The following is a 57,671-nucleotide window of genomic DNA, read 5'->3' as shown; positions in this document are numbered from 1 at the left end:
CGGGAGCCGAAGCGTTGATGAGGGTGCGATCGGCCCAACCGGATTTGATTTTGCTGGATTTGATGATGCCGGGAATGAGCGGTTTGCAACTGTGCGATCGCCTGAAAGAAGATCCGATTCTGCGGGATATTCCCGTGTTGTTTGTCACGGCCAGCAACGAAGAAACCCACATGCTCGAAGCCTTTCAGCTTGGCGCTGTGGACTACATCACCAAGCCCTTTCGATCGGCGGAACTCCTGGCCCGGGTGCGGGTGCATTTGGAACTCAAGCAAGCACGAGATCGCCTTAGTCAGGCCCTGAATGCCCTGCAACGAACCCACGCCCAACTGCAAAGCGCCTACACCGAATTGGGCCGCTTGGCCACCACCGACCCCCTGACCGGTTTGGCCAATCGTCGGCATTGGATGACCCTGGCCAAAAAGGAATTCCAGCGCAGTTGTCGCTATCAACATCCCCTTTCGGTGTTGATGTTGGATTTGGATCACTTCAAGGCCGTGAACGATACCTATGGCCATGCCGTGGGCGATTTGGCCTTGGCCACGGCCACCCAAGCCGCCAGCAGCATTCTGCGAACTCAGGATTGTCTGGGGCGCTATGGGGGTGAGGAATTTGTAATGTTGTTGCCGGAGACCGATGCGGCGGCCGCGGCGATCGTGGCGGAACGGATTCGCAAGGCGATCGCCGATCCGACTATCACCAGTTTGCCCAGCGCCCCGGGCTTAACCCTAACGGTCAGCATTGGCGGCACAAGTTGCCAGTCCACTGACACCTCGATCGAGGCGGCCTTGAACCGGGCCGATCGGGCCCTCTACCAAGCCAAAAACCGGGGCCGCAATCGAGTGATGATGGTGTTGTAGCGGCCCGATTGTTTACGGTTGATTAACCTTCGGCAAGGGCCCACTGCTGGCCGAGGTGCGATAAACTGTTACGAAATGTAAAACTCAAAACGTAACAATTCAGGAACAAACCATGACTCAACCACAACCGACCACCACCCCCAACCTCGAAGAACCCAAATTTGGCTTCAATGACTATGCCGAGCGCCTAAATGGCCGCGCCGCCATGGTGGGTTTCCTGCTGGCTTTGGCGATCGAGGCGGTGACGGGTCAAGGGCTGTTGGCTTGGTTGGGCCTGCTGTAGGGGCCTGCTGTTGTCCGTTGCTTGGCAACCTGCTGCAACTGGTTGAGCTTGTTGAGCGGGATTTGCCAAGCCTCATCCTTTGCGAAATGCTTTGTGAAATTAAGGGCGCAGCCCCTGCCCGATCGCTTGGCCCAAGAGGCGGGTGGGTGTGGCTGCGTCCCTTCCGTGGGCTGCGCATGAGTTGATTCCACAACCGTAGACTCCACAGCCGCAAATGTGGAAGGTTGTTGAAGGTCTTTTTTGAAGGTCTATTGATAGCAGCAGAAAAAATTTCTAGCAGCAGAAAGGTTTATACAATCAGAATTAGGGGCGACATGGCTAGGGATTGGCCATCGTTTGGGGATCACCCTTGGGATCAAAACCGCTGAGGACTAAACCGATGGGTAAGCGTTGGCCGCGGCTGTTGCAGCAACGATATCGACGAGAGCCGATCGCCGCCTTCGTGCTAACCATGGGCCTGGTGCAGGTGACGATCGGGGGAGCGGATAGTGATGCGGGTTTGGCCGCTTTGGGGCTAATCTTTTTGGGCACGGCCGCCGCTCTCTATTGGCTGAAATATTCCGCGCGCGTGATTGACGCGGCCCGATCGCCCCGCATGGCCTACCGCAGTTCCTCCGCCAGTCGCTTGCCCGTTTTGCCCGCCGCCCCCCGGCTAACCTCGGTTTACGGAGACCCGGTTTACACAGATCGATCGCGATCGCCCCTGCCGCCCTTGCGCCTCCGCGATCGCCCCCATTCCGCCGACTAGCCCTTGTCGCCAGCCTCCGCGATCCCCCAGCCCCCTTGCAAGGGCGAATCCAGAACTCTGAGCGAATCATCGTCCCGATCGAGCCGCATTGCATGAGCGATCTTTGCACCATCAGCCGTCGTGTCCAGTTTTCCGCAAGCTACCGTTATTGGTTGCCGGAACTGACGGAGGCGGAAAATCATCGGCGGTTCGGGATCGCCGCTCGATCGCCCGGCAGCACCTTCACGCTTTGGGTGCAAGTCCAAGGGCCGATCGATCCCTTTGGCATGGTGGCCAACCTATCCACCACCATCAAACGCGCCCTGCAACGGGAAGTGCTGGAACCCTTGCACGGAGCCAACCTCAACCAAATTTGGCCAGAATTTGCCAACACCCTGCCCACCAGCGAGTGGCTGGCCCAGGTGCTGTGGCAGCGTTTGGGCCAATGTTGGCAGCGGCAGGGCTTGCAACTGCGGCAAGTGCAACTGTCGCCCGATCCCGGTTTAGTTGTGGAATATCGAGGGCAAGCTATGGAAGCTCATCTAACGGTTCATACCCACTTCAGCGCCGCCCATCGTTTGGCTTTGCCAACCCTAACTTTGGCTCAAAATAGCGAAATTTATGGCAAATGTTCCCGCCCCAGTGGCCATGGCCACAACTACCAATTGTGGGTGACGGTGCGCGGTCAAATTGACCCCAGAACAGGGATGGTTGTTGAACTGAACCGGCTCCACGATCTCATTGAAATGCAAGTGGTGGAGCAGCTTGATCACACCTTTTTGAATCAGGATATTGCCTATTTTCAAGACATTGTGCCCACGGCGGAAAATATTGCCGTTTATATTCGCGATCAACTGCTGGAGCCATTGCGGGAATTGGGAGTGCAGTTGGTCAAAATTCGGTTGGATGAAACCGAAAATAATTCCTGTGAAGTGTATGTGCAAACGGAGGCTCCGTGGGTCGATCGCCCCGTGACCAGCGCGATCGACCAAGGAAAACCGGCGGGCGTGGGTGCAAACTAGCCAGCTATTCAAACCGCATTATTCAAACCGCACCGCCGTGCCACTGACCGCCACCATCAACATGCCACCGCCGTTGGACAGGCTAATGGTTTCATAATCAATATCAATGCCAATGATGCCGTTCGCTCCCAATTCCGTAGCGGCGGCTTTCATTTCATTCATCGCGATGTCTTTGGCCTTGCGCAGTTCTTTTTCGTAGGAACCCGATCGCCCGCCAATCACGTCTCGGATGCCAGCGAAAAAGTCCTTGAAAATGTTCGCCCCCAAGATCGCTTCTCCACTGACCACGCCGTAATAGGAGATGATGCGCTTGCCTTCGAGGCTGGAGGTTGTGGTTAGCAACATAGTGTGATTAGGAATTCCGGTGATCGGTTCTTTTGTTGGGTTTTGCTTGATCTCATCCCTGTTGTAGCAAGATTGGTGGGCGATCGACCGAGGGGTTGTGGGGGACTGTTCACAGGTTTTGGTGACTTTCACAGAAAAGACCAAGCCGCTCGATCGGGTCAATGGCCACTCAATCGCCACGGATGGCGGCAAATTTTGCTTGAATGGCCCGCAGATGTTGCACGGGGTCTCAACCATGCTGGTACGAAAGTTGGGCGATTGCGAAGAATTTGTGGCCGGCGATAATTCGATTTTGCGAGAGCTGCTGCATCCCGACAAACAGCCGATCGACCTGCGCTATAGCTTGGCCCATGCGATTTTGCCCGTGGGCGAAACCTCGCTGCCCCATTCCCTGACCACCTCAGAGGTCTACTACATCATGGCGGGGCGGGGAGAAATGCACATCGATGGCGAGGTGCAAATCATTGAGCCAGGGGATGCGGTTTATATGCCGCCCAACGCTAAACAATTCGTGCGCAGCTTGGGCCCGAGCCGTTGACCTTCATCTTGGGGCATGGAAAATCAACTGTTTTCGTTGAATCCCAGGAAATGAAGACAGACCCTGACGACCTGTGCCAGTTGCAGGGGCGATCAGGAACAGGCGGGTTGCTATTTTTGGTAAAAATTACTATAAATAAATTGACCGGCCACCCGTCAACGGCCAGAGCGGTGTGACTGCCTCAAGATCCCTCCTGGCGATCGCCCGATCGATCGCTTCCCCAGTTATGTTGACCCTCACCACGCCCGACTTGGGGCCCGCAACCCTGGACGCTCAAGTGGGCAACAGCGCCCTGCTGACGGATCTGTATCAGTTGACGATGATCGCTTGCTATTGCGATCGGGCGGTGGAGCAACAAACCGCCAGTTTTGAGCTGTTTACGCGCCGGTTGCCCGATGGGTTTGGCTACTTGGTGGCCATGGGACTGGAACAGGCCCTGCAATACCTGGAGCAGTTTCAGGTCAGCGCGTCCCAACAGGCCCAACTGCGGGCCACGGGGCTGTTTGACCATGCGCCCGATCGGTTTTGGGACTTGCTGGCGACGGCTCGGTTTACGGGAGACTTGTGGGCCGTGCCCGAAGGAACCGTGGTGTTTGCCCATGAACCGCTGCTGCGAATTGAGGCTCCCCTCTGGCAAGCCCAGTGGGTGGAAACCTATTTGCTGAATGTGCTGAACTATCAAACCCTGGTGGCCACGCGATCAGCTCGGTTGCGGGATGTGGCGGGCGATCGGGCGCAAATTTTGGAATTTGGCACAAGGCGGGCCTTCAGTCCCCAGGCGGCCCTGTGGGCGGCGCGGGCGGCCTTGGCGGCCGGCTTGGATGCCACTTCCAATGTGGAGGCGGCGTTGCAATTGGGGCGACAGCCGGCGGGCACGATGGCCCATGCCCTGGTGATGGCCCTGGGTGCTTCCATGGGGTCGGAGCTGGCGGCGTTTGAGGCTTTTCAGGGACTGTTCCCCCGTGGGGCGCTGCTGGTGGATACCTTTGACCCGGTGCGGGCGATCGAACAGTTGGCGGAGCGGGTGCGGGCCGGTGGGGCCCCCGTGCCGGCTATCCGGTTGGATTCGGGAGACTTGGTGAGCCTGTCACAGCTAGCGCGCGATCAATTGCCGGGAACGCAAATTTTGGTCAGCGGTGATCTGGATGAGGCGGAAATCGATCACCTACGGGCGGCCGGTGCTGAGATTGATGGCTATGGCGTGGGCACAAAGTTGGTGACGGGCCAGCCGGTGAATGGGGTTTATAAATTAGTGGAGTTGGCGGGGCAACCGGTGGCCAAAGGCTCCAGTGGCAAGGCCACCTATCCGGGCCGAAAACAGGTGCTGCGCGATCGGGACGAGGCGGGCCGTTGGTTGGGCGATCGGCTGGTGTTGGCCGATGAAGTGCCCCGATCAGAGTTGGGATTGTTGCGGCCCGTGATGCGTGCGGGACAACGGCTGACGGATTCAGAATCCCTGCTGACCATTGCCCAACGCACCCGATCGCAGGTTCAAAGCCTCCCGGAGGCGGTGCGATCGATCCATGACCCAACCCCAGTGCGGCCGGAACTGTCGCCTGCGCTACAATCGCTCACGACTCGGGTGCATCAGTCGATTCAAGCTGCTTCCTAAGCTGCTTTCCACGCTCCTTCCCAAACTGTCCCAAGGCCAGCACCCCAGTGGTTGCCAATTCCGCTCCATCAACCCGTCATTTTCCACAAACCTGTATTCCTGCCGTTGTTTTGGCGGCCAGAATCCCATGATGTCGATCGCGTTGTTTGGAACCAGTGCAGATCCCCCAACCTATGGCCATCAGGCGATTGTTGCTTGGTTGGCCCAACGGTTCGATCGGGTTGCGGTTTGGGCTGCGGACAATCCCTTCAAAAGTCATCGCGCTCCCCTCGACTGTCGCACGGCCATGTTGCGGGTGCTGATTGAGTCGATCGAACCACGGCCCACCCATGTGCAGGTTTGTCCAGACCTGAGCCACCCGCGCACGGTGGTGGTGTTGGAACGGGCCCGGGAACGCTGGCCCCACACCCAGTTCAGCCTAGTCATTGGGTCAGATTTGGTGGCCCAACTGCCCCGGTGGTATCGCTCGGCAGACATTCTACAATTTGCCCAATTGCTGGTGATTCCTCGGCCGGGCTATCCCTTGGAAACGGCCGCGATCGAACATTTAGCCGACCTGGGAGCCAGGGTGCAGGTGGCTGACCTCAGCAGCCCCGCCAGTTCTTCCACCGCCTATCGGGAAGCGGGCGATCGCAACAGTATCCCCCCCGAAATTGAAGCCTATATTCGGGGTGAGCAGCTTTACCTATGGCAGAACGTCGGCTAGGTTCCCATCGCCTCAATGCAAAACTCAGTGCCAAGCTTAGTGCCCAACAGAGCACCAAACAGAGCGCCAAACAGAGCGCCAAACAGAGTGCCAAACAATCGCCTGCTCCCCTGGAGGGCGATTCCCTGGCCGATTTCAAAGTAGGAGTTGATAACGTCATTTTTTCCGTGGACAGCGACAAGCGCCGACTGTTGGTGTTGCTGGTGATGCGGCAACACGAACCCTTTGCCGGTTGTTGGAGCTTGCCCGGAACCTTGGTGCGCCAAGGCGAGGCCCTGGAAGCGGCGGCCTATCGCGTCTTGGCGGAAAAAATTCGCGTCCGGCATCTGTACCTAGAGCAGCTTTATACCTTCGGTGGGCCCGGCCGCGATCCCCGGGAAGCCGCCGACAGTTTCGGAGTGCGGTACTTGTCCGTCAGCTACTTTGCCCTGGTGCGCTATGCGGAGGTGGAGGCAATCGCGGATTTTGCCACCGATGGGGCGATCGGGATTGCTTGGTATCCGTTTGATCGCCTGCCGGAACTGGCTTTTGATCACGATCGAATTGTGCAATACGGCTATCAACGCTTGCGCAACAAATTGGAATACAGCCCGATCGCCTTTGATGTGTTGCCGGAATCCTTCACCCTCAGCGATCTTTATCAGCTTTACACCATTGTTTTAGGCGAAAACTTTTCAGACTATTCCAACTTCCGCAGCCGCTTGCTGAAGCTGGGAATTTTGTTGGACACGGGCGTGAAGGTGTCGCGTGGTGCTGGTCGCCCGGCTAGTCTTTATCAATTTGATGCGATCGCCTTTCAACAATTGGAAAATAAGCCCCTCGTTTTTGTCTAAATCTTGGGCGAAATCCTGGTCTAATAGTCAAAATCGCCTGCAAAGACTCTGCCCAAAACGCCAATGACTGCGCCCAGTAACTCCCCCGATCTTGACCAGTTGCCGGCCGATCAAGCCAGGCAACCGGCCCAGCCTTGGTTTTGGCTCCTGTGGGCCGGCTTCACGCTCTATGCTTTCCTGCTGGCTCCGCCCGATCGCCCGGACACCTTGGATTTGATCATTCGCCTTTCGACGGGGCAAGTATCCGGCGAAAATCCGCTCATCGTGGCTCTTTTTAACCTGATGGGTATTTGGCCGCTGGTTTACTGCTGCTTGCTGTTTGCCGATGGGCGGGGGCAACCGGTGCGTGCTTGGCCCTTTGCGATCGGGTCAATGGCATTGGGGGCCTTTGCCCTGTTGCCTTACCTGGCCCTGCGGCGATCGAACCCACAGTTCACGGGCGAGCGATCGGGTCTGATTCGAGTCTGGGATTCCCGTTGGCTGGCTTTGGGTCTCGCGGTTGGGGCGATCGGGCTGCTGGGTTGGGGTCTGTCCCAAGGCAACTGGTCAGATTTTGGGCAACAGTGGCAAACCAGCCGATTTATCCATGTGATGAGCCTCGATTTTCTGATGCTTTCCCTGCTGTTTCCTGCCCTGGTGGGCGATGATTTAGCCCGGAGAGGTTGGCATCAGCAAACCATTTGGCAATGGCTAACGTTTTTGCCTTTAGTGGGGCCTTTGGCTTACCTTTGCCTTCGCCCACCGATTCAGGTGACGAATGAGTAACTAGCAATTATTGGGGGAGTGAACCTGGTTGGCTTTTAGCAAACTTCTAAAGTCTCTTCAGGGCTTTTTCAGAATTTTTTGAATTTTTTTGAATTTTATAAACTTTGCAAACTTTGCAAATTCCGTTGAAAGCTTCAATCCCTTTCGGGCTGTTCCAGCGTCTTTTGGAAGAGTGTTTTAACCCATGAAACGTCGCCATTTAATGCAGTCGATCGGGCTGGGTTCCGTGACGGCCGCTGCTGCCGCTTGTGCTCCCAAACCCAGTGGTGGCCCGCCCGTTGCCGCCGACTTACCTAGAATTCAGTGGCGGGCGATCGCCAGTTGGCCCAAAGCCCTCGACACCATTTTTGGTGGCTTAGTCAGCATCTGCGATCGGGTCAAAGAACTCAGCGACGGCCGATTCATCATCACGCCCCACACCGCCGGAGAAATTGTGGGCGCACTGGAAGTGATGGACGCAGTACAGCTCGGAGCGGCTGAATGCGGCCACAGTTCCAGCTATTACTATTTGGGCAAGCATCGAGGACTCGCGTTTGGCACTTCAGTGCCCTTTGGCCTCACGGCTCAACAACAAAATGCTTGGCTCTATGCTGGCGGCGGCTTAACAGCTTTGCAAGCCATTTATCGCAGCTTCAATATTATTAATTTTCCCGCTGGCAACACGGGAACCCAAATGGGGGGCTGGTTTAAACGCGAAATTCAAACCCTCAGTGATTTGCAGGGTTTGAAAATGCGAATTCCTGGTCTTGGTGGCGAGGTGATGTCGCGATTGGGGGTGAATGTGCAGGTGTTGCCCGGTAGCGAAGTGTTCTTGGCACTCGATCGGGGAACCATTGATGCGGCCGAGTGGGTTGGCCCCTATGACGATGCAAAATTGGGACTGAACCGCGCCGCCCGTTTCTATTACTATCCCGGTTGGTGGGAACCCGGCAGCACACTCGATTTCTTTGTCAACTTAGAAGCCTGGAACCGATTGCCAAAAGCCTATCAACAGATGATTCAACTGGCAGCCCAAGAAGCCAACTATGCCATGTTGTCAAACTATGAAGCCCTCAACGCGGCAGGCCTCAAAACCCTCATTGCCAGTGGCACACAACTACGGCCCTATTCCCCCGAAATTTTAAAACAAGCCAAAACGGAAACAGAAGCACTGTTTGCAGACTTAGCCCAGCGAGATGCAAACTTCAAGGCCATTTATGAACCTTGGAAAACCTTTCAACAATCGGTGATTGCTTGGAACAACACCAATGAATGGGTTTTTGCGGAAGCGGTTAAACCTTAAACCATCCAATCTTGCCTTTGAATCTTTCAAATCCTTTAAATTTTTCCCGTTTAAACCTATGCAAACTATGCAGAATTGGCAACGGTGGCTTCAACGGCAACTCCCTCCCTGGTTGCGGCTGGCTCGACAAATCGATCGCTGGAATTTTCGCTTGGGCCAAGCCATGGGCTGGTTGGTGGTGGCCATGCTGGCGATCGGGTCTTGGAATGTGATTGGTCGCTATTTGGGCCGGGCGATCGGGCAAAATCTCACCTCCAACACCAGCATTGAGTTGCAGTGGTATCTCTTTAGCGGTGTGTTCTTGCTCGGTGCTGCCTACACAATGCAGCGGAATGGCCATGTGCGGGTAGATGTGTTCTATAAAAATTGGTCGCCCCGCACCCAGGCGATCGCCAATTTAGTTGGAACCGTTCTGTTTTTAATGCCCTTTTCGGCTTTGGTTTTGATGGCTTCTTGGCAATGGACAGCCAATGCTTGGATGGTTCAGGAACTCTCGCCCGATCCCGGTGGTTTGCCGCGCTATCCCATCAAAGGATTGATTTTAATTAGTTTTGTGGTTTTGATGATTCAGGGTGTTTCAGAAATCATTAAAAACTTGGCAATCATTGCCGGTTTAGGCACAGATCCCTCGTCGCAGTCGATCGCCCACTCGATCGCCCCCCATCAACCCAGCCAACTATCGGCCAGCCAACCATCGGAGAACCCCTCGGAAAACTCATCGGAGGGCGATCGCTAATGGAAACCCTTGGATTTGACTGGCTGGGGCCCCTCATGTTTTTGGGGGCGCTGCTCTTTTTGTCCCTCGGCTATCCCGTCGCCTTTTCCTTGGGTGGGGTTGCCATCGTTTTCGCCCTGATTGGAATCAATGTCGATGCGTTTGAGCCAAGCTTTTTAGCTGCCTTGCCCAGCCGCATTTTTGACATTATGAAAAACTACACGTTGCTGGCCATTCCTTATTTTATTTTCCTAGGATCCGTTCTGGAAAAGTCAGGAATTGCCGAGCAACTTTTAGAAACCGTCGGTATTTTGTTCGGCCGCTTGCGGGGTGGCTTGGCCCTGGCGGTGGTGGTGGTGGGGGCGATGCTGGCGGCCACAACGGGAGTCGTGGCGGCAACGGTCGTGGCCATGGGTCTCATTTCCCTGCCCATCATGCTGCGCTATGGCTACAATCGCGAGCTGGCCACGGGGGTGATTGCCGCTTCTGGAACCTTGGGGCAAATCATTCCGCCCAGTGTGGTGCTGGTGGTGCTGGGCGACCAATTGGGTGTTTCGGTTGGCAATCTGTTCCTGGGGGCAGTGATTCCCGGCTTGATGATGGCGGGGGCCTTTGCCTTGCATGTGTTGCTGGTGGCCTTTTTGAAGCCGGAAGCCGCGCCAGCCCTGCCGCCGGAGGTTTGCCAAATGCCGCGCCGAGAATTGCGGCAACGGGTGGTGCAGTCCATGTTGCCCCCATTGGTGCTGATTTTGTTGGTGTTGGGGAGCATTTTCTTTGGCATTGCCACCCCCACGGAGGCGGGCGCGGTGGGTTCCTTGGGGGCGATCGCCCTGGCTCTGTTGAATCGCCAATTCAGTTGGGTTGCCCTGCGGGACTCCTGCGAAGCCACCCTGCGCATTTCCAGCATGGCCCTATTTATTTTGATTGGTTCAACGGCTTTCAGTTTGGTTTTTCGGGGTCTCCATGGCGATCGGTTCATGTTCGAAATTCTGTCGAACCTGCCGGGCGAGGGAGTGGGTTTCTTAGCCCTCAATATGTTGGTGGTTTTCCTGTTGGGGTTCTTTATTGACTTCTTTGAAATCGCCTTTATTGTGGTTCCGATTTTTGCCCCCGTTGCCAAAGCCCTTGGGTTTAATATGATTTGGTATGGGGTGATTTTAGGGGCGAACTTGCAAACTTCTTTCCTCACGCCACCCTTTGGATTTGCCCTGTTTTATCTACGGGGCGTTGCGCCTGCCATTGTCAAAACGGAGGAGCTATATCGGGGGGTAATTCCTTTTATTTGTCTGCAACTGCTGGTGTTGCTGATTATTATTCTGTTCCCGGATTTGGTCATGTGGTTACCGTCTCTCAGCTTCGACTGATTAGACAGTAGGCCTCTTTCACAAATCAGTAAAAAGCTTTCATTCTCTTCTCAAAATGGGCCGATCAACGCTCATTTTTTAGTATCGCGACTGCCTTAATTCTCTGGGTCAAAACCGCAGAGTCAGTCGTTATAACAAGGGGCTTAAGCCCCTTGCTGCCTAACGAGCTGGTAACCTTGCTGCCTAACGAGCTGGTAACGTTAATAGTCATTCGACGAGAAAACCAGGCAAAGAAATTTAGGAATTCAGGGCCGGGCGATCGCGCTGTTGATCCTGCCGGGAATACACTTGACCATCATCCCAAAGGCCCACCAACGCCGTGATTAAAGCTTTAGCAAAACCCATGCAGTAGCAGCCAAAACGTACCAACACTTTTAGGGGTGAACCGCTCTTGTAGCAGGGGGGATGACCCAAAACATGGCAGTCAAACAGTTTGGCAAAAAAGCGAATCTGTTGCCCAAGGCTGAGGTGTTTAAACCCGAGCCAAAAATGGTTGTGATAGAAGGTGGTTTGATAGCCGATCGAACGGGTGCTGATGTCATGGCAACCGCCGGTTTCTTCGCCTAAATGCACCAAATGGGCGGCGGGGTCATACCAAATTTTGAAGCCAGTTTTGCGCAAGCTTAAGCAAAAGTCGGACTCTTCGCGAACAGCGCTGCCCCGATAGCGTTCATCAAACCGCAGGCCATGCTGCACAAACAGGTTGCGCCGAAAGGACATGTTACAACCTCGGGCAGTGATCACCGGTTGGGGCTGGGTGGCCCGCACGAGGTCAATGTGATACCAGGCGATCGCAGGGTCAGAGGCTTCCGGCACTTGGTAATCAAATTCGCCCACATGTTTGGTGCATTCTTGCTCCAATTTCATGCGATCGAACACGCGCCCGGCCACCGCTCCAATCTGGGGATCACCATAGTTCGCCACATGAGCCGCAATGAAACCTGGCTCCAGGCGCACATCATCATCAATAAAAATCAGAATTTCACCACTCGATCGCCGGGCCGCAAAGTTTCGGGCCCCTGGCAAGCTCGCCCACCGCAGGCGATGCCATTGGATTTTGCCCCCATCGGCCCATTGGGCCAGTTTCGCTTCGGTTTCGGGCAGGTGCTGCGGGGTTTGGTCAACGACGATCACTTCAAAATCAGGATAGTCCTGGGCTAGTACATCCTCGATCGAGGTGCAAAGCACTTGTTCGCGCCCGTAGGTGGGCACAATGACTGAAACCTTTGGCAACTGGGAAACCTGACTCATATCCGCAACCGTGGGGGGATGGCTAGGATGGCTGGAGCGATTCGATCGAACCGTAAATCTTAATCCAAGAGCATCCGAGTGTTGTCCGGTGAAGGGCCGCTAGGGGCGGGGGCGGTCAACATACCGCGCCGCGATCGCCCCGCCGATGAACCCAAAAAGATGCATTTGCCAGGACACGCCCGAGCGCAACGGTAGCACCCCAAAGATCAAACTGCCATAGAGGCTGAAGATAAAAATCGAAAGCAAAATGCCGCTGGCGCTGCGTTCAAACCAACCCCGAAACAGCACATAGCTGAGATAGCCAAACACCAAACCACTTGCGCCGATGTGGATGGAGTTGCTGGGGCCAATCAGCCAGGTTCCCAGACCGCTAATGAGGGCGATCGCGCCGGTCACTTTCCAAAAGGTTTCGCGCCCACGCACCAACACCAACCAACCCAGCACCCCCAGGGGCACGGTGTTGGCCATCAAATGGGCCAGGTCACCATGGAGCAAGGGGGCAAAGACAATCCCCCGCAGGCCGATGACATTGCGGGGAACAATGCCCAACACATCGAGATAGCCCCGAAAAACGAACTGATCAACAATTTCCAGCAGCCACAGGAGGCCAATCAGCGATGCCAAAAATCGCCCTTGGGATTTGAGTTCTTCGGTCACATGCTCAAGGAGTGATTACTGAAATTGACAACTGGAAAAGATTCCCAGGGGAACGCCATTGGAAAGGAGCACGGGGCGCGTTTTCCACTATAGCCAGGATAGCGAACGGCACCGTCGGTGGGGGGCGCGATCGGGCGATTGTTGCGGTGTGCTGAATTCGAGGTGTGGCGATCGGGCGATCGACCGTTTTGGAAATCTGTCCCGCACAATCGCTAGTGAGATGGAAATGTTGGCTAGGCTGAAGACAGCCAGGCTTTTGATTCTCTGCATTCCAACGCCTTGGCCGTCCACTGCTGCTTTTCAACGACCGATCGCCCATGGGTCCCTGGCCTGAGTTCAGACTTTCAGAACCTGGGTTCAGTGCTTGAGTCGGGTCTGCCAGTTTGGGCATGTTTCCCTTGCGGCTCCGCCAAGCCAGCCGGACTCAGTGACCAGTGAGAATGGCAAGCGATCGCTGAAGACTTATTCGGGCCCCGTCGCCATGTTTCCTAATCGTTCTCCTCGTTTGGCTGCCCAGTTGCCCCCTGCCGTGCGATCGGGCCCTGCTGCTGCGCGTCGGTGGCGGGGACTTTGGGGCGGGGCGATCGCCCTGTGGTTGGGTTGGCCCGGCGTTGCGTTGGCTTATCTCCAGTCGATCGACCCGGTTCCCAGCCCCAGCCCCAGCCGCCCTGTGACACCCACGCCCACGCCCACGCGCCCGCCGACTCCGACTCCCACCCTGACTCCGACCCCAACACGCCCGCCGACTCCGACTCCCACCCCAACACGCCCGCCCGATCGCGCTGCTCCCTGCTTGAACGAGGGCGATCGTTACCGAGCCCGCATGTGTGAGTTGCGAGCTTCAGACGAGCGCTGGATTGAAATTCACCTCAGCAATCAGCGGTTGATCGCCTGGGAAGGAAATAAGCCCGTTTATGCGGTGATTGTGTCCACGGGCAAACCGGGTACGCCGACTTGGCCAGGAATTTTCCGAATTCAGCGCAAGCTCCCGATCGATCGAATGCGCGGGGCCGATTACGACGTGCCCAACGTACCCCATGTGATGTATTACCACCGGGGATATGCGATTCACGGGGCTTACTGGCATCAGCGCTTTGGCACGCCGGTTAGCCATGGTTGCACCAACGTGGCCCCGGATCATGCTCGCTGGCTTTTTAACTGGGCCGATGTGGGTACCCCGATCGTGATTCGCCCCTAGGGATTGTCATCAAATTCCCTGAAACCCCTACTCCACTTTGAATTGATCGCGAGGGACAAGGGGCTTCAGCCCCTTGTTGCGATGATTGGGGTATGGCAGATCAACTACCTTCACTGGATGCCAGGAAATCGCGACAGGCCCTAATTCTCCCGATCGGGATTGGCTAATCAGCCTACGGACGAGAATCCTTGGTTAAATGGTCTCGAACTGTTTGGCAGCGAGAACCAAGTCATGATCTTTGTCGGGTTGATTTTGGGTGTCGTGATCGGCGGTGCGATCGCCTGGTATTTGATGCAACAGCGGGTGGCCGACCTGGAGCGCCAGCAAAAGCAATATCTCGATCGGCAACGGCAAACCCTGGAGCAAGATTTTGAGGTACAAAAGCAGACGGCTCGCAAAAACTTCGATCGGGAATTGCAAGCCCTGCAAACGGAAATTGCCCAACTGAAAGCACAAACCGCCCCCACCGCCGCACCGCCCACTCCCGATCCTGCACGCTCTGCTCCGCGCCCGGCGGCAACCGGTCAACCGGCGGCCCAGCTCCCGGATCCTTGGGGTGGAGCCGGTGCGCCCGCGCCAACGCCTGCCCCGGAACCCGCACCAGAGCCTGTTGCAGAACCCACGCCGGAACCTACGCCGGAACCCGCACCAGAGCCGATCGCCGCACCGGAGCCAACGGCGGCCTCAGGGGAACCCGTTGCAGAACCCACACCGGAACCCGTGGCCGAGCCGATCGCCGAGCCAGAACCCACACCGGAACCCGCGGCCGAACCGATCGCGGAGCAAGCTGCGGAACCAGTCACTGAACCGGTCACTGAACCGGTCACGACTCCTGAGCCGATCGCCCCAATCGCGCCCAGCAATCAACCCAGCCCGATCGAGCAAGTGACCCAACTCGCCACCAAGGTTCGGGCGATCGGCCAGCGAGCCGAGGGCCAAAAACTGATCAACGAGCTGTTGACCTTCACCAGCAGCCCCGATGCCACCGTACGCGCCGCCGCGATCGAGGCCCTCAGCGCCGTCCACAGCCCTGAAGTGGTGAGCTGCCTCGAAAAAGCCCTCCATGATGCGGCCCCGATCGTGGTGCGAGCGGCTGCCAAAGGGTTGGAGCGCTTCAAAAGCCAAGCCCCGATCGCCCAACCGGTTGAAGAATCACCGCTGCCTCCCAACGGCGGCCCCAAACAGCCCTAGGTCTGGCGATCCGGAAGCCAGCGCATGATTTCCCTTCAGTGCGATCACTCCTTGTGGGTCAACCCCCTCAATAACTGAGGACTGAAAATAGGGCAATCAATTGTAAAGAATTTCTCGAAAATCCGGATTCATTCCAGAACTAACTGAACTCACAGGGCGGAAAGTTTTTCCTTCTGCCCTGTGTTTTATTTCATACATCGTTTTGAAATGAATGTTTGATTTCGCACAGCATTGCCTGAAAGCCTTAAAATTGCGTTCATTCATGTCGCATTTTGCACATCTTTATCCATTGCTTCGCCCATTATTAAAAAAGTTGTTGTAACTTAAATTCAAGCTTGTCAATTTTATGCAGAATCCTTTAAACTAATTGTAAGGATTTTAAAAAGTCCTCTACAAAAAGTCTTAACGTCTTTTGGGGCTGCTCTAGTTAGACTGCTTCCATTGGCTCATTCAAACAATTTGATTAGCCTTAATTGAGCGCATAAGTTTCTTCACAGCACTGAAGAACAGCCCACAACGATCAACCCAAATTCAAAATTCATCAGATTCGTCAGAGCTAACTCGTCACAACCAAGGCAGATTTACAAGATCTGCATGATCCAATCGCTCGGATCTATCGATTCAGGTCTATTGATTCGGGTCTATCAATCTAGATCTATCCATCCAGATCCATCGATCCAAATCTATCCATTTAACCGACTCAACAGGATCAACCCTGTCCTCCGCTGCACAGCGTTGCAGGACAATGCACTGAGGGAATGCTAAGGGAAGAACCACCACAGGCGTGACTCCTTTCAACGCCCCAACCAGTTTTACGTCTGCCGGGATCGCTCCAATCAATTGAGACTTGATTGCCACTCATCATTGAGCCTCCATTGATCGCCAGGTTGTCTTCGCTGGGAACGAAGAATAGCCTTCGCATCACTTTGCATTTTGTGCCCGATCGCGCGGTTAAGTCTTGCGTGCTCATGGTGCATTCAAATTCTTGAATTCCAGTTGCATTTCGCAACGACGATTAAGGTCATTCACAAATCGTTGACCTCTCAAGTCTGGTGCTGAAAACCGTCGTAGCCGTCATGCAGGGTGGCTGCCTTTCTTTGACCTATCAGCGTTGGACAGAACTCCTATGGCTCTTCAGATGTCCCCGGCCGGGATCGACCAAAACAGCGCGATCGCTCCGGAAGTTTCCACCCTCCGTTGGCGCTCTGCTGCCAGCACCAAAGCCATTCCCCTCAGCGGCAACAACAACATTGATGCTTTGCTGACGGTGCGTATTAATAATCCGACAATCACCCAATCGTGGAATGTGCCCCCTGGCGGGGTGATTACCTACAGTTTTCCCAATGCCAACACAGTCAATAATTTGACATCGGTTGCCCAGGGAGCCATCACCAACCCGGCAGAAATTCCCGAACCGGTGAAACAGGCCGTGCGGCAAGTGTTGCAAAACTATTCCCAAGTGATTCCGGTTCAGTTTCAAGAAGTGCCGGACGAAGTGGGCGGAACACTGCGCGTTACCCTGGGTAAGAGTCCGCAATTGCCCGATGCCTTGGCCTGTGCCTATGTCCCAGGAAGCGCCTATGGGGGACAGGTGTTTCTGTCGGCCAATGGAATGTTCGACCCCAACTTTTTTACGAAGGGGCCCGGCAGCGCTGGCTATGGCACTTTAATTCATGAATTGGGCCATGCCATGGGGCTGAAACATCCTCGAGAATATGGCAGCGAAGCGGGAGATGTGCCCGGTAAAGCACCTTCCAATGTGGCGGTTTTGGCTCCAGAATTGGATCATCGCCACAACACGGTGATGTCCTACAACGGGCGGGATTTTAGCAGTTTCCAGAATTCCCGCACCCTGATGAACTACGACATTCAGTCCCTGCAATATCTCTACGGGGCTAATACCAGTTGGCGATCGGGTAATGATTTGTACACCTGGAATGCCACTTCGTTTTTAGGGGTGGAAGCCATTTGGGATGGGGGCGGAACTGACACCTTGGAAATGGGATCGTTGCCAGCCTCTGATCGCTACTATTTCGATCTGAAACCCGGCGGTTTGTTAACCACCCAAACGGGGCGCAAGGGTCGCTTTTTTGATATCTATCCCAGCTACCAACCCCTCTATCCCATGTTCGATCGGGGCAAGTCGATCGCCTTTGGGGTCACCCTGGAAAATCTCAATGGCACTGATGGAGCCGACGAGGTACTTGGCAACGATGCCGACAACGTGATTTTGGGGCGCGGGGGCAACGACAGCCTCAGCGGCGGCCTCGGTCAAGACACCCTCTGGGGCGGGTTGGACGATGATTGGCTGAGCGGCGAGGCGGGCAATGACCAACTCCAAGGCAACGCGGGCCTCGATACCCTCATTGGCGGTTTGGGCAACGACCAGCTCAACGGCGGCCGCGATGCCGACTGGCTCCAAGGGGACGCGGGCGATGATGTGCTGTTTGGTGAATTTGGGGATGACCTGTTGTTGGGGGGCGACGGAGCCGATCGATTCGTGTTGGGCACGGGCATGGGCCAAGACACGATTCAGGACTTTCAGTCGGGCATTGATGGCATTTATCTGGTCAATGGGTTGACCCCCAGCGCGATCGCCCTGCGACCCCAGGGAACGAACACGTTGGTGCAAGTGGCCAACAGCAATGAGACTTTGGCGATCGTGGCCGGCGCACTCTCGATCGCTGACATTCACCTAGCCTGAGCGCTCTAGGGGAATGTCTGAGCAGTCGCTTGCGGCACTGGCCAAGCACCATCCGATCCCGACCCGGGGCCCATGCCACAGTTCCTCTGGCTGCCCGTGGTAAAATGGGAGGCTGAAATCTCGATTTCACGGCAATTTCGCCCAACCGAGGCCGTTCTAAATGAGGCTTGCCGTCGGTCTGTCCTTTGGGGCTTTTGCGCCACCACGATGCGAACGATTTGCTAGCCCTTGATGTGTACTAGCCCTTGATGTGTATCTGATCCCGAATGAAAGCCGGGTCATTGGCCCCCTTAGGTCTTTCGTTTGGGGTCGTGCCGTTTTTAGGCACTTGTTTTTAGGCCATAAATTTTCAGGCACTTTCTGCACCAGAGACCTATGAGTACTGCCGAAGACCGGATTGTCGCGACCGACCTACGCCAGGAAATGTCGCGATCGTACCTGGAATACGCCATGAGCGTGATCGTGGGGCGGGCGCTGCCGGATGCCCGCGACGGTCTGAAGCCGGTACACCGCCGGATTCTGTATGCCATGCATGAGTTGGGTTTGGCGGCCGATCGCCCCTTCCGGAAATGCGCCCGGGTGGTGGGGGAAGTGCTGGGGAAATATCACCCCCACGGCGACACGGCGGTCTATGACGCGCTGGTGCGGATGGCCCAAGATTTTTCGATGCGCCACCCGTTGATTAACGGTCACGGCAACTTCGGTTCGATCGACAACGACCCGCCCGCCGCCATGCGGTACACGGAATGTCGGCTGCAAGCCCTGACCAGTGAATCGCTGCTGCAAGACATTGAAGCGGAAACCGTTGATTTCATCGACAACTTCGATGGTTCCCAGCAAGAACCGACGGTGATGCCCGCGCGGCTGCCACAACTGTTGCTGAATGGTTCTTCCGGGATCGCGGTCGGTATGGCCACCAACATTCCGCCCCACAACTTGGGTGAGCTAGTCGATGGTCTTTGTGCCCTGATCCAGAATCCCGAAATTACCAATCAGGAACTGATCCGTTGGATTCCGGGGCCGGACTTCCCCACGGGGGCACAGATTTTTGGTACGTCGGGGATTCGGGAAGCCTACCTCACCGGGCGTGGCTCGATCACCATGCGCGGTGTGGCCAGTGTGGAGACGATCGAACGGCGCGGCGCACCCGATCGCGAGGCGATCATCATCACGGAGCTGCCCTACCAAACCAACAAGGCAGCGCTGATTGAGCGGATTGCTGAGTTGGTAAACGACAAGAAATTAGAAGGCATTTCCGACATTCGCGACGAGAGCGACCGCGACGGGATGCGGATCGTGATTGAGCTGAAGCGCGATGCCCGGGCCCAGGTGGTGCTGAACAACCTCTACAAGCACACGCCGATTCAAGCGAACTTTGGCGCAAATATGTTGGCGCTGGTGAACGGCGAGCCGCGCACCCTGACCCTGAAGGACTTTTTGCAGGTCTTTTTGGACTTCCGGGTGGAGGCGATCGAACGGCGCACCCGCTACGAACTGCGGAAAGCCGAAGAGCGCGATCACATCCTGCAAGGCTACCTGATCGCCCTCAGCAACATGGACACGATCATCGCCCTGATTCGCCACGCGGCGGACACCCCCACCGCCAAGCAGGGGCTAATGAGCGATTACAGCCTTTCGGAAGCCCAAGCGGACGCGATTTTGCAGATGCAACTGCGCCGTCTGACGGCCTTGGAAGCGGACAAGATCGAGCAAGAACACCAGGAATTGCAAGCCAAAATCACGGATTTGCAAGACATCCTGGCCCGGCGCGATCGGGTGCTGACGATCATTGAAGAGGAAGTGAGCCACCTGAAGGCTCGGTTTGCCACGCCGCGCCGCACCACCATTTCCCGCGACAGCGCCCAACTGGAAGAAATTGACCTGATCGCTAACGATCGCGCCACGATCGTGATTACGGAGCAGGGCTATATCAAACGGATGCCCGTCAGCACCTTCGAGACCCAAAACCGCGCCACCCGGGGCAAAACCGGCGCGAAGATGAAAGACGACGACGAGGTGCAGCATTTCCTCACCTGCTGCGATCGCGATCGAGTCCTGTTCTTCAGCGATCGGGGCGTGGTCTATGCCCTCAGCGCCTACCAAATTCCCGCCAGCTCCCGGGCCGCCCGAGGCACGGCGATCGTTCAACTGCTGCCGATTCCCCACGACGAGAAAATCACCTCGGTGATCGCCGTTTCGGAATTCTCGGAAGATCTTTATCTGGTGATGTTGACCCAACAGGGCTACATCAAAAAAACCGTGCTCTCGGCCTTTGGCAACATCCGCGCCAACGGTCTGATCGCCATTTCCCTGGAAGAGGGCGACCAACTGCGCTGGGTACGCCTGACCCGCGAGGAAGACAGTATTTTGATCGGCTCCCGATCGGGTATGGCGATTCACTTCCGAGCCGATCGCGATCAACTGCGGCCCCTGGGGCGGACAGCACGCGGCGTGCGAGCCATGAGCCTTCGCAGTGGTGATGAGCTGGTGGCGCTTGATATTTTGCCCGCAGCGATCGCCTCGCGGGTCGGTCAGGCTGGCGATGATGCGGCCGACGACAACGAACCGATCGAGGAAACCAGCGACGACAGCACCGAAACCAGCAGCCCCGGCCCCTGGGTGTTGGTGATCACCGCTCGGGGTTACGGCAAGCGCGTCCCCGTGGAGCAGTTCAAGCTCTATAACCGTGCTACCAAGGGCAAAATTGCCACCAAGTTCAAATCCGCCAAGGGCATTGACGATTCTTTGGCGGGGCTGTTGGTGGTGAATGACTCCGACGAAATCACGATCGCCACGAAACGTGCCACGATCGTTCGGCAGTCGGTGAACGCGATCCCGATTCAATCGCGGGGCGCAACGGGTGTGATGGTGCAGCGAATTGTGGATGACTCGATCGCCGCCGTGGCCCTCGTGCCGCCGGAAGACACCAGCGGCGACAGCCTCGATAGCAACACCGACTCTGAGGATCAAGTTGCTCAACCGGACGAAAATTCCTAGGCAATTGCTGCTGGGCAAATGCGCCTAGGGCAACCTAGGCCAAAATTGATCCCCAATCGATCCCATAAATCCCATCAACCAATCCCATCAACAAATTCCATCAACAAAATGGGGGTATGGCCAAAAACCACACCCCCATTTCGCTTTGCCAAACCTTGGCTTAACGGCTAAACGCTGACCGTACAAGTTTGAACCGGCGCTCCGGTTGACCAAATTGATTAATTTGATTCAACTTGATCAGAGCCAACATCAACCGGCGCATCAGGCTGGGCGATCGCCCGGAACCAAACCTAGTCGAGATAGCCCATCAGATTGGAATCTTCGCCCAAATCATTGGAAGCCATTGGCCGGTTGCTGGGCAGCCAATCACTGGTCGTAATGTCCAGCGTGTTAGCCGTCACCGGGCGATGGCCCGACAGAGTGATGGTTTCCACCACTTCCAAGTTGCTGGCCGACACTGGGCGCGCACCGTAGGCGGCCACCGTGCCCACCACCTTCAGCTCGCTCGTTTCCACGGGGCGATGCTTCGGTAGATTGCTTTGAACCAAGGACAGGTGGCTGACTTCAACGGGGCGATTGTTGGGCAGGTCGCTTTCGATGAACTTAACAGTATCTTCGCCGACGGGACGGTGGCCATAGGTGGGGGCGAGGGGGCGCTTGCGGACAACCGCAGGCAGGGCCCGTTGCTCGCGATCATCGCGATCATCGAGGCGCACTTCATCGCGATCGTCGCGGGCGCGGTTGTTGGTGTCGGTGACGTTGCGGTTGCTCATGAAAACGTACCTCAGATGCCGATACTAGTGCCGTTGGAAGGGGCTGATAGGAGCCGAAGCCCAGTTTGATAACCAGTTTTATAAATTGAACTGTCAAACCCAGGTCATCCTATCAAATGCGCGTGGATCGCGGTGGCTTCGATCGACAAGGGCGATCGAGCAAGGGAGACAGGGCTGGCGAACGGACGGCGCGAACTGGCCCAATGCGGAAATGCCGCGCTGCCAATTCGAGCGCGTTCGGGCGGGTAGATTGCGTTGTCTCTACAGTTATATTTTAGCGGAGCTATAAAAAGATTATTAAAAAAATCATTGCTCTTATAAGCAGCTTTAAAGCAAAGCACCGCCCTTTCCCTGCAAAACCATGGCCATTCATGGAATCCAGGAGCCGCTGTGCGATTCAGCATTCTCTCAAATCTCCCCACCGACTCCAGAAACTAGCGCCAGATCCCCTGTTGGCGAAGGACAACCCATGACCACCTTTGAACTGCAAGCACCATTTGAGCCCACGGGTGACCAACCGAAGGCGATCGCCCGTTTGGTGGAAGCCGCGCGATCGGGTCAGCGATACCAAACCCTGTTGGGAGCCACCGGCACCGGCAAAACCTTCACCATCGCCAGCACCATTGCCCAGCTCGATCGCCCGGCCCTGGTTTTGGCCCACAACAAAACCCTCGCGGCCCAGTTGTGCAACGAATTGCGAGAATTTTTCCCAAATAATGCCGTTGAATATTTCATTTCCTACTACGACTATTACCAACCGGAAGCCTATATTCCCGTCACCGATACTTACATTCAAAAAACGGCTTCCATTAACGAAGAAATTGATATGTTGCGGCACTCAGCCACTCGATCGCTCTTTGAACGACGGGACGTGATTGTGGTTGCTTCCATTAGCTGCATTTACGGGTTGGGAATTCCCACGGAATATTTAAATGCGGCGATTCCCTTTCGGGTGGGTCATGAATTAAATTTGCGGCAAACCTTGCGAGATCTGGCCTCTGTGCAGTACGAGCGCAATGATGTGGAAATTGGCCGAGGAAAATTCCGCGTCAAGGGCGATGTGTTGGAAATTGGCCCCGCCTATGAAGATCGAATTATTCGGATTGAGTTCTTTGGCGATGAAGTGGAAGCGATTCGCTATGTGGATCCCTTAACTGGGGAAATTTTGCAGAGCCTAGAGGCGGTGAATCTTTACCCCGCTCGCCACTTTGTGACCCCAGAAGATCGCCTGGAGGAGGCAATTCAAGCCATCGCGCGGGAATTGGCTGCACAGAAAATCGCCTTAGAAGCGGAAGGAAAACTCCTAGAAGCCCAACGCATTGACCAACGCACTCGATACGATTTGGAAATGCTGGCGCAGGTGGGCTACTGCAACGGCGTAGAAAACTACTCACGTCATTTGGCCGGACGACAAGCGGGCGAACCTCCGGAATGTTTAATTGATTATTTTCCGGAAGATTGGTTGCTGATTGTTGATGAGTCCCATGTGACCGTTCCCCAATTAAGGGGGATGTATAACGGTGACCAGGCTCGCAAAAAGGTGCTGATTGATCATGGATTTCGCTTGCCCAGTGCGGCCGACAATCGCCCCCTCAAGGCCGAAGAATTTTGGAACAAGGTGAATCAATGCATCTTTGTTTCTGCCACGCCGGGAGATTGGGAGTTGGAAATTTCCCAAGGGCAAATTGTGGAGCAAGTCATTCGGCCCACGGGCGTGATTGATCCGGAAATTTTTGTGCGTCCCACGGAAGGACAGGTGGATGATTTGTTGGCGGAAATTGTCCAGCGAGTCGATCGCCAAGAACGCACCCTGATCACCACCTTAACCAAGCGAATGGCGGAGGATTTGGCGGATTATTTCCAAGAGCGCGGGGTGCGGGTGCAATATCTCCATTCGGAAATTCAGTCGATCGAACGCATTGAAATTTTGCAAGCTTTGCGAGCGGGCAAGTTTGATGTGTTGATCGGGGTGAATTTGTTGCGAGAAGGATTGGACTTGCCGGAAGTTTCCCTAGTCGCCATTTTGGATGCGGACAAGGAAGGGTTTTTGCGGGCAGAGCGATCGCTGATTCAAACCATTGGCCGGGCGGCGCGTCATGTGCGAGGTCAAGCGATTCTTTATGCCGATCGGCTGACCGACAGTATGGACAAGGCGATTTCCGAAACGGAGCGGCGACGCAAAATCCAAATCGACTACAACCAAAAACACGGCATTACGCCCCAACCGATCATCAAGAAATCCGGTAATTCAATTCTGGAATTCTTGGATTTGTCCCGGCGGCTCAGTGCCAAAGATTTGGAGCAAGCCTACGAACATGCGGCGGATTTGTCCTTGGATGATGTGCCGATGTTGATTGAGAAGCTGGAGGCCCAAATGAAGGAGGCGGCCAAAAATTTGGAGTTTGAAGAGGCCGCCAAATATCGCGATCGAATCAAGCATTTGCGCGATCGACTGCTGGGACAACGGCATTAAGCGGGCGGCTTAATGGTCGGATCCATACCAAATCGATTCCAGGCGATCGATCGCCCGTTGCAATTCCGCCAAGCTATCCGCCAACACGGTCACATGGCCGAGCTTGCGGCCCGGGGTGGCGCTGGTTTTGCCATACCAATGCACTCGGCTGTGGGGAACCGCGGCCAAGCGATCGCGCTGCTCCTGATAGTCACTGGTGGCCACCTCAAAGCCCAACAAATTCACCATCGCCGCACAGGCACAGTGCAAATCCACCGGCCCAAGGGGCAACCCCGCCACGGCCCGCAAATGCTGCTCGAATTGGGAGGTGTGGCAGGCATCGATCGAGAAGTGGCCGGAATTGTGCGTGCGGGGAGCCACTTCATTCACCGACACCTGACCCTCGGCGGTCACAAACAGCTCAATCCCAAAAATCCCGATCGCCCCAATTTGCGACAACAGGCGATGGGCGATTTCTTGGCAGTGGGTGGCCACGGTTGGCGGAATGGGGGCCGGCGCAATCACCCGCCGACAAACCTGGTTCACCTGCTGGGTTTCCACAATCGGGTAAATGGCCACCTCGCCCGTCGCCGATCGGGCCGCCACCGCCGCCAATTCTCGCTCGAAGGGCACAAAGGCTTCCAAAATCAGCGGCTGCCATTGCCACTGATCCCCAACCGCCAGCAATGCCGCCCGATCGGCCACCACCCTTGTACCTTGGCCGTCATAGCCATGGCGACGGGTTTTCAGCACGGCCGGAAAGGTTAAGGGCTGACCGTTTTCCCACCGATCGATCTGCATCGCCTGCGCCCGATCGGCAATGGCCGCAAAGGCCGGAACCGGCAAGCCAATTTGCTGCAAAAAACAGCGCTGATCATACTTATCCAGCAAGGGTTCCAAGCTCTTGAGGCTGGGGCGAAAACAGGCTCCTGATCGGGCTAATTCCCCCAACGCCGCCAAATCCACAAACTCATTTTCAAAGGTGACCAAATCCACCCGATCGAGCAATTGGCGCGTCACGGCAGCATCCCCAACTGCCCCTTGCACCACCGCCGCCGATCCCACCCGCGCCACCGCCGGGTCATCCAATTTCGGAGTTTGCACCACCAACGACAAGCCCAATTTCGGGGCCGCTTCCGCCATCATCCAAGCCAATTGGCCACCGCCAATCACACCAATTGTCCGCAGCGGCCGCTGGATGGGTTCCGCCGCCGCTGCAACCTCTACGAGGGTCATTTTTCTTACTCCCAAAGGAACATCTCTCGATCAGCGCTTCAGCAATCCATTGATTAACCTTCAAGGACAGCCGAGCGATTCTTTGGTGTCGATGCCCGTGCGAGGATTCGTCCCCCGGGCGATCGCGCAGAGCTGTTTGACCTGTGCCCCATCCAGAATGGCCAGCTCAAAATCAGCCCCCTGAATGTTCACATCCTGAAAACTGGATCCCAACAAAATGGCCTCAACCAAAATGGCATCGCTCAGATCGGTGCCAATGAACTTCACGGAATCCATGAATGCATTGGTTAAATCGGCTCCATGCAAATTCGTGTCTTTGAGGAAGGATCCACTAAAGGATGCACCGGGCATTTCCGTATTTTCAAAGGTCACATCCGTTAGGTTGGCGTTGGAAAATTCCGCCGATTGCAACCGTTGATTGGAAAAATCTTGCCCAGACAATTCCGCATTGCTGTAGGAAACTGGCGGCGCATATTCCTTGAATTGGGCCCAGGCCGCTGACGGGGCGATCGCTAAACCTATCACCCACGTTCCAATCAACAACAACACCGCCCACAGGCCCAGACCCTGCCCGCCCAATTGCCTCCGACCGTCCGGTTGAATCGCCGCTGGGGAACCGGAGGCAGTGCCGACTTTGGCGCGCAGCCCAACGGGAACCAACCGGGCGATCGACTGGCCGATCAAAAATTTCTTCTGAACAATCATGGCTTCCAGGCCCTGCCTATGGCGGGATTCTCCCTATCAGATTAGCGGTCTTTGCGACCAATCCCAACGCTCGCCAACCCCAACCAAGCCACTAGGATGGAAGCACAAACGGCCGGCCCCGATCGCCCCGCCAGTGCTGCCATGGCCTCGCTCAGGGTCGCCCCGGAGACCGCAGAGGAGTTAGAACTCACATCATGCAACGCTTCATCATCACTTGGATCATTTCGGCCCTGGCCCTGGCCCTGACGGCGCAACTCGTCCCCGGCATTCATTTGGCAGGCTGGACCACCGCCGCGATCGCCGCTCTGATTTTTGGGCTAATTAACGCCACCGTGCGCCCCATTCTGTTCTTGTTCACCTTGCCGCTGAACATTCTGTCCTTGGGCCTCTTTTCCTTGGTGATTAATGCCTTTTGCCTGATGCTGGTGGCCTATTTCAGCCCCACTGGTTTTGCGATCGAGGGCTTCATTCCCGCCCTGATTGGTTCGATCGTCCTCGCGATCGCCTCTAGCGGCCTGCACAGCCTCTTTGGCATCTTGGGTCTGGAACCTGAATCTTAAGAGGATGTCTGAAAAGCCAAAATTGCTATTCTGTACGCCCCAGTGATCGACTTAGACAAGGGGCTTAAGCCCCTTGTCCCCACGACTATTGGTGCTTGCCCGTGTCAAAGAATACTTTTTAAGCATCCTCTAAAGCGGGCCTCAATTAGGTTGGGTTTTTCAGATTGCGCTTTCCAGACATGCCCTGAAGGCCCAACAGCCAAAGAGCCGGTTATCTTAGAACTTCAGTGGATCGATTTTCGTCGATTCCTGAGCAATCCCAACATTAATCCCGATGGATCAAGCCCTTGGGTGACTCATCGGGATTAATTGCTATTTTGAAGATCCGCCGCGCGATCGTCCTTTTTCGGTCAGCAGGCGAATGGCGCTAGTTTGATATTTTAGGCATTTTTAGAGTCTTTCTGGCGTTTTTTTGACATTTTCTCGGAATTTTCCTAGGGCTGACTAAGAGTTTTCTGGGGACTTTTTCGGGGTTTCATTCGGTTTTTCAGACTGTGTTTGAACTTAGGAAGCTGCTTGGCCCTGCCGAGTGATCCCCATCTCTCACTGCGATTTCCCAATCCTGCCTTCCTCAACCCACCGTTGTAATGAGCCAATGTCGTTTTGTTCTGGGCTATCGGCGGCAATTTGGATTGTTGATGAACATCCGGAGCCACTCCGGGAACTGTGCCAAACCCTGACCCACCGGGGCTATCAGGTGCGGTTTCAGACTGGACACTCGGCATTGTCCAGCGTCTTACACAACGGTTCGTACCATCCCCAGTTCCAACCATTGGATCTGTTGGTGATTGGGCCCGGCCTTTGGCCCAACCTGACCACGGGAGTTTGGGGCCCCTCGCTCCAACGATTGGGAAATCTGGGCTGTCCTTGGGTAGCGATCGGGCAAGTCAGCCAACCAGAGCAGCGAATTGCGTTCTTTCGGCTGGGTGGTGCGGACTATTTGGAATGTCCTCTCCACTTGCATGAGGCGATCGTTCGGCTAGAGCGGCAATTAATCCTTCAGCGGCAACGAGCAGAACTGAAAACGCAAATCCAACAGCTTCAGCGGGATATGCGGGACTACCATCGCGTTGAGATGGAGATGCAGCTTTTGCTGGCCCTGACCCAGGCCATTACGGAAGCCACGGAGATTGAAGGGGCGTTTCATGCGGTTTTGGACTGTGTTTATCACACGATCGGGTGGGACTATGGCGAAATTTGGATGCCCGACCCCAACCGCAACCACCTGGTGATGACGCGATCGCACTACGCCATCTCAGACCTGGCCCTCAGTGAATTTGATGACGCGAGCCAATCCTTCGTCTTTGAGCGCGATCGCGGCGTGGTGGGTCGTGTGTGGCAAACGGGCCGCCCCCTCTGGATTGAGGATGCCACCAAAATTCAAGATGCCTTTTTTGTGCGACAAGAACTCGTGCTGCGGGCGGGGCTGCGCACCAACTTGAGCGTGCCGATCATTGCCAATGGGCAAATTTTGGCGGTGCTCTGTTTGTTTCACCGCGTAGCCATGCCCTGCGATGGTCGCCTAATTAAGCTCATGGGAGCCGTGGCGGCCCAAATGGGGGTTTTGCTTCAGCGCAAAAAAGCAGAATTGGAATTACGACGGGCTAACCTGCAACTGGAAGTGTTGGCCAAACTGGATGGGCTGACGCAAATCCCCAACCGCCGCTGCTTTGATCACTACCTGTTACGCGAGTGGCAACGCCTAGCCCAAAATCGCTGCCTGATTGGCGTAGGGCTGTGCGACGTGGATCACTTCAAGCAATATAACGATGCCTATGGCCACCAAGCAGGGGATGAATGTTTGGTGCAGGTGGCCCGAGCCTTGAGCCACGCGGTCTCCGAATCAGCCAACCTGGTGGCCCGCTATGGGGGCGAGGAGTTCGCGATCGTTTTTTCGGACACCAACTTGGAGCAGGTCAAGGCGATCGCCCACACAATCCAGCAGGCGATCGCCCAGTTAGCGCTGGCCCATGCCCAATCCTCCGTCAGCGAGCACATCACCCTGAGCATGGGTTTCGCGATCGCCTCGCCCCATTTGCCCGACAGTTCCCCAGATGAGCTATTGCGCTGGGCTGATCAAGCTCTCTATCAAGCAAAATATGCCGGTCGCAATCAGTTTCGGGTTGCAGCCCTGTCCCGGGCCGTCTGCGAAGGTTGCGAGGAAGTAGGCAACGAAATCGATCCAGGCATCGGCCAAGCGATCGATCCAGACAGATACAAGGAAGTTTGTCCAGGCGTTTGCGAACTCGAAATCAGCGCCAGTTAATGGCCAATCCCTGGCGAGTTTCTTGCCAACCAACAACCCAGCAAAAACTTGCAAAGAAACTTGCAAAAAAACTATTCAGACATTAACTAATCACGCAGCACACGGGCCAACATTAGCCCGTGCAGTTGGGCCCGATCGCACAATTGCGCCACCTGGGCCGGGGCGATCGGGTTGGGTTGTTCATAGGCCGTTAGCCAAGCAGCGGCGATCGCTTCGGGATTCGTCGGCAAGGATGCAAGGGGCGCTGGCGGTGTTGCGCCAACTTGCTTGTTCCCTTCAACGCCATCGATCGACTCGTCGCAGAGAGTCCACCCCGGCGCACCCACCGACTGCAGCAACACCCGCACCTTGGGGTCATAGCTGAGACCCCAACAGCGCGACCCCTCCGCCGCCGCCATGATCAGGGCATGGAGCCGCATCCCGATCGTCAGGTTCATTTGCTGAAATAGGCCCTTCAGTTGTCGGGGATCGCTGTAGCTAACAATGCGCGATCGATCGGGCCCGAGATGTTGGGCCAGGCGCTGGGCAATTGCGCCATCGGCGATCGGCTGGAAGGGCACAAACACAATCAGAGCACCGGTTTGGCTTTGGAAGCGATCGAGCGCCACGGCTAATTTTTCCAGGCGATCGGGCGTGAGGCTGGGGTGCGATCGCAAGGCCACCGCCACCTTGGGGCCCGGCGCAACCTCCGGAACCGGCACGCTGGCCAAGGCCCAAACCGGATCCGGGGCCAACTCAAACCCCTTGACTTGCCAGGTTTTGAGCAACTGGGCCGACTCCCGATCGCGCACCGTCACCCCATCGCAAGCCCGAAAGGTCGATCGCGCAATGCCCTTCACCCACCCGCGCCGCAACGGGCCAATTCCCTGGGCCCAAGCCACCCGCCGCAGTCCCCACTGACGCGCCGCCCCCATCAACCCTGCGTAATAGAGCGGACTAGCCCAACTGGTGGCATCTTGCATCAGACTGCCACCACCCCAAACCAAGGCCTGACTCGATCGCAACGCACCCCACAGGGCCGATCGATCCATCCGATCCACCGCCATCACCCCATAGCGATCATGGGTTTCCACCGGGTTCCCCGACAGCACCAGCGGCTCCACCCCGATCGGCAGCAATTGCAACAGCGTCGCCAACAAGGCCTCATCGCCCCCATTCCCTTGACCGTAATAGCCACACAACACAACTCGCTGCACAGACCCCATCCCTTCGATCGCATCGAGCTTAAAATACCGAGATTTCAGTCCCCAGCGTCAAGACAAAACCACAGTTTTTCTATCTCCAGTCTCCACATCCGGCAAAAGCTATTTAAATTTAATGAAATCTAGTCGATTTTCCCTCTCGTCAACTTGCAAGAATAATGCAATAAAAATTCCGAGTCATTTCAAGAATAATTTCCCTTAAAAGCTTAAAATTACTCTAGGAAGATCTTTGCAATTTAGAGCAGTGATCTTAGCCAGAGCAATGATTTGAGTTCATGATTTGAGTTATTGATTGATTTTCATAATTCATCCCAATAGTTTCATCCACTCCACATCAGCAATTTATTTCAATAAGCTTTCTTAAAGTCTATCCATCATCATTAAGCGAATTGTTTTGGGATTATCCCAACCCTCGCTTCTTCAGAAGAGGTTACATTTTTTACACCGCTTCTTCAAATCTTTAACTATTGAGCGTAACATTGCCAAATTCCTTATTTCTCAAGGGTTTATAGGTTTTTACCTCAGCTTCATTAAGGACAGCCACAATTCATTTAATCTTCAACGTCAAACCAAGAAATTACCTCTTTAATGAAGTTAAGTTGATGCAAAGGTTACCCAGCCAGTAACCAGGGTGCAACCCCAATAAATCGATACCGTTTCATCAACTGCTTCTTAGGAGTGAGACCCCATGAAACCCCAACAACTTTTAGCCAGCATCGCAACCGCCACCCTTTGCACCCTGGGCGTTGGTTTGCAAGCAGCCAACGCAGGCACAGTTTACAACGGCTGGAATTACGGCATTGATTCCTTCAAAGACGGCGTGAGCGGCTCTTTGGGTGGAATGTTTGAAATGTATGGCTTCGGGATTAAGCAAGACGGCGAAACCATCTACGTTGGTATCGATGCCCGATTGCCCATTACCGGCCAGCTTGATAACGGCGCGCTCAACAAGTCCATCACCTGGGGCGACATGTTCTTTAACTTCAGTGGCAACCCGCTGCTGAATGCCCAAGGAAATCTGTTCGGCGTTCGCTTTGCCAGCACCAATGATTCAACCGTGAAGCCCTTGGGCCTCTACAGCCAAGTCAGCGGCAAGAACGTTGCCAGCCAAAACCGTGGGTTTGCATCCTATGCGGATCAGTCGAAATACGTGACCGGTGCCAAGGGCATTGCTGGCATGGGCGAACTGACCGACGCAGAAGCCAAGGTTTATTTCAAAGATGCATCGCTGAACGTGATCAGCAAAGGACAACAGGTAGTGGAATCGGTGTTTGAATCCCTCGACAGCACCACCCTGTCGGCCTTGGGCTTCAACCTGAATGGCGCGTTGAACGGTGCCAAGCCTCCGGAAAGCAATGCCAACGGTGCAAAACGGCAAACCTTTGGCTTTAAGTTCACCCGGGGCGAAGGGATGGTGGGTGACTTTGTGGCCCACGTCTTCGCAGAATGTTTGAACGATGGGATGGCTGTGCGGGGCAACTTGGCTCCGAAGCCGGAACCCACGCCGGAACCCGTTTCCCTGTTGGGTCTGGCGGCTGTGGGCGCTGCGGTGGCCACTCGTCGCTACCGTGCGGCCAAGGTTGGTTAATTTAACTGACTGGTCGAAAGGGCCAATCTAATGGGCTGATATTGGCAACCTTGGCTTAGTTTGAGCCTGAGCCACACCCGACAGAATCCAGCAATTCATCAACTCGGGGCGATCGAGCGGCAGTTTCCCAAGAGCCAGCTCATCGCCCCAGTTGCTTTGAGCTAAGGACTTTGCATTCTTGAAAAATCATTAAAATTCCGATCCCATGGGAGATTGGAAAAATATCAGATAACTAAATTAATTTTTCATCGAAGCTTCATTAAGTAAAAGTCGAATTCACAGAATCTTTAAAATTCTTTCCGGAAGTTATGACTTTAATAAGCTTAGCGAACACATCCGACGTTAAACATCCGGCAAGCGAAAAGCGGCCTCAGCATTCAGTTGAGCAGGATGATTAGCCGTACTTCATTCCACTACAACGTCTTTTGGGAGCGTTAGAGACCATGAAAATTCAGCAGATTTTTGCCGGTGTTGCCACTGCCACCCTCTGCACCTTCGGAATGGGATTGCAGGCAGCCCATGCCGGCACGGTCTACAACGGCTGGAATTATGGGATTGACTCCTTCAAAGATGGCGTGAGCAACGGCAACGTCGGCGGCCTGTTTGAGATGTATGGTCTGGGGATCAAGCAAGATGGCGAGACCATCTATGTGGGAATTGATGCCCGCCTGCCGCTGACGGGTATGGCAACCGGGGGAGTCACCAACGGTTCGATCGCCTGGGGAGACCTGTTCTTTAACTTCACCGGCAGCCCGCTGCTGAACGCTCAGGGCAGCCTGTTCGGTGTGCGCTTTGCCAGCAACAATGATGCATCGGTGAAGCCCTTGGGTCTGTACAGTGGCGTTTCGGGCAAAAACGTTGGTACGAGCAACCAAGGGTTTGGCTCCTATGCCGAGCAGTCGAAGCATGTGAGCGATCGCGGTGGTTTGCCCGGTGCAGGTGAGCTGACCGATGCGGAAGCCAAGACCTACTTCAAAGATGCTTCTTTGGGTGTGATTACCCAAGGGCAACAGGTGGTGGGGTCAGTATTTGAGGCTCTTGATGGCGCGGCTTTGTCGGCTTTGGGCTTCAACCTGAATGGTGCGCTGGGTGGTGCAACGCCGCCCCAAAGCGATGCGGGTGGCGCAACTCGCCAGACATTCGGCTTTAAGTTCACCCGGGGCGAAGGGATGGTGGGTGACTTTGTGGCCCACGTTTTCGCAGAATGCCTGAATGACGGGATGGCTGTGCGCGGCAACTTGGCTCCGAAGAAGGAAGCATCCACGCCGGAACCGATTTCCCTGTTGGGCTTGGCGGCTGTGGGCGCTGCGGTGGCCAGCCGTCGGCAACGGGCTACGGTGAAAGTCGGCTAAAGGTTGTCTGTTGACTAAAGAACGGTTCATCGGTTTGTTAATGGCGAATCCATAGCCAATCCATCACTAAATCTTGCCTGCTGATTTGCCTGCTGACGGGGCTGAGTCGCGCGTTGGAGCTTTAGATTCAGGAGCTTTGGATTAGTTGATTCGGTTAGCTTAACCAACTCAGAACGGAGGGTTTCCCTGGAGGAATCCTCCGTTTTTGATTGGGCCAAGAGGGTTCGATCGGGGCGGATTCTGGGGTGATCGGGGCAGAGAGTCGCAGAAACTGGGGAATGGCGAACCAAAAAATTGCCGAAAAGTATCGGTAAAGTCTTTCAAAATAGAGCGATTCCACAAAAATCGACAGGTATCAACTGGATGAATTCGGCGGCTTCAGTGATCGCAACGGTGAATTCTGGCTTGGCGAAATTAACGGCCCGGCCGTTGGCTCCCTGGCACTGGCGATCGCTCCCGCTGGCCGATCGCTCGGGGGCGGCGGTGTTTGCGGCCCTGTTTGCGGAAGAGCTGGCTCAGGGGGAAATTGCCGTTTTGTTGGAAAGTCCCCCTGCGCCGGAGCAGTGGTGTGCGGCGGCCCAGGAGTTGGCTCGCTATTCGATTTGTGCGGGTCGTCCCCGATCGGGACGGGTTTGGACTCCGGCAGTGGGGGACATTTTGCCCATGTTGGGCGATCGACTGGCGGAAGGTGGGGCGGCGGAGCGGCTGAATGCTGCTCAGAATGAACCGGGGCCCGCGTTGCCATTTCGGGGAGGTTGGCTGGGGTGGCTGGGCTACGACCTGGCTTGGGAGGTGGAACAGTTACCCCAATTGCGATCAGATGAGTTGCCGTTTCCCGTGGCCTTTTGGTATGAGCCAGATTGCTTTGCGGTGTTGGATCACGGGGGCGATCGGCTTTGGCTGGCGGCAACGGTGGCGGCGGATCTCGATCGGCTCGTGGCCCAGCTAGACAAAGCTGCCACAGCGCTCCCACTGGCGGAATCGTCGGGGGTGATCGAACCAACCAGCACCCTCATTCCTCAATTCACCAGCGACCAAGCCGCCTATACCGCCGCCGTTCGCCAAGCCCAAGAGCACATCCGCGCGGGGGATATTTTCCAGGCTAATTTGTCCCTGCGGTTTTCGGTTCCTTGCCCCGCCAGCGGTTGGACGCTTTATCAGGCCCTGCGCCAAATTAATCCCTCTCCCTTCGCCAGCTATTGGCAAACCCCTTGGGGCGAGGTGGTGAGCTGTTCGCCGGAACGGTTGGTGCAATTGCGCGATCGCCAGGCCAGCACTCGCCCGATCGCAGGAACCCGCCCCCGAGGGATTGATCGCCCCGCCGATTTGGCCAACGAGGTGGAATTGCTGAATCACCCCAAGGAGCGGGCTGAACATGCCATGTTGGTAGACTTGGAGCGCAATGATCTGGGGCGGGTTTGCGATTGGGGCAGTGTGCAGGTGGATGAGTTCTTGACCGTGGAGCGCTACAGCCACGTGATGCACTTGGTGAGCAACGTGGTGGGACAACTTGCGCCCGATCGCACGGCGATCGACCTGATTCGGGCCACCTTCCCCGGCGGCACGATCACCGGTTGTCCGAAGGTGCGCTGCATGGAGATCATTGAAGCCCTGGAGCCGGTGCGCCGCAGTTTGTTCTATGGCTCCTGTGGTTACCTGGATGCGGGCGGTAATTTGGATCTGAATATTCTGATTCGGACGCTGTTGATTCCCCGCACGGCGCGATCGGGGGATTCGCAATTGGGCGATCGACTGGTTTGGGGCCAGGTGGGCGCGGGGATTGTGGCTGACTCCGACCCCGATCGGGAGTGGTGGGAATCGCTCTCGAAGGCCCATGCCCAATTGGCAGCGCTGCGACGGGTGTTGGGGTTGGATGGGGCTGGCCGGGCCGAGCCATTGCCGTTCCCTGATCCCAATCAGCCCAATTACTCAAATTAATGCAGGCTCAATCATGCAGGCTCACTGGGTTTAGTTCCAAATCCCGTTCAGCCAATCCCGTTCAGCCAATCCCGTTGGGCGAATTTAGCAGGCCCCAACAGGGCGGAGTTTTAGACCCAAATTCTTCCGTGATAGACTGAGGCAAGCGCTGCCTAGCTATTCCCCAAGTCCCCGGCTTTGAGCCTTGGCTTTCCGCTTCGGGCTTTGGGCAACAGTGCGGCAACCGCAAACGCTTGGGCCCCAGGCCCCACCACAGCAGCATTTCAACCTCCATTGCGTTCGGTTGCGGCTGCTGTGCGGGTGTCTAGACCCATCGCCTCCAGCCTTTGCCCACCAGCCTTTCCCGGCCAGCGGCAAGGAAAGGTCAATTGGCGCGTTGCAAGTCGGTACAGTGAACCGGCTTTTTTTATGGCCCAATGGGGATCAGCTCCCTCCGTGGGTCGTGATCAGCACTGCTTTGCACTTTGATTGCTTTGCGCTCTGTCTGACCACGCCCCATGCCCTCACTCAAGGGCAATTTCTCCAACGGTGATCTTGCCGGATTCATCTCAGAGCGTCGTTACTTAGGCACGATTCTGGGGACAGATCCGCAAGCGCGATCGGCCCTGTTTCCCTTCGGGCCGGATCACTGATCACGCGGTTGGGGGCCATTGCCCGCTCTATCGTTTGGTTTCATGGCTCATCCCGCAATTCCCCGCATTTTGGAACTTGCCACCCCGATCGCCACCGATTTGGGACTGGAGATCGTGGGGGCAACCTTCCACACCAATGAAAGCCCCCCTGTTTTGCGCCTCGAACTCCGCAACCCGATCGCCGATACCAGTCTGGATGACTGCGAACGGCTGAGCCGGGCCTTGGAGCCGGTGCTCGATGAGGCGGATGCCATCCCCGGAGCCTACGTGCTGGAAGTGTCTAGCCCTGGCCTGTCGGAGTTTTTGGAGACCGATCGGGAGTTCACCTCCTTTAAGGGGTTTGAAGTCACCGTCACCACCCGCGAGCCACACAAGGGCAAATCCCTTTGGCAGGGCAGCTTGCTCGATCGCGATGCAGAAACCCTGCGCATCAACCAAAAAGGCCGAGTGATCAGCATTCCGCGCGATTTGGTGGAACGGGTGCGCCTGGCCGACGGAGCCGAGTAGCTCAGCGGCCGGCCATCCTGCGCGATCGCCCCATTGCCCATCCCCACACCCGCGATCGCGCCGAATGCTTCACCACTCCCCATTCACCTTTACGAATCTTTAGGAACCCCACACCCATGTCCATGGTTCGCCTAACCGGCCTGCAAGAAATGATCGACGGCATCAGCCGCGAACGCAACTTGCCGAAAACCGCCGTTGAAGCCGCCCTGCGTGAGGCCCTGCTCAAGGGCTATGAGCGTTATCGCCGCACCCAAAGCTTGGATGTGCGCAATATCTTTGACGAAACCTACTTCGACAACTTCGACGTGGAATTGGACACGGAAGAAGAAGGCTTCCGGGTTTTGGCCACCAAGAGCATTGTGGAAGAAGTGGCCGACCCAGACCACGAAATTGCCCTTAGCGATGTGCAAGAAGTGGCCGCCGAAGCCCAACTGGGCGACACGGTGATTTTGGATGTCACCCCCGATCGGGATGACTTTGGGCGCATGGCCGCCATCCAAACCAAGCAAGTGCTGGCCCAAAAGCTGCGCGACCAGCAGCGCAAGCTGATCCAAGAGGAATTCCAAGAGCTAGAAAGCACGGTGCTCCAAGGGCGCATCCTGCGGTTCGAGCGCCAATCGGTCATTGTGGCCGTCACCAGCGGCTACAGCCAACCGGAAGTGGAAGCGGAACTGCCCAAACGGGAACAGTTACCCAACGACACTTACCGCGCCAACGGAACCATCAAGGTCTACCTCAAGAAAGTTTGCGAAGGATCCCAGCGGGGGCCGCAACTCTTGGTTTCCCGGGCCGATGCGGGGTTGGTGGTTTACCTGTTCGCCAACGAAGTGCCGGAAATTGAAGATGACATTGTGCGAATTGTGGCCGTGGCCCGGGAAGCCAACCCGCCCTCGCGCCATGTGGGCCCGCGCACCAAGATTGCCGTTGACACGGTGGAGCGCGATGTGGATCCTGTGGGGGCTTGCATCGGGGCCCGGGGGTCGCGAATTCAGGTGGTTGTGAACGAACTGCGGGGCGAAAAAATCGATGTGATTCGCTGGTCTCCGGATCCGGCTACCTACATTGCCAACGCCCTCAGCCCAGCCCGGGTGGTGGAAGTGCGTCTGATGAATCCCGAGGAGCGCCAAGCCCATGTGCTGGTGGGTGATGATCAGCTCAGTTTGGCGATCGGGAAAGAGGGGCAAAATGTGCGCCTGGCCGCTCGACTCACGGGCTGGAAAATCGATATTCGCGATGTGGCTAAGTACGATCGCGACGAAGAAGATGCCAAGATGGCCAGCTATCTCGCGGAACGGGAGGCAGCCCTCGCCCTGGCAGCGGCCGAAGCGGCTGACGACTTTGCAGAGGAGGAACCGGAAACCGACGACTTTGCAGACGAGGACGCTGAGTTCAGCCCTGGGGAGATTGACCCATCGGCAGCCGCAGACGATGAAACAGATGATGAGTTTGATGGCGATGATCTTGAGGACGATCAAGAGCAGGCTCCCCTGGACTCAGCGGCGGATGCTGACGACGGTGACCAAGAGGAAGATGATCAAGACAGCGATGATTCAGACCCTGATGATCTAGCCGAGAACGACTCCGCAGACGAGGACTTCGACGGCGACGATCCGGATAGCGAGGCGCTGGATCAGGAGGCCAATTGATCTCTTGCCGCCCAACTATCGCCGTTGTTTGATTTGTCGTCGGGTGGCCCATCGATCGGAGTTTTGGCGCATCGTGCGGGTGGCCCACTCCGGTTCGGTGCAACTCGACCAAGGCATGGGGCGATCGGCCTATCTTTGCCCCTGTGCAGACTGCCTACGAGCAGCCCAGCGCAAGGATCGAATCGGGCGATCGCTCAAGTCCCCTGTCCCCGCCCCCCTCTATGACCTGCTTTGGCAACGGCTGACCGCCCGGGTTCCCAACCCGGACTCTCTGGGAAATCCAACCCCACCAGAGTGAACCGCCCCCATCGCACGTCATAATAGGAAGGGACTAGACGGCTCGATCGAAATGTTTCAAATGACGGTGGGCTATGATGTCGTGACGCAATAGGATTCGAGGAAACTGGATGAGCACAGGCCGCGTGAGAATTTACGATTTAGCGAGAGAACTACATCTGGAAAATCGCGAGATCTTGGTGATCTGCGAGCAACTAAACATTCCCTTCAAAAGCCACAGCAGCACCATCACCGAATCTGAAGCCGCTCAAATCCGCGCAGCCGCTCGTCAACAGTTTGCGAATCGTCCTGCGCCCTCCAGTCCTGGCCAATCCTCTGCACCCTCGGTGAATCCAGCCTCCTCCAACCCTCCTGATTTGTCCCCCTCCGATACGCCCACAGAAGGGCGCGATTCAGCACCGGCTATGCAAAAAAAGCAGCAAATTCTCGAGATTCGCAAACCAAAGCTACGCCCCAACACCGAAGGAGCAGCCCCCGAAGCCACGCCCCCCGTCAGCCGTCCTGCACCCCCGAAACTCGTTTCGCCCAAGCGGGCCGAACCCGCTCGCCCCGAAGCGGCTAAGTCTGAGGCAGCTAAGTCTGAGGCGGCCAAGCCCGAAATCGTTGCTCCTGTGAATGTCCCCGCCCAGCCGTCCGATTCGCCCGCAGTGCCCCCCGCGGCCTCGGTTGACCTGGCCCCGGCTGAACCCAGCGCCCCCCGCCGCCCCGCCGCCTCAGGCGATCGCCCCGCCGCTTCGGCAACACCGGAACCCATTGCCGAAAAGAAAGCCGAACTGAAAACCCCGCCCCGTCCCGGCACAGCGCCGCGCCCGGTCAAGAAGCCCGAGCTGGTGGGGCCGCCATCGCGGCCAGCCAAGCCCGCCGAAAGCAAGCCTGCTGAACCCCGCGCGGGTGCGCCCAGTCGCCCATCCCGTCCCACCCGGCCCGGCGAGGCCAAAGGCCCCGCAGCCGGTGGCCCTGGAAAAGGGGCCCCGCCAACCATCGTGGAGTTGCGCCGGCCGAAACCCGTGCGCCCCACCGAAGCCACAGCCGACGGTAGCGCTGACGGCACAGCCGCAGCCCCCGCGGCCAAACTGCTGGAAAAACCCACACGTCCGGCCAGCAGCGGCGAAGATTATGAAAACAAGCTGAATCGACCGACCCTGAATCGCCCCACCAAGAAGGGCAAAGATTGGGAAGCGGAAGAGGAAGAGCGGGCCAGAATTGCCAAGGACAAGGCTGGCAAGAACAAGCGCCGTAACCAGGTGGAATTCGAAGACGAAGACGACTTCGAAGAAGATGATGAACTGATGATGGAAGGGGTGGACGGTCAGCCGGCTCCCTTCCAGGTCAGCCTATCGATCGCCCGGCCGCCGAAGCCCAAGGGTGTTACCCCGCCGAAGCCCGCTCCGCAGCCCAAACCGGTTACCAAGAAGGGGGCCTCGCGCCCGCCTCAACGGGAACGTCGGGAACAACAGGTCAAGAAGGAACGACCGGAGCTGATTACCCTCACGGAGGGTCTGACGGTGGCCGAGTTGGCCGAAAAGCTGGCCGTTCCAGAAACGGAAGTGGTGAAGCGCCTGTTCTTGAAAGGGATGGCCGTCAGCATTACCCAAACCCTCGATGTTCCGACAGCCACCATGGTGGCCGAGGAGTTGGGGGTGATGGTGGAAACCGCCGAGAAGGAATCGGAAGCCCGCAAGGTGACCGAAATGCTCGATGTGGCCGACCTGGAAAGCCTCCAGCGCCGCCCGCCGGTTGTCACAATCATGGGTCACGTAGACCACGGGAAAACCACCCTGCTCGACTCGATCCGCAAAACCAAGGTGGCCCAAGGGGAAGCCGGTGGCATTACCCAGCACATTGGGGCTTACCACGTGCAGGTGGATCAAGAGGGCGGCAGCAAGAAGGTGGTCTTCTTGGATACGCCGGGTCACGAAGCCTTCACGGCCATGCGTGCTCGGGGGGCACGGGTCACGGACATTGCCATTTTGGTGGTGGCGGCCGATGACGGAGTGCAACCCCAAACGATCGAGGCTCTCAGCCATGCCCGCGCGGCGGAAGTGCCGATCGTGGTGGCCATTAACAAGATTGACAAGGAAGGCGCAAATCCCGATCGGGTGAAGCAGGAACTGGCCGAGCGCGGCCTTGTGCCGGAAGAGTGGGGCGGGGACACGATTATGGTTCCCGTGAGCGCCCTCAAGGGTCTCTACTTGGATGACCTGCTGGAGAACCTGCTGTTGGTGGCAGAAGTGGAAGACTTGATGGCTAATCCCGATCGCCTGGCGCGCGGGACGGTCATTGAAGCCCACCTCGATCGGGCCCGTGGTCCGGTGGCCACCCTGCTGGTGCAAAACGGAACCCTGCGAGTTGGCGACATCCTCCTCGCCGGCCCGGCTCTGGGCAAGGTGCGGGCGATGATTGACGATCGTGGTCATCGCGTTGATGCCGCCACTCCTTCCTTCGCCGTTGAGGTGTTGGGTCTGAGCGAAGTTCCGGCCGCTGGGGAAGAATTTGAAGTCTTCGCCAACGAAAAAGATGCCCGGGCGATCGCCTCTCAGCGCAGCGACCAACAGCGCCAAAGCCGTCTGCAACAGGCCATGGCTTCCCGTCGCGTCAGCCTCACCAGCATTTCTGGCCAGGCACAAGAGGGCGAGCTGAAGGAACTGAACCTCGTGCTCAAGGCCGATGTGCAAGGCTCCCTGGAAGCCATTCTGGGATCTTTGCAACAACTGCCCCAAAACGAAGTGCAAGTGCGCGTGTTGTTGGCGGCACCGGGCGAAATCTCCGAAACGGATATTGACTTGGCTGCCGCCAGTAGCGCCGTGGTTGTGGGCTTCAACACCACCCTCGCGCCTGGTGCTCGTCGCTCCGCCGATGAAGCGGGCATTGATGTCCGCGAATACAGCGTGATCTACAAACTGCTGGACGACATCCAAGCCGCCATGGAAGGGATGCTCGATCCGGAAGAGGTGGAAGAACCGCTGGGTCAAGCGGAAGTTCGGGGTGTGTTCCCGGTGGGTCGCGGCACGGTGGCCGGTTGCTATGTGCAGTCGGGCAAGCTGATTCGCGATTGTCTGCTGCGGGTGCGCCGAGGCAAGGAACTGGTGTTCCAAGGCCGCATGGATTCGCTGAAGCGTTTCAAGGAAGACACCAAGGAAGTGAACAGCGGCTACGAGTGCGGTGTGAACTCCTCGGGCTTCAACGACTGGCAAATGGGCGACATCATCGAGGCTTACCGCCTGGTGGCCAAGCGTCGCACCCTGTCCCTCTAGGACATTTGCGGAAGGTTAATCAGCGAATCAGCCCACTGCTTCGCTGAGGGCGATCGAGTCCACAGCCCGATCGATTCCGGTTCGATCGCCCCATCACCCTTGATCTGGGTTTTCATCAGCCCCGACTAGTCACTAACCACGTGCTAATCGGGGCTGATTCTTTTGTCTGGCATCACAACCCGATCGCATCGGGTCTGTTAAAACTGACGGAATAGTCCAGCGGGGAAACCGAAACCCAAGGTGGCTCTGGATCGTCATTGAGCCATTCTGAGCCTGCTGATTATTTTTGCTGTTTTTGATTGCTTTGAATGATTACGCTCTACACTGCTCCGTCCCGTTGGGGGCTGGCTAGCGTCAGTCCGGCTTGCATGGAATTGGAAACTTGGTTACGAATTGCCGAGTTACCCTACCAAACAGCCTTAGCCACCGCTCAGGATCTGGCTCAGGCCCCCTATGGCAAAATTCCTTTTATTGAAGAAGCAGGGCAAAAATGGGGCGACACCGCGTTAATTATTGAGCGCTTTCGCCAAACCCAAGATGTTGATTTGGAAGCCGGTTTGAGCCAGGCTGATCGCGCGATCGCCCTGGCTTTCCGTCGCCTGATTAAGGAACATCTCTACTGGGGTGGAATTGCGATTCGCTACCGCGATGAAGAAAACTGGCAAGACTATCAAAACTTAGTCTTGACTCTGGTTCCCAGTCACTGGAGCAAGGCCCAGAGCGTGGCCTTTGCGGAGAAATTTCGCCAAAGCATTCTGCAACAGATGACGCAACAGGGACTGGGCCGACTGAGTGACGCTGATTTATATCAACTCATTGCGGCGGATTTGCAGGCCCTTTCAGATTTTCTGGCCGATAAGCCCTTTTTTATGGGCGATCGCCCAACCACGCTGGATGCCACAGCCTACGGTCACATCGGGAATTTCATTGAGCCACCCTATTCCAGCCCGATCGTGGACTTTGCCCGCCAAAAAACCAACCTCTGCGACCACTACCAGCGCATGTCAGCACGCTTTTTTGCCGACAGGGAGACCGAGCAGAAAGCGTCTATGCTGGTTACAAAGCTTGCCCAGCCGTTGGATAGCGCCTTCGCTGAAGAAGCAGGGCCGATCGGGTTGTCCATGAATGAACTTTGATGAATGAATTTTGATCAAACCAGCCGTCATTCAACTGGCCGTAGTCCAATCAGTTTGGTCTGGACTAGCCTTGATGAAACCGGTCTTGATTAAAACAGCCTTGATTCAACCGGCTTTTATTCAACCGGCTGAGCAACTAACACACAGAACGAATCAAACAGAGAGGGAAGGAGGTCGATCGTGCAGGGGCCAAAACGCGATCCGTATCTTTGGGTGCATTTGGCGGGGTTGGCAGCGCTGCCCCTCTGTGCGGAGTTGTGTTTACTGGGGCTGGCGGCGGGGGATCCTCTGCTGCCGGGTGGCTGGGACTGGCTGTTGGTGGGGCTGTTGGGAACTGCTCCGATTGTGGCCATGCAGTGGTTGCGCCCGTTTTATCCCTTTTCGGTTTTGCTGGTGAGCCTGCGGGCCGATCGCCTCAACGAAACGCAGCAACGAATTTTGCAACGCTGGGCCGGCTGGGAAACCAAGGCGATCGCGCTGATTGCGTCCCTTTTGGTGCTTTGGGCTTTGCAACGGCTGGATCAACTCTCCCCCTTGGCGGCGGAAATTGCCCCCCTGGATCAACGGGCGATCGGGCTGTTGGTGGTGTGGTTGGGAGCGCTTTTGGGCAGCCTGCTGCTCACCGTTGCCCTCGTGTCTTTGTGGGTGTTGCTCACTCCGCAGACCGCCTTCAGCGCGATCGAGCCTTTTCCCGTTGGCAACGTTCCCAGCAGCTTCCTGCGCCTCAGTATCCGGCTCACCAAAGTCTTACCAGATTTGGAAAATGCCCCAGTGGCCGCGCCCGCCAAGGTTCCTGAACCAGAGTCAGCAACGCCCCCAGAAACCACCAATGCGCCCCAGGAAGAGGCCGCCGCGATCGCACCGGAGAATCTGCCGAGTCCTGGTGATCCCGAGCCACTGGATGCCACTGAGCCAGCGAGCACGGTTGAGCTATTGGCTACTTCTGAATTAGTGACGGATTCGGCGGCCGTTGAGGAGAGCGAGTCTCCTGAGGCGATCGAGTCTACGGAATCTGAGTTGATCAAGTCTACGGAGCCTGAGCCGATCGAGTCTACGGAACCTGAGCCGATCGAGTCTACGGAACCAGACTCCACCGAACCAGAACCCACCGAAGCGACCAGCAATCCCGAAACAGCAAACCAAACCGCCGATAATGATGATTGGGGCGATATGGTCAGCGATAGTGACAGCCACAGCGATGGCGGTAATGATGGCGACGGCTACTAGGTTCAGGGCATCGGTTTAAACAGTTTGGTTGAACAAAAAGTTGAACAAAAGCAAAACCCGACCTAGCGCAATGCCAAGTCGGGTTTTGAGTGAGTTAATGCGTTGGCTTGTTAACCAGATAACCGGCTTTTAGGTAACCAGTTTCTGATTAGCAATCAGTGACTAACCGTAACGGAGTGGAGCTGGAGGGAGTCGAACCCATCGTCCGCACCAAGTAGTTATACCTTGTTCATTCACAGGCTTAGTCTCGTTGACCCTTGAGACAGGGACCGCTACTTAATCCCTAGCGGTAGGATGCCTCGATTAAAGTCTTTGCTAGCAGGCCAACCGAAGAAGACCGGACAGCGCATCCGTTGGGGTTAAACTCGGTGACCTTAACGGAGTCGGACAGCGAGTGCTCAACCGTCTAGTTAGAGGTGTTACAAAACTTAGGCAACAGCCACAGTCTTGCGAGCGAAAGGAACGATGTTGTTCGCATCTACTTTTTTGAGCCATTGATTTACGAGAGTTAGCCCGCTCTCGGCCTGCATCACTCAGTACCTGTTCCCAGCACGTCGAAACCGTGACAGCCCCGTGGTGTTAGCAGTGTTTTCCAGCGTTTTTAGGGTTGCGATCGCCCCAAGCTAGGTTTGGCAACGGCCATTCCAGGAGGGCAACAGCAAACTAAGTTGAGCTTTCAGGAATCAAGGCATTAATTAGTGCATTCCCAATTAATTTGTTCCTAGGTGCTCTTGAGCTGGCTGCTATGGGAGTAGATAACCATCGTTGAATGCTCCTGTATTCTATCGCGATTGGCGGGCGATCGGGCAAGGGAGATCGGGCGATCGGGGCGAAATTTCCCTACTGGTGGCTACGGTTTTGCCCCCTGGAAAGCTGCCAGCCCAAACGCGAGCCAACTGACAATGAGACCCACACCCCCGATCGGGGTAATGACACCCAAAATTTTGGGCGCACCGAAACTGAGGGCATAAAGGCTGCCACTGAACAGCACCATCCCCAGCAGGGCAGACACCCCGGCGATCGGGAGGCTCGGGGCCACGGGTTTGGGCATCGCGCCCATCGCCACCGCAACCAGCCCCAACAGCAGCGCATGGATGAGTTGATAGCGGGCAGCCGTTTCAAAAATCGCCAAGGCGCGATCGCTCAGTTTTTCCGCTAATACATGGCTGCCGAAGGCCCCAGCCGCCACCGCCATTGCTCCTAAAAATCCAGCCCCACCTAAAAACCAGCGTTCCATTTGATTCACACCGAATTTTCTTGACACCGAATTTTAATGAATTCGGCCTTCCCTTAATTCCGAAAGCCATACTCAAGCACAAAGCAATCGGGATGAAAGCCAGCCAAAGGCTCTCGCAATTTAACCAATTCAGATTCAGGGCCGTGAATTGCTAGGCAGAACCTAGGCAGAAGCGTGATGAATTGCCATGATCTGATCCGCAGCCCGTTGACCCGATCGATAGGCTCCGTGAACCGTGGCCGCGTGATTGCGAGAGGTGGCTTCCCCGGCAAAAAACAGGCGATCGGCCACGGGTTTGGTCAGTTGACCGCGATCGCGCAAGGTCGCCCCCACTCGCAGGAAGGAATAGGAGCCGCCCGCAAAGGGATCACGCCCCCAACGAGTCACCCAAACCGCCGTTGGGTCAGGAATTTTGGGGCCAAACATCCGTCGCAGAGCCTTGAGGGCACTGGCGGCCTGTTGCCCATCGCTGAGAGCTTCCAGCTCGCGGCCCTGTTGAGCCGCATTAAACCCCAGCAAAATGGGGCGATCGCTGACCCGCTGGAAATTCACCCACTCATTCCACAGACCCGGCGGATCGGAAACAAACCCGATCCAATCCGGCTCTGAGGGCCAAAAGGAGCGAGGGAATTCTAAATAGATTTTGTTCAGAATGCCCATTCCCAGTCGATTGATGGCGCTTTGGTGGGTCTCGGGCAGGGCCGGGGCAAAGGTCACTTGACCCGACTGCAACACCCCAATCGGCAAGGTCACCACGGCCGCGATCCCAACCCATTCACCGCGATCGGTGGTGATTTTGACTCCCTGTTGATCATGCTCAATTCGGCGCACCACCTGGTTGAGCTGCAATGTCAAACCACTGGATAAGCGACGGGCGATCGAGTCGTAGCCGGTGGGGAACAGCACATCTGCCCCCTCAAAACCGTCGCCCGCATCCCACTCATTGGCCGATAGCTCCGCCATCGATCCGGCATATTCATGCTCGATCGACCCCTTCAGTAATGTCCAAACCGCCCGTTCATCGTCGGCCGTGAGGTTAGCCCGCTGAACCAAGGCTTGCAAGTCCGCTAGCAGTGGGCGATCGGTGGAACGCTTTTCCCGCAACCGGTTCTGTTGAGCCAACACCTGCTCTAACACCTGCTCTAGGCGATCGTGCCGGGCATCATCCACTAACCGACCATCCCAGTCATAAAGCCACTGATTTTCGGCATCCGTGGCCACGGTGGGAATTTGCCACTGCTGAGCCAGGGCGGTGATCGGGTTGCCCTGGATGCCATGGATCCAACTGGCTCCCAAATCCAGCGCCACCCCCTTCAGGGCCGAGGGTCGCAAAGACCACAAACGCCCCCCGACCCGATCGCGCCCCTCCAGCACCACTGGATCCCATCCGCGCGATCGCAACTGACGGGCGGCGGCCAACCCGGCAATTCCCGCCCCAATAATCAAGACCCGGCGGGACGAGTCAGCCTGCGTTAGCCCTGTCATTGGTGAGGATTGTGTTGATGGGGACTGTGTTGATGGGACTTGTTTGGATGACGATTGTTGAGCATTCAGCCCCCATCCCTGACCACAACTCACCAGACCAGCACCGGCCACACCACCCAGCATTAACCGCAAGAATCGATCGCGCTTCATGGCCAACGCGCCACCCTTTACCGCTCTTTTTTTCCAGGATAGGCCGCCAACTCCAGGCCTGGATTAGCCCTCTCCAAGTTGACCAGAGGCAATCAACGGTAGCTTCTAGCCATCTCCATTAATCTTCCTGAATTACCCACTGATTCCCATGATTCGGGCCCGGTAATTGGGTTACCATCGAAGACCCGCGCTTGCATTGGGTCCGCTCTGCCATGTATCGTCCCAATCCAGAAAAAAAGCCGCTACGTAGAGCGCTGTTACTGCAACGCCAGGTTATGCCGCAAAACAAATGGCACAACCTCAGCACGGCCCTGCGCGATCGGATCCAGTCCCTCCCAGAGTGGCAAACAGCACAGGTGATTTTTGCCTATGTGAGCCATCGTTTGGAGCCGGATATTTTGCCCTTGGCGCAAACGGAGTTGGGACGCAACAAAATTTGGGTGTTGCCCCGTTGCCAAGGGGAATTGCTGATTTGGCATCGCTGGCAACCGGGTGAACCGCTGGAACCGGGGGCCTATGGGGTTCAGGAACCCGCTAGCGATGCGCCCGTGGTGGAACCAACGGCGGCGGATTTAGTTTTGGCCCCCTGCGTTGGGGCCGATCGCCTGGGCTATCGGCTAGGCTACGGGGGAGGGTACTACGATCGACTGTTGGCGGAGGTGCGCTCCAATACCCACACGATCGGCGTATGTTTCGACTTTGCCCTATTGGACGCGCTACCCACGGATCCTTGGGATCGGCAATTTGAAGCCTTTTGCACCGAAAGCCAGGTGATTCACCCCCAATCCCACGGCCCCACCCACATTCGGATCACGATCAAACTTTTTGCCGTCTATCAAGAAACATTCAGCAAATCAGAGCTGATTTGGGAATTGCCCGCTGGCATCACGGCCGGTGAAGTTTGCGATCTGATGATCCAAAAGCATCCCAACCTGGGACATTGGCGAAACATGACCCGCTTCGGCATTAACTTTCAGTTTGTGCCCGATAGTACCCTGCTGCGGGATGGGGATGAACTGGTTTTAATTCCACCGGTCAGCGGCGGTTAATTGTTCCGTTGTGATTTCCAAGTTGGATCGTGCCTGACTCAGTCATGCTGGGTCAGGCGCAGTGTTGATGCGATTAATGCGTCTGAAATCCTTTGTCTGCTTTCAGTCAGGGAATTTTGAATTCCATCCCTTCACGAGCCAGGAAAGAATCGGGCGATCGCTCCTTCAGTTGCCGTTCCACTTCATCCAGAAAATCATCGCTGTGGTTTGGCTCGTGGTGAAAGACCGCCAGATGCTTTACGCCCGCCACTTCCGCCAACTTGACTCCCTCTTGCCAAGTGGAGTGACCCCAACCCACCTTGGACGATCGGGGGTTGTTGTATTCCTCATCGGTGTACATGGCATCGTAAATCAGCACGTCTGCCTCGCGAGACAGTTGCACCACGTGCTCATCCATTCGATCGGGCAAATGCTCCGTATCCGTGGCATAGACCACCGTTTTTCCGTTCCAGGTAATCCGGTAGCCCATGGCTCCGTTGGGATGGTTGAGCAGCCCCGTCTCAATTTCAATATCCCCATCCACCACAAACTGATCCCCAGCCGTTAGGTCATAAAAATCAACCTCCGCCTTGATCTGTCCCACGGGAATTGGGGAATGGGGATTCAGAATTCGATCACAAAAATGATGTTTCAGCGGCTCGCCCGTATTCGTTTGGCACCCATACACCGTCAGCCGATTGCCCGGCGTGAACAGGGGCGCGAAGAACGGCACACCCTGAATGTGATCCCAGTGGTAATGCGTGAAAAACAGAAAAGCATCCAGCGTTTCGCCAGGAGCCATTGACTCAGCCAAAGACCGCAGGCCCGTACCGCCATCAAAAATTAAGCGCCGCCCGCCAACACACAACTCCACGCAGGACGTGTTGCCGCCATACCGCACAGTGGACTTGCCCGGTGCAGGAATGCTGCCTCGCACGCCCCAGAAACGGACTAGAAAATCGGGTGAAAGCGCAATCTCCATATTGCCTACATCAAACAAGACCGGAGCAAGCAGATCCGGATTGGACGGGCTAGGTGATCGCAATTCTCTTAGTGAGTGCAGCACCAAGGCACTGACCCAATCGAGCAACTGAGTATTCTCTAGCCAGGGTTATCGAGCTGCGCGATCGGTTGAAAAGCCTAATCGCTGCGGATCTGAGTTGATCACTAACACTAAGTTGATCACTGAGCTGATCGTGACTGATCGTGCGGATCGAGGGTTTGCTGAGAATGCTTAACGCAAATTGCCCGATGCTATGAGGCAAACTTATGGCCCCAGAACACCTCCTGTTGAGCCTAGCATAGACCGCGAGGATGGGCACTAACTACCTAGTTCCATTCCCGATCGCGCTGTTCCGTGCAAATTATCGGGAGCCGGCCAAAATCTAGCGCATGTTTGCACCCAAGCTCAGATTTTGGCCATCCCACCCTAACCTTCAACCCAAAATTGGCTCAATCGCCAGCGTCAAAAGATTCCAGCAACCGAAACAATTGAACCCCAACTTTCTAATCGGGCGCTGGTTCCGGGCCTCTCTGGCGCTGCAACAAGCCTACGGATTAGCCACCGGTTTGCTGGAGTTGGCTTCCTCCGATACTTCCTGGGTCACCAAAACCGCACAGGGACAGTGGTGCAGCACATAGTTACTGACACTGCCCATGAATAGCTCACTCAGCGTCGATTGACGACGATGCCCCACCACCACCAAATCCGCTTCCCAGGTGTGGGCAAGCTGACAAATGACCTTACCGGGCGAACCGTGGTTTTGCGACCACTCGGTGGGAATTTGGCGTTCTGCGGCCACATCGGCCAAAACTTTGAGCTGTTGTAGATTTTGGTCAATATAGGATTGCCAAGCCTCGTGATAGCGCTGCAACAAAGCATCATCAGGCAGAAAAGCCGGCACAAAAAATAAATCGTCGCCGGGGGGCATAGGGGCATTGCCTTCGCCGGGGAACAGCACATGCAGCAACATGACCGACGCGCCTAGTTTTTCAGCCAGGTCAATCCCCTGACGAAAAGGAGCATGGTCAACGGAAGGATCTTCAATGGCAATCAAAATTTTGTGATACATGGCTAGGCTCCTTGAAGGCTGGCTGGGATCAAAAAAGCGGGCCGCGTCAGCCAGAGTTAACGAGGGATCGCTGTAAATCAAAACCGGGGCCGTCCCAGAATGATCAGCGATCGCCGAATTTAGTCATACCAAAAAATAGTTAAGTGCTTGTTAAGTTTCAGGCTGAATTAGAAACCATCTCTAGTGTCTCTGATTCTCAATTCAATGTCTAGAAGTTGCCATATTTATTGATAATTCCACGAGCAGCAAGTTCTATTATTTTGTAGTCAATTAAATTCATCAATAAATTCACCATCTGGGTTATTGTTTGTTTTTTGATTAATGAGATGCATTTTATTTTTTATCTTGGCTATTTTTGAATCCACATTCAAATCCAGATGCAAGTCAATATTTTCTGCCAGGATATAATTTAAGGGTATAGTCTGGCGAGAATTTTTGATTCCATTGAATTTCTCCTTCAAGAAAAGCTCGGTCTTTTATGAAGATTGATGGCAATTAGAAGCCTCTAAAACAGTAGGCATCAGCAAGAATGATGGAAATTCTTGAGCTGTGAAATAGCCGATCGCCCTCGTGCTATGAGCGAGCTTCTAGGTCGGCTTCCGCTTCCAGGGCGATCGCTTGCAGTTGATCCAACCGTTGGGGATCGGCAGGGATCCATAAACCGCGCTGATGGGCTTCTAGCAAACGCTCTGCCATATCCCGCAGGGCCCAGGGATTTTTCTGGCGCACAAAGTCCTGAACAGTGCGATCGAGCAGATAAGCCTCTGCCACACCGTCATACATGAAGTCTTCGACACAGCGAGCCGTGGCGTCGTAGGCAAACAGATAATCGAGGGTGGCGGCCATTTCAAAGGCTCCCTTGTAGCCGTGGCGCATGGCGGAGGCGATCCATTTGGGGTTCACAACGCGCGATCGATACACTCGGGCAATTTCTTCCGCAAGTGATCGGGTGCGGGGGCGATCGGGTTGCGCATGGTCTCCAAAATAGACGGTGGGTTGTTGCCCGGAAATGACGCGCACGGCGGCCGTTAAGCCCCCTTGAAATTGATAGTAATCATCGGAGTCTAAAAGGTCATGCTCGCGGTTATCTTGGTTCTGCAAAACCACTTGCATTTCCCGTAATCGCTGCTCAAAGGCTTCCGGGGCCGATCGCCCGATTGGGGCCGCCAGGCCATTGCTGGGTGCATCGCCGCTGACGGGGCCCGAACGACCCGCACAACTGTAGGCATAGCTGCTCCAGTTCAGATAGGCCCGGGCCAAGTCCTGGTCGCTTTGCCAGTTTTGAGCCTCAATCAGGCCCTGAAGGCCTGCGCCGTAGGCTCCGGGCTTGGAACCAAAGATGCGGTAGTGGGCGCGGGTGCTGGCCTGCTCCTGGGTCAGGCCGCTGGCTTGCCATTGGGCGGTTTCCTGACGCACACGCTGGGCGATCGGGTTGTCGGCGGCGACTTCATCCAACGCGGCAACCAGGTAAACCGCCCGATCGAACAGTTCAATTAGGTTGGGAAAGGCATCCCGAAAAAACCCAGAAATTCGCAGGGTCACATCCACCCTGGGCCGCCCGATCGCGGACAGGGGCAACACTTCCACCCCCACCACCCGCCGCGCCGCCCCATCCCAGCGGGGCCGCACCCCCAACAGCGCCAACGCTTCCGCTAAGTCATCGCCTCCGGTGCGCATGGTGGAAGTGCCCCAAACCGACAACCCGAGGGTGGTTGGATAATCGCCATTTTCCTGAACATAGCGTTCAATCAGGGTGTCGGCGGCCTTACGCCCCACTTCCCAAGCGCTTTCCGTGGGCAGAGATCGCAAATCCACCGAATAGAAATTGCGGCCGGTGGGCAACACGTCAGCGCGGCCGCGGCTGGGGGCCCCCGATGGCCCCGGCGGCACAAATTCGCCATTGAGTCCCTGCAAGAGCCGATCGATTTCCTGGGGGGTTTGGCGCAAGGCGGGCAGGAGCCGATCGCTCACCCAAGCCAAAGCCTGATCCGTGTGGGATCCCACGGACGGCCAGGGGCGATCGGCAATGAGGGCCGCCACGGCTTCGCTGGCCTGGGTTTCCAGAACGGCGATCGCGTCTCCCAAGGTGCGGCAGGTGGCTAGGTGGGGCAAGCGATCGACCTCCGACAACGGATCGCCCCAATCGGCTGTGAGGGGATCGAAGCTCAGTTGCCAATCTTGGGCGATCGCCCGCGTCAGGCCTCCTTGGCCGCCTTGGGCAGAACGGGCGATCGCCACGGTCAAATCACGCAATTGATCGCCCGTGGGACAATGCCCAAAAATATGCAAGCCATCCCGAATTTGGGCTTCCTTCAGTTCGCAAAGATAGCCATCCAGAGCGGCGATCAGATCTTCAATGGCTGATTGGTTTTCGAGAACGATCTGAGCTGAGTTTGATCCCTGAGTTAAGGAATAATTAGCAGCTCCTAGTTTGGTTTTGAGATCCCGATCAAGCTGATTATCTTCAATCAGTTTCAATAATTTAGGAGCGATCACCCGAGTTCTCTTGGGATCTAAACTTTGCGCTTCATAATATTCATCAATCAGTCCCTCAATTAAGCTCAAATCACCATACAGTTCTGCCCTAGTTAATGGTGGGGTTAGGTGATCTAAAATTACCGCCTGAGCCCGTCGTTTGGCTTGCGAGCCTTCACCAGGATCATTCACAATAAATGGATAAAAATGAGGAACCGGCCCAAGGGCAATTTCTGGGAAGCAATTCTCTGAGAGAGCAATGCCTTTTCCGGGCAACCATTCTAAATTGCCATGCTTCCCAAAATGGATGATCGCCTGAGCGGCAAATTGCGATCGCAACCACTCATAAAACGCTAAATATTCATGGGTGGGTTCCAAGTCTGGCGCGTGATAGTTCAAACTAGGATCCCGATCGTATCCTCGGGCTGGTTGAATGCCCACAAAAACCTTGCCCCATTGCAACCCTGAAATGGGAATCACCGGCTCTTTTTCAATCACCGTTTTGGGAAACCATTGCTCATGATCCGGTTTCGGATTGGCCAGGGATCCCCAGCGCTGATTGATGGACTCTTGCACCTCGATCGGCAAGGTTTCAAACCAGGTTTGGTAGTTCGTGAATGATAGATATTGGCGAATGGATCGCCCCGTCCAGCCCTCAGGATCATTGGTCGTTCCTTGGGTCAGTTGCTGAATGAGTTGGTCACCGGTTGTTGGCAATTGTTCTAAATCACCCAAGTCATAGCCCGATCGCGCCAAAGCCCACAGAAAATCAACACAACTTTGGGGCGTATCTAAGCCAACGCCATTGGCCAAGCGCCCATCTCGATTTGGATAATTGGCCAACACAATAGCGATCGGGCGATCGCCAGGAGCCGATCGCCGCAACTTCACCCAATTAGCCGCCAGTTTTGCCACAAAATCCAAGCGATCGGGAATGGGTTCAAGCGCGATCGTTTCTGTTTCTAAATCTCGATCGCGCTGTTGCACCGATTTGCAAGCCACCAGCCGAGTTGCCACCCGACCGTCCACCTCCGGCAGCGCCACCTGCATTGCCATATCTCGAGGGGATAACCCTTGCTGATTGGCGAGCCATTGATCTTGGGTTCCGCTGCTCAAAATAATTTGCAAAACAGGCACATTTAACCGCTGCCAAAGGGAGTGGGGTTGCGCCTGGCCAAGGGTAGATTGGGCCTTGGTGATTGCAAATCCCGTTGAAGCCAATAACAGGTCGATCGCCTGAGATTTCAGAGCAGAACCCACTTCTTCCTGAATATCCGAATCTTGCAACGAAGCCACGTAAATGGGCAATGGTTGCAAATTCACCGCCAACAGGGCATGGCATAGTTGATCGATCGCCGCTAAGTTTCCCGCTTGATAATAGGCTCGATAAAATAAAATTCCAACAATTCCAACGGTTCCAATCGGTTTAGAAACTGATGAGCTTTCAAGAGCATTATTTTTAGGATATTGGTAAAGCCCCCAACGTTCGATCAGCTGAGGGTTGGGAGGCTGATATTGCGTTTGAAAATAGGTATCTGATAACTTCAAGAGTGCATTTTGAACATTCTCTACGCCACCTTCATTCAAATAGCGCCAAATCTGGTCACACAAACTTAAGGGAGCCGTTGAGTGGGAAACCAAGTCAGGATCTGGGCGATCGTCTCCGGGCAAAACCAACAGCCCAATGCCCGATCGCTCAGCTAGATCTCGCACCACCTCTAGCCCATAGCTCCAATAGGCACGGCCCCCCAACAAGCGCAAAACAATTACCTGCGCTTGCGACAAAACGTCCTCAGCATAGGTATCGATCGTCAGTTGCTGTTGCAGTTGCAAGAGGTTAGTGGCACGGATGGCTGGGAAATTTTCCGGCAGCGATCGACGGGCGATCGACAGTGTTTGAATATCCGTATCTTTGGCCGTCAAAACAATGATCGGAGCCGGAGTTTGCTCAACAAAAATAACGCCTTCTGTATTCGGTTCCCAGCCACCGGGCAACGCAGCAATCCTATGCATTGGTCTTTTGATCGTCGTGAGCGCTAGTGGAACAATGAGCAGCGTTTAGACAAGAGCGTTTAGAAAATTGGGCAACTTAATCCCGTTCGATCGCATCGGCCCTTAAAATTTCAAGGCGATCTTTGATTTGTCTTGCCAAAGACCGATCTTAGTCCTGGGTTCGTTCAATCTTTCATCGATTTAGTTGGAGCCATGGCCGGACATAGTAAATGGGCAAACATTAAGCGCCAAAAGGCCCGGGTGGATGCGGTGCGCGGCAGTGTCTTTACCAAGCTGTCGCGGGAGATTATTGTGGCGGCCCGCAGTGGTGCGGACCCTACCGGTAATTTCCAACTGCGAACCGCGATCGACAAGGCCAAGGCGGCCGGCGTGCCCAATGCCAACATCGATCGGGCGATCGCCAAGGGAGCCGGTCGGTTGGCGGGGGAAGGGGCGGAACTGGAAGCCATTCGCTATGAGGGCTATGGCCCCGGTGGCGTGGCCGTGCTGATTGAAGCCCTCACGGACAATCGCAACCGCACCGCTGCTGACCTGCGCGTGGCCTTCAGCAAAAACGGCGGCAACCTGGGGGAAACCGGCTGCGTGGGCTGGATGTTTGAAAACAAGGGCGTGGTCACCATCGTGGGCGAGGCGATCGAGGAAGATGCGCTGCTGGAAGCCTCGATCGAGGGGGAAGGAGAATCCTATGATCCCTTCTCTGGCCAAGACCAAAAGGGATTTGACCTCGTGGGGTTTGAAGTCAAAACAGCCCCAGATAACTTGGAAAATTTGGAATCAGTGTTGAAGGCGCGTGGCTTTCGGGTGTGGCAATCGGAAACTCGTTGGTTTCCCACCAACACCGTCGCCGTGACCGATCGCGATCAAGCCAAAGCCCTCATCAAAATGATGGACACGATCGAAGACTTAGACGACGTGCAAAGCGTCGCCACCAACTTTGAAATGACCGACGATCTGATGGCGGAAGTGATGGCTTAGGCGATCGGCCCCACAATCGGGAGGATCGCAGGCGAGCATGGGCGATCGCTCAGGAGTCAGACTAAACCCCATCACTGACCCGATCGGACTGTTCGATCCACTAACCTGTAGTCCACTGGCCTGTAGCCCTATAGCCTGTAGTCCTAGTTTTTGAGCCTGTAGTCCTAGTTTTTGGATTGGGACTCTTCCCGAGGGGGCAACGTCGCCAACAGCACCAGGCAGTTTTTGCCATCCACCTGCAACCGATATTCCACCCGATCCATCAGCCGGTTCAAAATCAACCAGCCATAGCCATTTTCCTGCTTGGCTTCCGGCACTGGCGGCAGGTAATTATCCAAACTGAAGCCCTGGCCGCGATCCCAAATCTCGATCGCCAGCTCCCGATCCTGCACCTCCACCGACATCTCCACCGGCAGGTGGGGGCGATCCTTGTGGGCATGGCGCACCACATTGGAATAGGCCTCCGCCAACACCAGCCGCAGACGGTTTGACTGGCGGGCCCAATCCACTCGATCGCCTAGCTCAATTTCCAGGGAACCGAGTAACCACTGCTCAACAATGGTTAGAAACTTCAAGTTGCTTGGGACTTGGATTTCAGTTCTCATCGGTTTACAGAACCTCCAGCAGCAGTAGGGTCTGGTCGTCTTCTTGCTCGTCGGGCGCAACCTGTTGCAAGGTCGCCAACAAGCGCTTGAGATCAAACGGGCTTCCTTGTTGCTTCAACAGTTCCCACAGGCCCTCCTGTTGCAACATTGAACCGTTCACCAAACTTGTTCCCGGGAGTTGTATGTTCGCCACTGTTGCTTCCGTAATTCCGTCACTAGCCATCAGCAGAGCCTCCCCTGGCTCTAGAGTCTGTTCCCCCCCCGTACCTTTCCACTCCGGCAAGATACCCAGCGGCACTCCCCGAGCCTTGAGATAGGTTGGCTCAATTTCCTTGAGATCGCCACCGGCCAGGACTTTTTCCTGAACCACCTGGGGCGACCAAACCACGGGGTAGACGTGACCCGCGTTGGCATAGCTCAAGCGTCTCGTGCTGGGAGTGTAGCGTGCTAGGGCAATCGTAATGAATCGATTGCTATTAAACAAATTTTCAAACAGGGCCCGATTCAGCCGCCGAATCGCTTCATCTGGCTCCGGAGACTCTGCCCGAGCCAGCTCTTGGCGCAAAACAGAGATCGAACTGGCCATAAATAGGGCCGCCGGAACCCCCTTTCCGGACACATCCCCAACCGCTAACCACACATCCCCCTGAGGATGGATAAAGACTTCAAAAAAGTCGCCCCCCACCTCGCGCGCGGGCTGGCATTCCGCCTGCACACGCACCCCGAGTACTTCTGGCCAATGTTGGCGCAACAAGTCCGCCTGCACCTGCCGCGCCACTTCCAATTCCATGCGGAACTGCTGGGTTTGGGCTTCGGTGCGCTGATACAGACGGGCTTGGGAAAGGGCCAAGGCCGCCTGTTCTGTCAGCTCCGAAATCAACGCCACTTCATCGGTTTGCCAGCCGGGTTGTCCTTGGCGCACCAGGGACAACAGGGCCAAACATTCCTGTTGATAGACCAAAGGAATGAGCAACTCATCGATGACTCCCCCTGGGCTGTCGCTGCCATCGGTGTTGACTTGGGTTTGCTGAATGGTCAAGTGCTCCAGGGCCGCTTGCACCGGATCCCGCAATTGCCCGTCTTCGTGGGTCAGGCTCCAGTCATCCCGATCGAGTGGGTAGCGCAGGGGTTCTCCTTTGGCTTGCCCCCCTTCCACGGGCTGCAACAAGGCGCAATGGGCGTTCAGGGTGGTGGTGATGGTCTGGGCGATGGTGGGCAACATGCTGTCGTAATTCAGGGATTCCCGAATTGCGCTCATCATGGCGTTAAACAGGGATTCGCGGCGCAGGGCCCTGTTTAACTCGTTCGTGCGGCGCTTAACCACACGATAGGTTTCGGCCGCTTGGTTCACGACGGATTTGAGTTCGTCGGGACTCCAGGGCTTTGTCAGATATCGGAAAACTTTACCGGAGTTGATGGCTCCTACGAGGTCTTCTACGTCGGTGTAGCCGGTCAGAATAATGCGGATCGTGTCGGGGAATCGATCGACGGTTTTGCTCAAAAACTCAGTGCCGTTCATGCCCGGCATCCGCTGGTCTGAGACGATCACGGCCATTTCCCCGTCGCGATCGAGCACTTCCAAGGCATTGAAACCACTGTCAGCCTTATAAACCGCGAAGTCGCGACGGAAGGTTCGATACAACAAATCGAGGTTATCCGGTTCGTCATCAACCACCATCAATTTGAGGGTAGTGAATCAGATTAATGTGGGATAGGTAGCAATGTCATGCCAAGTCCATGCCCTAGTCGCTAATCCCGCTCGTTCAGCAGCCGTGGTTTTGAAACGACTATGCTGCCAAATCCAGTTGAAATA

At 55.9% G+C, this 57,671-nt stretch carries 45 protein-coding genes, 1 other RNA gene and 2 pseudogenes (1 of these 48 running past the window's edge); 31 read left to right on the top strand and 17 right to left on the bottom strand.

Going from position 1 to position 57,671, the window contains the following annotated elements:
• From H6G52_RS11065 to H6G52_RS11050, 4 genes are all read left to right on the top strand, one after another.
• Nucleotides 1–857, top strand: the 3' portion of a protein-coding gene (locus H6G52_RS11065; RefSeq protein ID WP_099534943.1) for a diguanylate cyclase. It extends 193 nt beyond the left edge of the window; the window shows 857 of its 1,050 coding nt (coding positions 194–1,050); its start codon lies off the left edge, out of view; it ends in the stop codon at nucleotides 855–857.
• Between the two features lie 112 nt (nucleotides 858–969).
• On the top strand, nucleotides 970–1,140 hold the full coding sequence (locus tag H6G52_RS11060; RefSeq protein ID WP_099534942.1) for a chlorophyll a/b-binding protein: 171 nt from the start codon (nucleotides 970–972) through the stop codon (nucleotides 1,138–1,140).
• Between the two features lie 379 nt (nucleotides 1,141–1,519).
• Entirely contained in the window at nucleotides 1,520–1,888 is a 369-nt protein-coding gene (locus H6G52_RS11055) for a hypothetical protein (RefSeq protein WP_190528303.1), read from the top strand.
• A gap of 92 nt (nucleotides 1,889–1,980) precedes the next feature.
• Nucleotides 1,981–2,889, top strand: coding sequence for a 6-carboxytetrahydropterin synthase (locus H6G52_RS11050; RefSeq protein WP_190528302.1), 909 nt, complete (start codon nucleotides 1,981–1,983; stop codon nucleotides 2,887–2,889).
• A gap of 18 nt (nucleotides 2,890–2,907) precedes the next feature.
• Here the strand turns inward: H6G52_RS11050 and H6G52_RS11045 are convergent, their stop codons facing one another.
• Complete coding sequence (locus H6G52_RS11045) at nucleotides 2,908–3,234, bottom strand: heavy metal-binding domain-containing protein (protein ID WP_099534939.1); 327 nt, start codon at nucleotides 3,232–3,234, stop codon at nucleotides 2,908–2,910.
• Nucleotides 3,235–3,331: 97 nt separating this feature from the next.
• On the opposite strand from H6G52_RS11045, the gene H6G52_RS11040 reads away from it, so the two are divergent.
• The 8 genes from H6G52_RS11040 (at nucleotide 3,332) to H6G52_RS11005 (ending at nucleotide 11,049) form a co-directional block, all read left to right on the top strand.
• Entirely contained in the window at nucleotides 3,332–3,772 is a 441-nt protein-coding gene (locus tag H6G52_RS11040) for a cupin domain-containing protein (RefSeq protein WP_370567695.1), read from the top strand.
• A gap of 226 nt (nucleotides 3,773–3,998) precedes the next feature.
• On the top strand, nucleotides 3,999–5,384 hold the full coding sequence (locus H6G52_RS11035) for a nicotinate phosphoribosyltransferase (protein ID WP_190528374.1): 1,386 nt from the start codon (nucleotides 3,999–4,001) through the stop codon (nucleotides 5,382–5,384).
• 127 nt (nucleotides 5,385–5,511) lie between these two features.
• Entirely contained in the window at nucleotides 5,512–6,090 is a 579-nt protein-coding gene (locus H6G52_RS11030; protein ID WP_190528300.1) for a nicotinate-nucleotide adenylyltransferase, read from the top strand.
• Nucleotides 6,072–6,923: an NUDIX domain-containing protein gene (locus H6G52_RS11025; protein ID WP_190528298.1), complete on the top strand. Its 852-nt coding sequence runs from the start codon at nucleotides 6,072–6,074 to the stop codon at nucleotides 6,921–6,923. Before H6G52_RS11030 ends, H6G52_RS11025 begins: the two co-directional genes overlap by 19 nt.
• A gap of 63 nt (nucleotides 6,924–6,986) precedes the next feature.
• Nucleotides 6,987–7,688, top strand: a complete 702-nt coding sequence (locus H6G52_RS11020) for a DUF2834 domain-containing protein (protein WP_242026331.1) — start codon at nucleotides 6,987–6,989, stop codon at nucleotides 7,686–7,688.
• 184 nt (nucleotides 7,689–7,872) lie between these two features.
• Nucleotides 7,873–8,970 (top strand): TRAP transporter substrate-binding protein, encoded by a 1,098-nt coding sequence (locus H6G52_RS11015; RefSeq protein ID WP_190355644.1) that lies wholly within the window; start codon nucleotides 7,873–7,875, stop codon nucleotides 8,968–8,970.
• 58 nt (nucleotides 8,971–9,028) lie between these two features.
• On the top strand, nucleotides 9,029–9,706 hold the full coding sequence (locus H6G52_RS11010) for a TRAP transporter small permease subunit (protein WP_242026330.1): 678 nt from the start codon (nucleotides 9,029–9,031) through the stop codon (nucleotides 9,704–9,706).
• Nucleotides 9,706–11,049: a TRAP transporter large permease subunit gene (locus tag H6G52_RS11005; protein WP_190355645.1), complete on the top strand. Its 1,344-nt coding sequence runs from the start codon at nucleotides 9,706–9,708 to the stop codon at nucleotides 11,047–11,049. The genes H6G52_RS11010 and H6G52_RS11005 overlap by 1 nt, the downstream gene beginning before the upstream one ends.
• A 237-nt stretch (nucleotides 11,050–11,286) precedes the next feature.
• Here H6G52_RS11005 and hpsN read toward each other — a convergent pair whose 3' ends face one another.
• Nucleotides 11,287–12,300 (bottom strand): hormogonium polysaccharide biosynthesis glycosyltransferase HpsN, encoded by a 1,014-nt coding sequence (gene hpsN, locus H6G52_RS11000; protein ID WP_099534931.1) that lies wholly within the window; start codon nucleotides 12,298–12,300, stop codon nucleotides 11,287–11,289.
• 99 nt (nucleotides 12,301–12,399) lie between these two features.
• Nucleotides 12,400–12,957: a rhomboid family intramembrane serine protease gene (locus tag H6G52_RS10995; RefSeq protein ID WP_099534930.1), complete on the bottom strand. Its 558-nt coding sequence runs from the start codon at nucleotides 12,955–12,957 to the stop codon at nucleotides 12,400–12,402.
• A gap of 832 nt (nucleotides 12,958–13,789) precedes the next feature.
• Between H6G52_RS10995 and H6G52_RS10990 the strand changes: the two are divergent.
• From H6G52_RS10990 to gyrA, 4 genes and pseudogenes are all read left to right on the top strand, one after another.
• Nucleotides 13,790–14,155: pseudogene (locus H6G52_RS10990) on the top strand (L,D-transpeptidase); the annotation flags it as partial.
• A 159-nt stretch (nucleotides 14,156–14,314) separates the two neighbouring features.
• A complete protein-coding gene (locus H6G52_RS10985; protein WP_190355648.1) occupies nucleotides 14,315–15,346 on the top strand; it encodes a HEAT repeat domain-containing protein in 1,032 nt (343 codons plus the stop codon).
• A 1,126-nt stretch (nucleotides 15,347–16,472) separates the two neighbouring features.
• Nucleotides 16,473–18,050: a M10 family metallopeptidase gene (locus tag H6G52_RS10980; RefSeq protein WP_190528296.1), complete on the top strand. Its 1,578-nt coding sequence runs from the start codon at nucleotides 16,473–16,475 to the stop codon at nucleotides 18,048–18,050.
• Between the two features lie 375 nt (nucleotides 18,051–18,425).
• Nucleotides 18,426–21,047 carry a DNA topoisomerase (ATP-hydrolyzing) subunit A gene (gene gyrA / locus H6G52_RS10975; protein WP_190528294.1) on the top strand — a complete coding sequence of 874 codons (2,622 nt, stop codon included), beginning with the start codon at nucleotides 18,426–18,428 and terminating at the stop codon, nucleotides 21,045–21,047.
• Between the two features lie 290 nt (nucleotides 21,048–21,337).
• On the opposite strand, the gene H6G52_RS10970 is transcribed toward gyrA, so the two are convergent.
• Nucleotides 21,338–21,820 carry a hypothetical protein gene (locus tag H6G52_RS10970; protein ID WP_190355651.1) on the bottom strand — a complete coding sequence of 161 codons (483 nt, stop codon included), beginning with the start codon at nucleotides 21,818–21,820 and terminating at the stop codon, nucleotides 21,338–21,340.
• Between the two features lie 469 nt (nucleotides 21,821–22,289).
• Between H6G52_RS10970 and uvrB the strand changes: the two genes are divergently transcribed.
• Nucleotides 22,290–24,293, top strand: coding sequence for an excinuclease ABC subunit UvrB (gene uvrB, locus H6G52_RS10965; protein WP_190528292.1), 2,004 nt, complete (start codon nucleotides 22,290–22,292; stop codon nucleotides 24,291–24,293).
• A gap of 9 nt (nucleotides 24,294–24,302) precedes the next feature.
• On the opposite strand, the gene H6G52_RS10960 is transcribed toward uvrB, so the two are convergent.
• The 3 genes from H6G52_RS10960 to H6G52_RS10950 are packed head-to-tail and all read right to left on the bottom strand — an operon-like array spanning nucleotide 24,303 to nucleotide 26,404.
• Nucleotides 24,303–25,508: a 5-(carboxyamino)imidazole ribonucleotide synthase gene (locus tag H6G52_RS10960; protein ID WP_190528290.1), complete on the bottom strand. Its 1,206-nt coding sequence runs from the start codon at nucleotides 25,506–25,508 to the stop codon at nucleotides 24,303–24,305.
• Nucleotides 25,509–25,568: 60 nt separating this feature from the next.
• Nucleotides 25,569–26,213 carry a pentapeptide repeat-containing protein gene (locus H6G52_RS10955; RefSeq protein WP_190528288.1) on the bottom strand — a complete coding sequence of 215 codons (645 nt, stop codon included), beginning with the start codon at nucleotides 26,211–26,213 and terminating at the stop codon, nucleotides 25,569–25,571.
• Between the two features lie 41 nt (nucleotides 26,214–26,254).
• Complete coding sequence (locus tag H6G52_RS10950; RefSeq protein ID WP_190528286.1) at nucleotides 26,255–26,404, bottom strand: hypothetical protein; 150 nt, start codon at nucleotides 26,402–26,404, stop codon at nucleotides 26,255–26,257.
• 3 nt (nucleotides 26,405–26,407) lie between these two features.
• Here H6G52_RS10950 and H6G52_RS10945 point away from each other — a divergent pair, with 3 nt between their 5' ends.
• Together H6G52_RS10945 and H6G52_RS10940 are read left to right on the top strand one after the other, a co-directional pair.
• The gene (locus H6G52_RS10945) at nucleotides 26,408–26,773 is read left to right on the top strand and encodes a phage holin family protein (RefSeq protein ID WP_099532886.1); all 366 of its coding nucleotides are present in this window, start codon (nucleotides 26,408–26,410) and stop codon (nucleotides 26,771–26,773) included.
• A 595-nt stretch (nucleotides 26,774–27,368) separates the two neighbouring features.
• Nucleotides 27,369–29,039 carry a diguanylate cyclase domain-containing protein gene (locus tag H6G52_RS10940; RefSeq protein WP_190528283.1) on the top strand — a complete coding sequence of 557 codons (1,671 nt, stop codon included), beginning with the start codon at nucleotides 27,369–27,371 and terminating at the stop codon, nucleotides 29,037–29,039.
• A gap of 86 nt (nucleotides 29,040–29,125) precedes the next feature.
• Here H6G52_RS10940 and csaB read toward each other — a convergent pair whose 3' ends face one another.
• A complete protein-coding gene (gene csaB, locus H6G52_RS10935; protein ID WP_190528282.1) occupies nucleotides 29,126–30,244 on the bottom strand; it encodes a polysaccharide pyruvyl transferase CsaB in 1,119 nt (372 codons plus the stop codon).
• Nucleotides 30,245–30,929: 685 nt separating this feature from the next.
• Here csaB and H6G52_RS10930 point away from each other — a divergent pair.
• From H6G52_RS10930 to H6G52_RS10890, 10 genes are all read left to right on the top strand, one after another.
• A complete protein-coding gene (locus tag H6G52_RS10930) occupies nucleotides 30,930–31,829 on the top strand; it encodes an XDD3 family exosortase-dependent surface protein (protein ID WP_190528280.1) in 900 nt (299 codons plus the stop codon).
• A gap of 443 nt (nucleotides 31,830–32,272) precedes the next feature.
• Nucleotides 32,273–33,181 carry an XDD3 family exosortase-dependent surface protein gene (locus H6G52_RS10925; protein WP_190528278.1) on the top strand — a complete coding sequence of 303 codons (909 nt, stop codon included), beginning with the start codon at nucleotides 32,273–32,275 and terminating at the stop codon, nucleotides 33,179–33,181.
• Nucleotides 33,182–33,544: 363 nt separating this feature from the next.
• On the top strand, nucleotides 33,545–35,119 hold the full coding sequence (locus tag H6G52_RS10920) for an anthranilate synthase component I (RefSeq protein WP_190528276.1): 1,575 nt from the start codon (nucleotides 33,545–33,547) through the stop codon (nucleotides 35,117–35,119).
• A gap of 497 nt (nucleotides 35,120–35,616) precedes the next feature.
• Nucleotides 35,617–35,751: a hypothetical protein gene (locus tag H6G52_RS18790; RefSeq protein WP_255508522.1), complete on the top strand. Its 135-nt coding sequence runs from the start codon at nucleotides 35,617–35,619 to the stop codon at nucleotides 35,749–35,751.
• A gap of 42 nt (nucleotides 35,752–35,793) precedes the next feature.
• Nucleotides 35,794–36,258, top strand: a complete 465-nt coding sequence (rimP, locus tag H6G52_RS10915) for a ribosome maturation factor RimP (protein WP_099532892.1) — start codon at nucleotides 35,794–35,796, stop codon at nucleotides 36,256–36,258.
• Between the two features lie 116 nt (nucleotides 36,259–36,374).
• Nucleotides 36,375–37,904, top strand: coding sequence for a transcription termination factor NusA (gene nusA / locus H6G52_RS10910; RefSeq protein ID WP_190528274.1), 1,530 nt, complete (start codon nucleotides 36,375–36,377; stop codon nucleotides 37,902–37,904).
• A gap of 4 nt (nucleotides 37,905–37,908) precedes the next feature.
• Nucleotides 37,909–38,202 carry a YlxR family protein gene (locus H6G52_RS10905; protein WP_190528272.1) on the top strand — a complete coding sequence of 98 codons (294 nt, stop codon included), beginning with the start codon at nucleotides 37,909–37,911 and terminating at the stop codon, nucleotides 38,200–38,202.
• Nucleotides 38,203–38,311: 109 nt separating this feature from the next.
• The gene (gene infB / locus H6G52_RS10900; protein ID WP_190528270.1) at nucleotides 38,312–41,455 is read left to right on the top strand and encodes a translation initiation factor IF-2; all 3,144 of its coding nucleotides are present in this window, start codon (nucleotides 38,312–38,314) and stop codon (nucleotides 41,453–41,455) included.
• 308 nt (nucleotides 41,456–41,763) lie between these two features.
• Nucleotides 41,764–42,591: a glutathione S-transferase family protein gene (locus H6G52_RS10895; RefSeq protein WP_190528268.1), complete on the top strand. Its 828-nt coding sequence runs from the start codon at nucleotides 41,764–41,766 to the stop codon at nucleotides 42,589–42,591.
• Nucleotides 42,592–42,771: 180 nt separating this feature from the next.
• Nucleotides 42,772–43,818: a low-complexity tail membrane protein gene (locus tag H6G52_RS10890; protein ID WP_190528266.1), complete on the top strand. Its 1,047-nt coding sequence runs from the start codon at nucleotides 42,772–42,774 to the stop codon at nucleotides 43,816–43,818.
• Between the two features lie 174 nt (nucleotides 43,819–43,992).
• Here H6G52_RS10890 and ssrA read toward each other — a convergent pair.
• From ssrA to H6G52_RS10875, 3 genes are all read right to left on the bottom strand, one after another.
• Nucleotides 43,993–44,391: a transfer-messenger RNA gene (ssrA, locus tag H6G52_RS10885) on the bottom strand.
• Nucleotides 44,392–44,668: 277 nt separating this feature from the next.
• Nucleotides 44,669–45,055, bottom strand: coding sequence for a DUF423 domain-containing protein (locus tag H6G52_RS10880; protein WP_190528264.1), 387 nt, complete (start codon nucleotides 45,053–45,055; stop codon nucleotides 44,669–44,671).
• Between the two features lie 162 nt (nucleotides 45,056–45,217).
• Nucleotides 45,218–46,540 (bottom strand): FAD-dependent oxidoreductase, encoded by a 1,323-nt coding sequence (locus tag H6G52_RS10875; protein WP_190528262.1) that lies wholly within the window; start codon nucleotides 46,538–46,540, stop codon nucleotides 45,218–45,220.
• A 362-nt stretch (nucleotides 46,541–46,902) separates the two neighbouring features.
• On the opposite strand from H6G52_RS10875, the gene H6G52_RS18910 reads away from it, so the two are divergent.
• On the top strand, nucleotides 46,903–47,739 hold the full coding sequence (locus tag H6G52_RS18910; RefSeq protein ID WP_190528260.1) for a 5-formyltetrahydrofolate cyclo-ligase: 837 nt from the start codon (nucleotides 46,903–46,905) through the stop codon (nucleotides 47,737–47,739).
• 106 nt (nucleotides 47,740–47,845) lie between these two features.
• Here H6G52_RS18910 and H6G52_RS10865 read toward each other — a convergent pair whose 3' ends face one another.
• The 3 genes from H6G52_RS10865 to cobN form a co-directional block, all read right to left on the bottom strand.
• Nucleotides 47,846–48,700, bottom strand: coding sequence for an MBL fold metallo-hydrolase (locus H6G52_RS10865; RefSeq protein WP_099532753.1), 855 nt, complete (start codon nucleotides 48,698–48,700; stop codon nucleotides 47,846–47,848).
• Between the two features lie 568 nt (nucleotides 48,701–49,268).
• Entirely contained in the window at nucleotides 49,269–49,790 is a 522-nt protein-coding gene (locus tag H6G52_RS10860) for a universal stress protein (RefSeq protein WP_190528258.1), read from the bottom strand.
• Between the two features lie 573 nt (nucleotides 49,791–50,363).
• Nucleotides 50,364–54,278 (bottom strand): cobaltochelatase subunit CobN, encoded by a 3,915-nt coding sequence (gene cobN / locus H6G52_RS10855; protein WP_190528256.1) that lies wholly within the window; start codon nucleotides 54,276–54,278, stop codon nucleotides 50,364–50,366.
• Between the two features lie 192 nt (nucleotides 54,279–54,470).
• Here cobN and H6G52_RS10850 point away from each other — a divergent pair, with 192 nt between their 5' ends.
• On the top strand, nucleotides 54,471–55,253 hold the full coding sequence (locus tag H6G52_RS10850) for a YebC/PmpR family DNA-binding transcriptional regulator (RefSeq protein WP_099534558.1): 783 nt from the start codon (nucleotides 54,471–54,473) through the stop codon (nucleotides 55,251–55,253).
• A 164-nt stretch (nucleotides 55,254–55,417) separates the two neighbouring features.
• Here the strand turns inward: H6G52_RS10850 and H6G52_RS10845 are convergent, their stop codons facing one another.
• The 3 genes and pseudogenes from H6G52_RS10845 to H6G52_RS10835 form a co-directional block, all read right to left on the bottom strand.
• Nucleotides 55,418–55,858 (bottom strand): anti-sigma regulatory factor, encoded by a 441-nt coding sequence (locus H6G52_RS10845; RefSeq protein ID WP_099534557.1) that lies wholly within the window; start codon nucleotides 55,856–55,858, stop codon nucleotides 55,418–55,420.
• 4 nt (nucleotides 55,859–55,862) lie between these two features.
• Nucleotides 55,863–57,536 carry a SpoIIE family protein phosphatase gene (locus tag H6G52_RS10840; protein ID WP_190528254.1) on the bottom strand — a complete coding sequence of 558 codons (1,674 nt, stop codon included), beginning with the start codon at nucleotides 57,534–57,536 and terminating at the stop codon, nucleotides 55,863–55,865.
• An 18-nt stretch (nucleotides 57,537–57,554) separates the two neighbouring features.
• Nucleotides 57,555–57,671 (bottom strand): annotated as a pseudogene (locus tag H6G52_RS10835) (IS1 family transposase); the annotation flags it as partial.

Origin of the sequence: Limnothrix sp. FACHB-881 (assembly GCF_014698135.1) — a bacterium.
Taxonomy (GTDB): domain Bacteria; phylum Cyanobacteriota; class Cyanobacteriia; order CACIAM-69d; family CACIAM-69d; genus CACIAM-69d.
This window is presented reverse-complemented; position numbering and strand designations above follow the sequence as displayed.

Coding starts and splice junctions, on each gene's coding strand:
- nusA (WP_190528274.1), top strand. CDS start 36,375: ATGTCCATGGTTCGCCTAACCGGCCTGCAAGAAATGATCGACGGCATC.
- cobN (WP_190528256.1), bottom strand. CDS start 54,278: ATGCATAGGATTGCTGCGTTGCCCGGTGGCTGGGAACCGAATACAGAA.
- H6G52_RS10850 (WP_099534558.1), top strand. CDS start 54,471: ATGGCCGGACATAGTAAATGGGCAAACATTAAGCGCCAAAAGGCCCGG.
- H6G52_RS11015 (WP_190355644.1), top strand. CDS start 7,873: ATGAAACGTCGCCATTTAATGCAGTCGATCGGGCTGGGTTCCGTGACG.
- H6G52_RS11060 (WP_099534942.1), top strand. CDS start 970: ATGACTCAACCACAACCGACCACCACCCCCAACCTCGAAGAACCCAAA.
- H6G52_RS18910 (WP_190528260.1), top strand. CDS start 46,903: ATGTATCGTCCCAATCCAGAAAAAAAGCCGCTACGTAGAGCGCTGTTA.
- hpsN (WP_099534931.1), bottom strand. CDS start 12,300: ATGAGTCAGGTTTCCCAGTTGCCAAAGGTTTCAGTCATTGTGCCCACC.
- H6G52_RS11005 (WP_190355645.1), top strand. CDS start 9,706: ATGGAAACCCTTGGATTTGACTGGCTGGGGCCCCTCATGTTTTTGGGG.
- H6G52_RS10920 (WP_190528276.1), top strand. CDS start 33,545: ATGAATTCGGCGGCTTCAGTGATCGCAACGGTGAATTCTGGCTTGGCG.
- H6G52_RS10875 (WP_190528262.1), bottom strand. CDS start 46,540: ATGACAGGGCTAACGCAGGCTGACTCGTCCCGCCGGGTCTTGATTATT.
- infB (WP_190528270.1), top strand. CDS start 38,312: ATGAGCACAGGCCGCGTGAGAATTTACGATTTAGCGAGAGAACTACAT.
- H6G52_RS11050 (WP_190528302.1), top strand. CDS start 1,981: ATGAGCGATCTTTGCACCATCAGCCGTCGTGTCCAGTTTTCCGCAAGC.
- H6G52_RS11045 (WP_099534939.1), bottom strand. CDS start 3,234: ATGTTGCTAACCACAACCTCCAGCCTCGAAGGCAAGCGCATCATCTCC.
- H6G52_RS10980 (WP_190528296.1), top strand. CDS start 16,473: ATGGCTCTTCAGATGTCCCCGGCCGGGATCGACCAAAACAGCGCGATC.
- H6G52_RS11030 (WP_190528300.1), top strand. CDS start 5,512: ATGATGTCGATCGCGTTGTTTGGAACCAGTGCAGATCCCCCAACCTAT.
- H6G52_RS10895 (WP_190528268.1), top strand. CDS start 41,764: ATGATTACGCTCTACACTGCTCCGTCCCGTTGGGGGCTGGCTAGCGTC.
- H6G52_RS10945 (WP_099532886.1), top strand. CDS start 26,408: ATGCAACGCTTCATCATCACTTGGATCATTTCGGCCCTGGCCCTGGCC.
- H6G52_RS10880 (WP_190528264.1), bottom strand. CDS start 45,055: ATGGAACGCTGGTTTTTAGGTGGGGCTGGATTTTTAGGAGCAATGGCG.
- H6G52_RS10925 (WP_190528278.1), top strand. CDS start 32,273: ATGAAAATTCAGCAGATTTTTGCCGGTGTTGCCACTGCCACCCTCTGC.
- gyrA (WP_190528294.1), top strand. CDS start 18,426: ATGAGTACTGCCGAAGACCGGATTGTCGCGACCGACCTACGCCAGGAA.
- H6G52_RS10930 (WP_190528280.1), top strand. CDS start 30,930: ATGAAACCCCAACAACTTTTAGCCAGCATCGCAACCGCCACCCTTTGC.
- H6G52_RS11010 (WP_242026330.1), top strand. CDS start 9,029: ATGCAAACTATGCAGAATTGGCAACGGTGGCTTCAACGGCAACTCCCT.
- H6G52_RS10845 (WP_099534557.1), bottom strand. CDS start 55,858: ATGAGAACTGAAATCCAAGTCCCAAGCAACTTGAAGTTTCTAACCATT.
- H6G52_RS11020 (WP_242026331.1), top strand. CDS start 6,987: ATGACTGCGCCCAGTAACTCCCCCGATCTTGACCAGTTGCCGGCCGAT.
- H6G52_RS18790 (WP_255508522.1), top strand. CDS start 35,617: ATGCCCTCACTCAAGGGCAATTTCTCCAACGGTGATCTTGCCGGATTC.
- rimP (WP_099532892.1), top strand. CDS start 35,794: ATGGCTCATCCCGCAATTCCCCGCATTTTGGAACTTGCCACCCCGATC.
- H6G52_RS10940 (WP_190528283.1), top strand. CDS start 27,369: ATGTCGTTTTGTTCTGGGCTATCGGCGGCAATTTGGATTGTTGATGAA.
- H6G52_RS10960 (WP_190528290.1), bottom strand. CDS start 25,508: ATGACCCTCGTAGAGGTTGCAGCGGCGGCGGAACCCATCCAGCGGCCG.
- H6G52_RS11035 (WP_190528374.1), top strand. CDS start 3,999: ATGTTGACCCTCACCACGCCCGACTTGGGGCCCGCAACCCTGGACGCT.
- H6G52_RS10955 (WP_190528288.1), bottom strand. CDS start 26,213: ATGATTGTTCAGAAGAAATTTTTGATCGGCCAGTCGATCGCCCGGTTG.
- H6G52_RS11025 (WP_190528298.1), top strand. CDS start 6,072: ATGGCAGAACGTCGGCTAGGTTCCCATCGCCTCAATGCAAAACTCAGT.
- csaB (WP_190528282.1), bottom strand. CDS start 30,244: ATGGGGTCTGTGCAGCGAGTTGTGTTGTGTGGCTATTACGGTCAAGGG.
- H6G52_RS10860 (WP_190528258.1), bottom strand. CDS start 49,790: ATGTATCACAAAATTTTGATTGCCATTGAAGATCCTTCCGTTGACCAT.
- H6G52_RS11055 (WP_190528303.1), top strand. CDS start 1,520: ATGGGTAAGCGTTGGCCGCGGCTGTTGCAGCAACGATATCGACGAGAG.
- H6G52_RS10970 (WP_190355651.1), bottom strand. CDS start 21,820: ATGAGCAACCGCAACGTCACCGACACCAACAACCGCGCCCGCGACGAT.
- H6G52_RS10865 (WP_099532753.1), bottom strand. CDS start 48,700: ATGGAGATTGCGCTTTCACCCGATTTTCTAGTCCGTTTCTGGGGCGTG.
- uvrB (WP_190528292.1), top strand. CDS start 22,290: ATGACCACCTTTGAACTGCAAGCACCATTTGAGCCCACGGGTGACCAA.
- H6G52_RS10840 (WP_190528254.1), bottom strand. CDS start 57,536: ATGGTGGTTGATGACGAACCGGATAACCTCGATTTGTTGTATCGAACC.